The sequence below is a fragment of the Herbaspirillum sp. GW821-FHT09A12 genome, assembly GCF_059418325.1.
Window position 1 is genome coordinate 1 of the sequence record NZ_JBWKPR010000002.1, and the last position, 57,671, is coordinate 57,671.

Sequence of the window (57,671 nt, forward strand, 5' to 3'; positions counted from 1 at the left end):
GGCGCTGGCAAGGCGCGCGACGCGTCGTGTGGCGGTGCCACACGCAAGGAGCGCAACGCGGCCAGCGCCCTTTCTGAGCAGAACCCGAAGGGAGCGGCCCGTTTGGGCGAATTGCTGCGTTACGAAGTTGGGTCAAGACGTCCAGTCTTGACCCAACTTCGCGCCTTGCACTTCATCCCAAACGGGATAAGCTCGCACTCACGCCTATTGATGAAATGAGTTCTAGGAGACATGGTCATGAACCTGGAAGCACTGTTCCAGCAGCAAACCGCATTGCCCAGCATTCCCAAGGTGGTGCAGGAAGTCATCGAAAGCTTCAACAACGAATCCGTCTCCATCGAAGAGATCGGCAAGAAACTGACGGCAGACCAGGTGCTCAGCGCCAAGATCCTGCGCCTGGCCAATTCATCCTACTACCATGTCTCGCGCACCATCGGCACTGTCGAGGATGCGGTGCTGATGCTGGGTTTCATGACCGTGCGCACGCTGGTGGTGTCCACCGGCATGGCCGGCAGCTTCAAGAAGCTGCCGGGGGTGGACCTGAAGCTGTTCTGGCGCTATAGCCTGGACACCGCCATCGTTGCCAAATGGCTGGCCAAGCGGGTCAAGGCCAATTCCGATTTCGCCTTCACCGTCGGCCTGATGCACGCCATCGGCCAATTGGTGATGCATGCAGGCATGCCGGAGCAGGCGCTGCAGGTGGACAAGGTCGCGGGGCCGCTGGATGCGCGCCGCCTGGATGTGGAGCGCAAGTCCTTCGGCTACGATTTTTCCGACGTCGGCGCCGAGCTGGCCAAGCGCTGGCGCTTCCCGGATGAATTCTCGCAAGTGATCAAGGCCTTCCCGCAGCCGCTGGAAGGCAAGTTCGACCAGTTCGCCGCCATCGTGCACCTGGCCGCCTGGCGCGCCCGCGCCGAAGAGAACCAGTATTCGGCCGATGAGACGGCGTTGACCTTCCCGGCTGAAGTGGCCGGGAAACTGGGCCTGACGCTGGAAACCTTCACCGAGGAAATGCCGCCGCTGGCAGAGCTGGGCGAGGGCATGCAGGAATTGATCAACTGACGCGCGCATCGTCGCGCAACAAAAATGCCGGCACACAAAAATGTGCCGGCATTTTTTTTTCCAGGCGTCGCATGGCGGTGCGGCGACGACCCGACAACCTCAGACGGGATCGTAAATAGGTTCTTAGTTGAGCTTGACTTCGAGGAAGTTCAGCATCGACCGGTAGGCCATCGCGCGCGCGTCCGGATTGCTGCCGCTGGTCACGCCCGAGCCGGGTTTGCCGATGCCGTTGATGTCCATGCGCACATGAACCGGCAGGCCCGGCGCATCGAAGTCATGGTAGGTGTCCGGATACAGGCGCAAGGCGACTTCGGTGTCGCTGCCTTCCATCTTCTTTTCCATCGCTTCGCAAGCCTGGGGCGGCGTCCAGTCGTCGTTCTCCCCCATCAGGATCAGCAGCGGCGCGGCCGGCTTGAACGGCGTGCCGGGCTTGGCGTAGGGCTGGCAGTTCGGGTAGAAAGCGACCGCGGCGCGCGGCTGCACCTTGCGCACGGCCACATCCGTGTCGGCCAGGTTCATTGCGGCCAGCACGGTGCTGGCGCCATGCGACCAGCCCAGCAGCGCCACGCGCGACATGTCGACATCAGGTTGAGAGGTGACCCAGTGCAGCGCCGCCTGCACATCGTAACGCCGGTTCATGACGCTGGCTTCGCGCTGGGCGGCATTGTCCTGGCAGATCGAGCGCCGGCCGCGCGGCGTGAAGCTGTCCGGGAACAGCACGTTGTAGCCGGCATCGCTGAGCACGCGCGCCATGGCCAGGTGGCGCGGCGTGAATTCGCCCTTGCCGTCGCGGATCATGCTGTACAGGCCGCCGCAGCCATGCAGGGCGATCACGGTCGGGGACTTGCCCTGTTTGTCCGTGAGCAGCGATTTGCGCGCCTTGATCCACACGCCATACAGCGCGGTGGCTTTGCCGCCTTTGCCGTCGACGCTGGTCAGCGAGACGCGTTCGGCGACCAGCGGCGCAGACGACGCGGCATTGGGCGCGGTCTGGGCGAACATGGGCGTGGCTGCGAAAAAGAGAGCGCCGACGCAAAACGAGACGAGAGATTTTCCCCGGATACGCATGTTGTGTGATTCCTCGTGTCGATGCCCGCGCCGCCGTTCTCGGCTTGTCTCCACGCGCCGTGGATGTTGGTTTTTCGATAAGGCCAACATCCCGGCTGCGACAGCTGCGGTTGAAACTTGATGAAATTCCATTTTACAAAATTGGCGGGCGGCGCTGAGGTCGCGGCAGATCCTTTTGCCGCAAAAAACTGATCCGGCGCATGGAAACCTCCCAGCTGTACGGCAGGCGCAACACAGTTGCCCGGCTGCCAGATACCACCCTGACCAAACGTTAACGGCAAGGAAACGCAGTTCTTGAGACGGAGCGTTCCATCTTTTTCCAGGCGGGCGGGGAAGGTTGCCGGAACAGGAAGGTTCGTACCGGCCCGTCATGGACCGGTACGGGAAAAGCGGGGAGGGGAAGCGCGGCATGGCCAGCCGTTGCTGGCCGGCCATGCCGGAGGGACGACGATCAGCCGGTATTGCGCAAGCCGGCGGCGACGCCGTTGATGGTCAGGTGGATGCCGCGCTGCACGCGTTCTTCCGGTGCCCGGCCGGCGGCGGCGGTGGTGCGGTAGCGCTTGATCAGTTCGACCTGCAGGTGGTTGAGCGGGTCGAGATAGGCGAAGCGGTTCTTGATCGAGCGCGCCAGCAGCGGGTTGGCGGTCAGGCGTTCCTTGCTGCCGGTGATGGTGCTGAGCATGGCGCTGGTGCGTTCATGTTCATCGGCGATGCGCCCGAAGATGGCGTTGCGCAGCTTGCGGTCGGCCACCAGCCCGGCATAGCGCGACGCCACGGCGAGGTCGGTCTTGGACAGCACCATGTCCATGTTGGACAGCAGGGCGGCGAAGAACGGCCATTGCTTGCACATCCCGCGCAGCGTGGCCAGGCGGCGGGCGCTTTCCTTGGCGTTGCCGGCAGCGGTCAGCCAGCCCGAGACCGCGCTGCCGAAGCCGTACCAGCCCGGCAACAGCAGGCGGCACTGGCCCCATGAGAAGCCCCAGGGAATGGCGCGCAGGTCTTCGATGCGCTGGGTGGCCTTGCGCGAGGCCGGGCGCGAGCCGATGTTGAGCTGGGCGATCTCGGCGATCGGCGTGGCCGCGAAGAAGTAGTCGGTGAAGCCGGGCGTTTCGTAGACCAGGTTGCGGTAGGCGCGGTAGGCGCGTTCGGAAAGCTCTTCCATCACGCGTTCGTACTCGGCCAGCTTGCGGGTTTCCTTGGCATCGGTGGCCTGCGGCATCAGGCTGGCTTCCAGCGTGGCCGCGACCAGCAGTTCCAGGTTGCGGCGCCCGATTTCCGGGTTGGAAAACTTGGAGGCGATGATTTCGCCCTGTTCGGTCAGGCGGATCTGGCCGTTCACGGTGCCCGGCGGCTGCGCCAGGATGGCCTGGTAGCTGGGGCCGCCGCCGCGGCCGACGGTGCCGCCGCGGCCGTGGAACAGGCGCAGCTTGACGCCGGCTTCATTGAACAGCGCCACCAGTTGATTCTCGGCCTTGTACAGCTCCCAGTTGGAGGTCAGGAAACCGCCATCCTTGTTGGAGTCCGAATAGCCCAGCATGACTTCCTGCAGCTTGCCCTGGCGGGCGATGAGCGGCTTGACCTGCGGCAGCGTCAGCCAGCCGCGCATGATGTCGGCCGCGCAGCGCAGGTCGGGAATGGTCTCGAACAGCGGGATCACCATCAGCTCCAGTTCCTTCAACTGGTTGCCTTCGATGTGCAGGAGGCCGGTTTCCTTTTGCAGCAGCAGCACTTCCAGCAAGTCGGACAGGGTCTCGGTGTGCGAGATGATGTAGTTGCGGATGGCGCGCTCGCCATAGCGGCGGCGGATTTCGCGCGCGGTGCGCAGGATGGCCAGCTCGGAATCGGTTTCGTCGGCGTATTGCAGGTAGGGCGAGTACAGCAGGCGCGGCTTGCCCAGTTCGCCCAGCAGCAGCGCCACCTTGCGCTCTTCGGCCAGGCCCGCGTAGTCGCTTTCGACCTGGGCCTTGGCGAACAGCTCGGCCAGCACGCGCTCGTGGATGTCGGAGCTCTGGCGCATGTCCAGCGTGGCCAGGTGGAAACCGAAGATTTCCACCGCGCGCTTCAAGCCGGCCAGGCGCGGCTTGACCAGCGCGGCGCCATGGTTGGCCTGCAGCGAGGCGACCAGCACATCCAGCTCGGCCGCGCATTCGGCCGGTGCGCCGTAAGGCGCGGCGGCGCCCACTTCCTGGCGCAGGATGTTGACCACGCCCAGCGCGCGGGCGGTGGCCGCCAGGCGCGCATACACGCCGATCAGCGCGCGGCGGTAGGGTTCGTCGGCGCGGTGGTCGGAATGGTCGGGCGAGGCCGCGGCCAGCGCCAGCAGTTCCGGGCTGGCATCCACCATCAGGGTCGAGATCGACAGTTCGGCGCCCAGCGTGTGCACTTCTTCCAGGTAGTAGTCGAAGATGGTGGCGGACTGGCGCTTCAACGCATGCTGCATGGTGCCGGCATTGACGTTGGGGTTGCCGTCGCGGTCGCCGCCAATCCAGCTGCCCATCTGCAGGTAAGGCGGCAGTTCGGCGACGGCGCGCTTGGTGCGCGAGGGGAACTGGCTGTCGATCTCGCCTTCGATGTCGTCGTACAGCGCCGGCAGTTCGCGCAGGAAGGTGATGCGGTAGTAGGACAGGGCGTTTTCGATTTCATCGGCCACCGTCAGCTTGGTATAGCGCAGCATGCGCGTCTGCCACAGCGTGGCGATGCGCGCGCGCAGCAGTTCGGTATTGTGGCGCAGCTCCTTGGGCGTGAGCGGGCTGTCGCGCTCGGCCACCAGGCGCGCGATCTCGTGCTCGGCATCGAGAATGCTCTTGCGCTGCACTTCGGTGGGGTGGGCGGTCAGCACCGGCGAGACCAGCGCATCCTTCAGGAAAGAGCGCACCTGCGCGCCGGAAACGCCGGTATCGTCCAGCCGCGAGAGCGCATAGGCCACGCTGCCGGGCTGCGGCGCCGAACCGGCCAGCAAGTGCGCGCGGCGGCGGCGGTTGTGGTGCTGGTCTTCGGCGATATTGGCCAGGTGCGAAAAATACGAGAAGGCGCGCACCACGGAATTGGTCTGGTCGCGGGTGAGCTTCTTGAGCAACTTGTCGAGCTCGGCGCCGGCCTTGGCGTCGGATTCGCGGCGAAAGCGCACGGCGGTCTGGCGAATGGTTTCGACCACGTCGAAGACCTCGTCGCCTTCCTGTTCGCGCACCACTTCGCCGAGCAGGCGGCCCAGGAGGCGGATGTCCTCTTTCAGCGGCGCGTCCTTATCGGTGCTGCGGGCGGGTTTGGCGGCGGTGGCGGCTTTGGGGTTGCCGGAACGGGTGGTAGATGGGGCGGAGCGGGCACTGCGTTTAGTTTGATTTGTAGTTGCCATGATCGACGATTGCTGCGGTTTTCAAGGGAGAAAGTCGTGCTTGTGGATCGAACTGCCGGAATGCTGCGTGATTGCTGCGTGCTAGAATTTGCCTCGATGTTTTTATGTATTTAAATTTGAATTTCAGTCTGTGATCGCCGGTCGCCTGCTTCGCCCTGCCGCCTCTGCCGCGGGTGCCACGACTGAATTGGAAAGCCCGCCTTGAAAGAATTTCCTCCTTCGAACGTCGTCATCGTGTCCCGTGAAAGCCGCCTTGCCATGTGGCAGGCCGAATACGTGCGCGACCGGATCAAAACATTATATCCGCAGTGCAGCATCAGTATCCTCGGCACCACCACGCGCGGCGACCAGATTCTCGACCGCACGCTGTCCAAGGTCGGCGGCAAGGGCCTGTTCGTCAAGGAGCTGGAGGTGGCGATGGCCGAAGGGCGCGCCGACCTCGCCGTGCATTGCCTCAAGGACATGCCGATGGAGTTGCCGGAAGGTTTCGAGCTGGCGGCCATCCTGGAGCGCGAAGACCCGCGCGACGCCTTCGTCTCCAACAACTTCGCCGCGCTGGACGCGCTGCCGGCCGGCGCCGTCGTCGGCACCAGCAGCCTGCGCCGCCAGGCCATGATCGCCGCGCGCTATCCGCAACTGGTGGTCAAGCCGCTGCGCGGCAACCTCGATACGCGCCTTTCCAAGCTCGACCGCGGCGACTACGCCGGCATCATCCTGGCCGTGGCCGGCCTGAACCGCCTCGGCCTGAAGCAGCGCATCCGCGCCTACCTCGATCCCGAACAAAGCCTGCCGTCGCCGGGCCAGGGCACGCTGGCCATCGAGATCCCGGCCGGCCGCGACGATCTCAAACGCTTCCTGGCGCCGCTGCATGACGATACCGCCGCCGTGGCCTCGGCCGCCGAGCGCTCGGTGTCGCGCATCTTCGGCGCCAGTTGCCAGATTCCGCTGGCGGCCTACGCCGTCGTTGACGGCGCGCGCCTGCATTTGCGCGCCATGATCGCCACGCCCGACGGCAGCCGCATCGCTGCGGCCGAAGCCGAGGGTTCCGTCAACGCGCCCGAGGCATTGGGCGAGCAGGTTGCAGGATTGCTCAAGGCCAAGGATGCCGATGCCATTCTCGCGGCCTGCAAGGCGCAGGCCGATGCCGAACCGTCCTGATCCATCCGTGGCTGTGCCGGTCGCAGCGGTGCCAGTTGTTGTCACGCGGCCGCTGCAGCAGGCGACGGCCTTGGCCGCTCAGGTCGAAGCGCTGGGGCGCCGGGTTGAAATCTTTCCCTTGCTGGCCATTGAACCGGTTGAAGACACGGCCGAACTGCAGGCCGCGCTCGGCCGGCTGGAGGCGTTCGCCCTGGCGGTGTTCGTCAGCCCCAACGCCATCGACGCGGCATTGCGCCTGCGCCCGCAGTGGCCGCGGCCAGTGGCGATCGGCATCGTCGGCGAAGGCAGCCGCGCGGCCTTGCGCGCGCATGGCATCGATGGCGGCAATGCCGTCATCTTCGGCCCGCAGCGCACCGACAAGATGGATTCCGAGGAATTGCTCAAGGCGCTGCCGCTGGCGCAGTTGCGCGGCAAGCGCGCATTGATCGTGCGCGGCCAGGCCGGGCGCGATTTCCTCGGCGAGGCCTTGCGAGGGCAGGGCATCGCGGTCGACTACGTCACCGCCTATCGCCGTCTCATGCCGCCGCTGGATGCGGGCAACCGGGCGCAATTGCTGGCGCTGGCCGATGCCGGCGCCGACTGGATCATCACCAGTTCCGAGGCATTGCGCAATTTGCTTGAGATGGCAAGACTAGCCGGAGGCGATGCTCGTGTGGTAAAACTGCAACGACAGAGAATCTTCGTTTCGCACCACAGGATCGCGCAGACCGCCCAGTCATTGGGTTTTTGCAGCGTCACCCTGACCGGTTCGGGCGACGAACGACTACTTGCCGCGTTACAATCCAGCCCATGAACGAACAGCAATCCACACCCGAGCCCCATCTGCCGGAGACCAAGCCGGAGGCGAGTTACACCAGCCCTGCGAGCTCCCCCTATTTTTCATCCGCGCCGGATGGCAGCGCGGCATTGCGCAGGAGGATGCGCCTCCTGAGCGTGCTGCTGTTGCTGGTCATCGCCGCGTTGGCCGCGCAATGGTGGATGTCGCATACCGAGCTGCGCAGCTTGCGCAACGAGGTCGCGCAGCGCCTGCAGAGCGGCGACAACACCAATAACGAGGTCAAGGGCGTGCTCAAGGCGGTGCAGGAAAACACCAAGGAACTGCAGGCCAAGGTCAGCGTGCTCGACAGCAAGCAGGCCGAGTCGCAAAGCCAGCAACTGGCCCTGGAACAGATGTACCAGGACCTGAACAAGAACCGCGACGACTGGGCGCTCTCCGAGATCGAGGACGTGCTGTCCACCGCCGACCAGCAACTGGAGCTGGCCGGCAACGTGCAGGGCGCGCTGATCGCCTTGCAGAATGCCGACAAGAACCTGTCGCGTTCCGACAAGCCGCAATTCATCGCCATCCGCCGCGCCATCGCGCGCGACATCGACCGCCTCAAGGCATTGCCGACCGTGGACATCGCCGGCATCGCCGTGCGCCTGGACAGCGCCATCGGCCAGGTCGACAACATGCCGCTGCTGGTGGATGAAAAGCCGGTCGAGTCGGCCACCGAACCCAAGCGCGTGCTGCCGCAGCCGATCAAGCCGGCCAAGGCCGCCAACGGCAAGGCGGGCAAGGACGGCAAGGCGGCTGTCGCCGCCGCCGAGCCATCGGCCTGGTCGCAATGGCTGGCCGGCGCGCAAGACACATGGCAGAGCATGAGCACCGAGATGTGGGCCGAGTTGAAGCAACTGGTGCGCATCCGCGAAGTGCAGACGCCGGATGCGATCCTGCTGTCGCCGGGCCAGGCCTACTTCGTGCGCGAGAACCTGAAGCTGCGCCTGCTCAACGCGCGCCTGGCGCTGCTCTCGCGCAACGAGTTCGCCTTCCGCAACGACCTGTCGGCGGCCCAGGACAACATCGCCAAGTATTTCGACACCCGCGCCAAGCAGGTGCAGACGACGCAGGCCTTGCTCAAGCAAGTACAGGGCAGCAACCTGTCCATCCAGATGCCCTCGCTGGCCGAAAGCCTCAATGCGGTGCGCAACTACAAAGCCCGTCGCTGAGCGGATGACGGAATAGCGATATGAAAATACTGCTCTGGCTTCTCACCCTGTTCGCGTCCGCCATCGGCCTGGCCGTGCTGGCGCGCTTCAATCCGGGCAACGTGGTGCTGTTCTACCCGCCGTACCGCCTGGATCTCTCGCTGAACTTCTTCATCTTCCTGGTGCTGGCGCTGTTCCTGGCGATCTACGTGGTCATCCGCGCCGTGCGCCTGACCCAGAAACTGCCCGGCCGCGTGATCGCCTACCGCCGCGCCAAGCGTGAAAACGAAAGCAACAAGGCCCTGCGCGATGCCCTCAAAGCCTACTTCGAAGGCCGTTTCGGCCAGGCTGAAAAATCCGCCACCCGCGCTTCCGAGCTGCTGGAAAACGCCGGCATCTCGGCCCTGATCGGCGCCCGCGCCGCGCACCGCATGCGCCAGGCCGACCGCCGCGACATCTGGCTGGCCAGCACCGAGGTCGATCCCACGCTCAAGGCGGCGCGCCTGATGACCGCGCTTGAATTGCAAGTGGACGAGCATCAGTTCAAGCAGGCGCTGGACACCGTGGAAGAGCTCAACGCCAACGGCACGCGCCACATCCAGGCCCTGCAATGGGCGCTCAAGGCCAACCAGCAAGCCAAGAACTGGACCGAAGTGCTGCGCCTGGTGCAGACGCTGGACAAGCGCAATGCGCTGCATCCGGCCCTGTCCAACCGCCTGCGCGAAATGTCTTACGATGCCTTGCTGTCGGATCGTTCGCACGATGCCGAATCGATCCGCCTGCTGTGGGCGGACGTGCCCAACGCCGACAAGCTGAAGCCCTTCATCGCCGCGCGCGCGGCCCATGCCTTCTCCAGCCGCGGCCTGCACGATGAGGCGCGCGCCTTGCTGGAGCGCGCCCTGGCCGCCGATTGGGATATCCGCCTGCTGCGCGCCTACCGCGAGTCGACCGCCGAAGCCGGTTCGGCGGCATTGCTGGCGCAGATCGAGCATTGCGAATCCTGGCTGGCCAAGAACCCGACCGATGCCGAACTGGCGCTGACGCTGGGCATGTTCTGCCTGCGCCAGAAGCTGTGGGGCAAGGCCCAGCGCCATCTGGAGCAGGCGCTGTCGGACGCCATCGAGCCGCGCACCGTGCGCGAATCGCACCTGGCGCTGGCGCAACTGCACGAGGCGCTGGACCAGTCCGAACAGGCGGCGGCGCATTACAAGCAGTGCGCGCTGGCGACGGCGATCCGCTGACCGCGGTCATTGCAGGTTGAGGACAAAGGCGGAAGCGGCCACGGCCCTTCCGCCTTTTCTTTGGCCTTTGGCGTCACCGCGGCGTCATGCCGGCGTAAGTTGTTGCCGGCATAGTGCGCCAATGCGTTGATGTGCTGGCTTTTCCTGTCGGTTCGGGCCTGAATTCGAACAGAAAGCCGCTATAATTGCCGTTTTCTGCGTATTTCGGCGGTGTATTCGCCAATCCAGAAGCCCGCTTTCCGTTTTCTTTCCCCTTTAGCGAGAAATCCCCATGAGCCTGAACAACGTTCCCGCCGGCCGCGACCTGCCGAATGACTTCAACGTGATCGTCGAGATCCCGATGAACGCCGACCCGATCAAGTACGAAGTGGACAAGGACACCGGCGCGATCTTCGTCGACCGTTTCATGGGCACGGCGATGCATTACCCGTGCAACTACGGCTACATCCCCCAGACCCTGTCGCAAGACGGCGACCCGGTGGACGTGCTGGTGATCACCCCGTTCCCGCTGTTCCCGGGCGTGGTGGTGCGTTGCCGCCCGATCGGCGTGCTCAAGATGACCGACGAGTCCGGCGTCGACGCCAAGCTGCTGGCCGTGCCGGTCGACAAGATCCTGCCGATCTACACCCACTGGCAAAAGCCGGAAGACATGAACGAACTGCGCCTGAGCCAGATCAAGCACTTCTTCGAGCACTACAAGGACCTGGAAAAGGGCAAGTGGGTCAAGGTCGACGGCTGGGAAGGCCCGGAAGCGGCGCGTGAAGAAATCCTGGCCGGCGTCGAAGCGTACAAGAACGCCGCCAAGTAAGTCGTCGCAAACCGCTGTAGCAAGAAACCGGCCTTGCGCCTGATGCCGTTCAGTTAAATGCTGAACGGCATTTTTGTTGGTGCAGTCCAGACTCCGTTCGCCCTGAGTAGCTGCGCAGCAGCGTATCGAAGGGCAGGCAAGAGCGCCAACGCTGACACGCTGGCTTCGATACGGCCCTGGCGGGCCTGTTCAGCCCGAACGGATTCTGTGGTGAGCCGTTCAGAATGAGCCTTAACTGAAAATGAAAAACGCCCAGCAGGCAACAACCTGGCCGGGCGTTTTTTGTAAGTGCGGCAGCGTAGTAAGGGCCGTTCAGTCCAGCTTGGCCGCATGCTCCCGCGTCGCATGGAACACGACTTCGGGCCAGCGTTCCTGCGTCAGGCGCAGGTTCACGCCCGAGCTGGCCAGGTAGGCCAGGTTGCCGGCGGCATCGATGGCCAGGTTGGCGCCGGCCGAGGATTTCTCGAAGTCGGCCAGTTTCTTCTTGTCGTCGCAGGTGATCCAGCGCGCGCTGCTGATGCTGGTGCCTTCGAACACCGCATCGACGCCGTATTCGTTCAACAGGCGGCTGGCCACCACTTCGAACTGCAGCACGCCGACCGCGCCCAGGATCAGGTCGCTGCCGGTGACCGGCTTGAACACCTGCACCGCGCCTTCTTCGCCCAACTGCTGCAGGCCCTTGTGCAATTGCTTGATCTTGAGCGGATTGCGGATGCGCGCCACGCGGAAGAAATCCGGCGCGAAGTAGGGGATGCCGGTGAACTGCAGCATCTCGCCTTCGGAGAAACTGTCGCCGATCTGCATGTTGCCGTGGTTGGGCAGGCCGATGATGTCGCCGGCATACGCTTCTTCCACCTGTTCGCGGCTGGACGCCATGAAGGTCACCACCGAAGACACCTTGATATCGCGGTTCAGGCGCAGGTGCTTGAGTTTCATGCCGCGTTCGAAGCGGCCCGAGCATACGCGCAGGAAGGCGATGCGGTCGCGGTGCGCCGGATCCATATTGGCCTGGATCTTGAACACGAAGCCCGAGAACGGTTCTTCGGTCGGCACCACGCTGCGCACGGTGGCGTCGCGCCCGCCCGGGGCCGGGGCCCAGTCCAGCAGCGCATTGAGGATCTCGCGCACGCCGAAGTTGTTGATCGCGGAGCCGAAGAACACCGGGGTCTGGATGCCGGCCAGGAAGTCGTCCAGGTTGAACGGATGCGATGCGCCATGCACCAGCTCGACTTCCATTTTCAGTTGCTCGATTTCCAGCGGGAACATCTCGACCAGCTTGGGATTGTCGATGCCCTTGATGATCTCGACATTGCCGTCGGCGCGTTCCTCGCCGGCCTTGAACAGCATGATCTCGTCGCGCAGCAGGTGGTACACGCCACGGAAATTCTTGCCCATGCCGATCGGCCAGGTTACCGGCGCGCACTGGATCTTCAGCACCGACTCCAGCTCATCGAGCAACTCCAGCGGATCGCGCGTTTCGCGGTCCATCTTGTTCATGAAAGTGATGATGGGCGTATTGCGCATGCGGCAGACGTTGAGCAGCTTGATGGTCTGCTCTTCCACGCCCTTGGCCGCGTCGATCACCATCAGCGCCGAGTCGACCGCGGTCAGCACGCGGTAGGTATCTTCCGAGAAGTCCTGGTGGCCCGGGGTATCGAGCAGGTTCACCACGTGGTCGCGGTATTCGAACTGCATCACCGAGCTGGCCACCGAGATGCCGCGCTGCTTTTCGATCTCCATCCAGTCCGAGGTCGCATGGCGGCCGCTCTTGCGCGCCTTGACGGTGCCCGCCAGCTGGATCGCGCCCGAGAACAGCAGCAGCTTTTCGGTCAGCGTGGTCTTGCCCGCGTCAGGGTGGGAGATGATGCCGAAGGTGCGGCGGCGCTTCACTTCGCGCGCGATCAGTTCGGTCGATACCTTGCGGTTGCCGCCCTCGTTGGCTGCGGCGGCCGTGTCGGCGCCGATGATGTCGTTGCTTGGTTCTTGCATGTCGGATCTGTCGGTTCAGGTCGGGGCGCCGGGGAAACGAAAAACGGCTGCCCGGCGCCGCGCTTCCCGATCGGCGGCCAATGAAAAAAGGGCTGGAAAATCCAACCCTTGACTGGCCTTGCGTGCGCCGCCGTCAATGGCCGGCGCAGCATGTTCGGAAAGCTCTGGAAAGAGCGTGATTATAGCTTATCCAGGAGGCCCGGACCTATCTTTGCCGGCCGGAAATGCCGCCCCGGCCGGCTTTGTTGCGCTATCGGAACGCGGTTCCCGCTTATCTATCGTCGCGCCGTTCCTCAACCCGGCGTTCGGGGGCGCGTTGTTCGCGCTGCTGTGGCTGCGGCCGGGCCTGTGGCTCCCGACGCACCTGCTCCTGTTGCTGACGGACTTGCTGGGCCTGGCGTTGCTGTTCACGCTGCTGTTCACGCGCCTGTTGCTGCCCCTGGTATTGCTGCGCCTGCTGTTCCCGCTGGCGCTGCTGGTTATTGGCTTGCTGTTCACGCTGGCGCTGCTGCTCTTGCGCCTGTTGTTCCCGTTGCCGTTGCTGCGCCTGGATTTCCCGCGTCTGGTTGGCCTGTTGTTCGCGCACCTGGCGCTGGCGGGCCTGGTCTTCCTGGATGACGCGCTGCTGCGGGTTGGCCGCGGGCGGCATGGCGGGGCGATCCGGGCGGTTGCCAAACTCGGGGCGCGGCTGCTGTGGCGCAGGTTGCGCTTGCTGCGCACGGGTACCATCGGGAGGCAGGGAATTCGGCCGCTGCTGGGCGCGCGGGCTGTCATAGCGGGCGTCGTGGCGCCACACCACCGGCCGCTGGTTGACTGTCACATTGCGGTTCACCGTGACATTGTTGGTCACATGATTGTTGTTGATATCGGTGATGCGCGTCTGGGTCACCATCATCTGCCGATGGCGCCAGTCCGGACGCGCCTCGCCGAAAGCCGAGCGCATCACGCCAATGCCGATGCCGCCGCCAAACGCGATGCCGACCGTCACGCCCGGATTGTAGTGGGGCGGGCGATAGCGCGGCGGCGGAGCCCAGTACACCGGCGGGTTCGACGGCCACCACCAGCTGCCATACACCACCACCGGGTTGTAGTAGGGCACATAGACGACTTGTGGATCGGCAGGCTCGATGACGATCACGTTGTCATCCACCAGTACGCGCTGCTGCGGATTGGTCTGCAGCGAGCCGGCCACTTGCGCGCGCTCGCGCAGGTCTTGCACGGTGTCCATCACTGCTGCCTGCTGCGAGAGGAAGGCCTGGCCCAGTTGCTGCATCCAGTCCAGGCGATCGTTCATCATCGCCAGCACGGACGGGAACTGCACCAGCGACTTCACACTGGGATCCCAGGGCATGGGGGCCACGGAACGCGCCAGCTCATCGCCTTGCAAGCCGGGGCGGGCTTCGACGAAGCGCTGCGCCTGCACCACTTCCAGCGGATAGGTGGACGCCATCAGCACCTGCCCCAGCAGGGAGTCGGGATACAGCGCCACCGGCGCCAGCATCTGGTCCAGTTGTTCTTGCGTGTAGCTTGCCGACGCGGGCGGGTAGGCGGAGTAAGCGGATTGCGCTTGTACCGCGGGCATGCCCGATACCAGTGAAAACACCAGGCAGGTTGCCCAGGCCAGAGTCTTCTTGTTCATATCATCCTCCTGTCTTTTGTACTGTACGCACAAACATCAAACTGCGTGCACGCACGGCAAGCCTATGGTCGTCCAGGATGGCGCGGGCAGGTGTAACGGGATTGCAAGCGATGTTTCAAGGCCTCCGGCTTGGGGTAGGCACATTTCCTTTATAGCAACTGCTGCGCTGCAGCCAAGTGCTGTGGCATGATGAAGGCCAATGCCTCGCATTGGAAGCTGATCAGTTTCCATCGCAAAAACTTAGTGCAAAGGAATATAAATAATATGAGCGAACACCTCATCTGGCGCCGCGACGATCTTGTCATCGATACCGATCCGGGCCGCCTGAACATCCCCCTGGTGCACGACGTGCTGACCCATTCGACATGGGCCGCCGGCATCGGCATCGATACCGTGCGCACATCGATCGCCAACAGCCTGTGCTTCGGCATGTACCGCGGCAGCCAGCAGGTCGGTTTCGCGCGCGTCGTGACCGATCATGCGACCTTCGGTTATCTGTGCGATGTGTTCGTCGTCGACGGGCAGCGGGGGCACGGGCTGGGGCGCTGGCTGATCGAATCGTGCAACCAGCATCCCACGCTGCTCAAGCTCAGGCGGGTCATGCTGACCACATCCTCGGCGCCATGGCTGTATGCGCGCTGCGGTTTCGAGGCGATTGCCCGCGGCGATTTTGTGTGGCACATCTCGCGGCCGGACATCTACGCCAAGGCGGAGAACGCCGCGTAGTTCAGCCTGTTGAAGGCGATGGAAATACGCCTGCAACATCCACCATGGCGAGCCCCCAAGGCTAGCTCAAGGCTCGGGGTCAGGGCGCAGGCGGCGCCGATGACGACAGCAAGCCGGTTTCTATCGCGTATTTGAACAAATCGGCATCGCGTTCTATGCCGAGTTTTTTCATTGCGCTGCTTTTCTGGGAACTGACGGTTTGCTTGCTGCGATGCAGCCGTTCCGCGATTTCATTGACGGTCAGTCCCGAGACATACAGGCGCACGATGTCGAGCTCGCGCGCGGTCAGGTCCGGCCGCGCCAACGATTCTTTTTCTCCGGGATGCTGCATCATCTCCGCGATGCTCGGCGAAAAATACGTGCCATCTGAAAAAGCGACATGCACCGCCGGGATCAAATGCGAAGGATCGTCCGATTTGCTCAGAATGCAGCGCACGCCATGCGCCATCAGGGTGCGCAGCACGGCGGGGTTGTCCATCATCGTCATCACGATGAGTTTCAGTGCCGGATAGCGTCTCCCGAGAAAGTCGAACAGGGCGATGCCGTCGCCGTATTCGCCGCCCGGCATCGCATAGTCGGTCACCAGCACATCGCAGGCCTGGCTATCGAGCAAAGCGATCAGCTCGGTTGAATTCCTGGCAGCGCCCAATACCGTAATTGTGCCGGCCGAGCCCAGTATGTGTTGGGTGCCTACCAGTACGGCCGGGTGGTCATCCGCAATGACGAGACGTACTGAAAATTCCTTCATTCTTATCCCTGTATTATTTTTCAAGCACCGATGCCCTTGTTTTGCGGATTGTGCGCTTGCTCATCCTATCCGCATTGCTTCCTTATGCGCAGGGAGGAGCAAGTATCAACCGATGCAAATATAAACCGATTCATGTCATTGATGCATGACGGCAGAACTCATTTCATCAACAGGGAGGGGCGTGCCGACAGCGGCGCTATCTTGTTCGCGGATTCCGTTTCATCCGGCGCCTCCCGGTGTTGCATGTTTGCACGTTGTTTTGCCGCAGGAAGGCATGGCCGCCACTATATCGCCCCTATACTTTGCGGATAATAATGCAAATACGAAAACAGGCGGGGCCGCATGGGACTGGTACGGTTCTTGAAAAAAATCACGGTTTTTATTGTCGAAGGCCTCATTCACCATGTTTCGGCATGTCCATAACGACAATATTCTTCATCCAGGTACATGACAGCTCCGGACCATAAATCGGATCATAAATCGGCCTTGTTTGCACAAAGCAGCAAAGTCGTCGCCACCCTCAAGAAGTTCAGTGAAATTACGCTGCTGAGCCGATATCAGCGCAGTTTGCTATGGGGCGGCGGCATCGTGCTGACGCTTGCGCTGCTGGCCGCCAGCGTCCTGGCGGTCTGGATCAATATCCAGAACTACATCGCCGACGGACGCTCGGTTTATCAGGCCAACAAGACGCTGCTGTTGCTGGAAATCGAAACCAAGCAAGCGGCGATGCGGCGCGGCATCATCAATGCCGAAATAATCTGGCGCACGCCGTTCATGCGGAACAGCCATCTGGCGGAGGAGTTCGGCCGCAATCATGGGCGCCTGCTGGTGCAGGCCAACAGCAAGGTCAATCCGCAACTGGCATTGGGCGCCATCTCGGCGACGCATCCGCCGCAGTCTTTCGCGGAAATGCTGTCGTTTACCGAAGCGCAGGCATACACCGTGACCGCCAGCGCGCAACAAAGAGAACGGGCGTTTTCCGGCTATTTCATCGACGCCGGACAGCGTTACCTGTCGATCATGCCGGCGCCGAAAACCGGCGACCCGCTTGCCACGCTCGGCGCGCGCGACACGGCCGAGCTGATCGCCAAGGTCACGCCCGACATCGGCAATCTGCAAGACCCCGCGTTCCTCGATTTCCTGCATAGGACCCGCTTCGTCACCTGGCTGCCCGCGGCTCCCGATCCATTCACCGGCGAAAACGTGTTCAAGCTGGTGCAGCCGGCCTTCGACGGCGACCGGCCGTTCGCCATTTTTGTCAGCGATTTGCCGTCCGATATCTTGCTCAAGCGGCTGCATGAAGATCCCTATGACGGCAATTTCATGATTGTCGATCGCCAGGGGAAATTGATCCTGAATACCTGGTACAACAAACCGATCGACCCCGGCCTGACAAAAAAAGTGCTGGACGCCGGGACCTGGGCCGCCAATCTGGACAGCACCGACTACCTCTACCACGACGGCAGCTTCACCATCAGCGAACCCCTGTCGGACACCGGCTGGATATTGGCCTATGCCTATTCATGGCGCACCATCCTCGCCGCGCGCGGCCCTTTCATCATGGGCTATGCCGGCGGCACCTTGCTGCTGCTGGCGCTGCTGTGGATCCTGATTTTTTTCTTCGACAGAAAAATATTCGCGCCGCTGCTGCAACGCTCGGAGAGAGTATTCGAAAGCGAAAGCCTGAATCGCACCATCATCGCGACGGCGCCGGTCGGACTGTGCTTGCTGTCTTTGCGCGATGGCGCGGTGCTGCTGCAAAACGGGGTATTGCAATCCAGCGACAATGGCGTTTCCCCCTTGCCGCAGCAATTTCTTGCGCTGTATCGCAATGTGCGCAACGACAGCCGCGGCAGCGATATTCCGCTCGACGGCCACGATCTGGCGATCACGCTGGCCGACGGCAACGTCGGCCATTTGTTGGTGAATCTGGCCAGAAGCAAATACCAGGGCGAGGAGGTATTGTTATGCAGTTTCTCCGATATCACGGCCCGCAAGGAGTTGGAACAAAAACTGCAGGAAGCGCGCGCCGCCGCCGATGCGGCGAACCATGCCAAATCGGCTTTTCTGGCAACGATGAGCCATGAAATCCGCACTCCGCTCAACGGCATTCTCGGCAATCTGGAATTGCTCGGACGCACTTCGCTGAGCGAGCGCCAGCAGGATCGCCTGCGTATCGTCGACAGTTCCTCGCGCGACTTGCTGGGCATCATCAACGATATTCTCGATTTCTCGAAAGTGGAAGCGGGACAGATGGTGCTGGAAACAATACGTTTCGATATCCTCGACCTGATCGAACAGGTTATCGCCATCTTTATCCCGCTGGCTGACGCCAAGGACTTGCCCCTGTTTTATGCGATACCGCCGACGCTTGCCCGCAGCCATGAAGGCGACCCGACGCGTATCCGGCAAATTCTGATCAATCTGCTCAGCAACGCGATCAAGTTTACCGAAAAGGGCAAGATCGTCATCCAGGTCGACGCCGAAGAAGGCGCCGCTGGAAGCCTGTTGAGGATTCGCGTCAGTGATACCGGCATCGGCATTTCTCCCGCACGGCAGCGCCAGCTGTTCCAGCCTTTCACGCAGGCGGAAGCATCGACGACGCGCCTGTTTGGCGGAACCGGATTGGGGCTGGCGCTGTGCAAGCGGTTGACGGACCTGATGCGGGGGACGATCGCTGTCGACAGCCGCCAAGGCGCCGGCAGCAGTTTTACCGTCCGCTTGCCGTTGGCCGCCAGTCCGGACCCGGTCGCCTGCGGCGGCGCATTGCCGGATGCGCCGGAAGTGTCGGATAGCCCGGTGACCGAGGCGGTACTGCTCTGTCCGCAGCCAGAGTGGCAGGCATCGATTGTCCCGCATCTTGCGGCATGGGGCATCAGGACAACGCTGATCACCCACCCCAAGGGATTCGACATGCCGCATCTGCCATTGATCTTGTTCGGCGGCCCGCGCGCCTGGAGCATCGCCGATGAAGACCGGATACGCGCCCGGGCGGCCCGGGTGATCGATGTGCTGGAAGACGGCCCGCGTTCCCCGGTGAGCGAAGCGCATCGCATCGTCGTGTCTTGCTATGCGCTCGACAGCTTGAGGATGGTTCTGTCCATGACGCCGGTCAATGGCGGCGTCGCCAAAGCCCAAGCGGCAGGCATGGACGGCCGGCAAGACCAACCGGCCGCAACGGTGCGCGTGCTGGTGGTGGAAGACCATCGCGTCAATCTGAGCCTGATCCATGACCAGCTGGACACGCTCGGCTACAGCATCAGTCTGGCGGACAAGGCGGTCGATGGACTGGCGCTGTTCGACAAAAACAGTTACGACATCGTATTGACCGACCTGGGGATGGCCGGCATGGACGGCTATGCCTTTGCGAAAATCCTGCGCAGCCGGGGCGCCCGACTGCCGATCATCGCAATCACGGCGCATGCTTCACGGGACGAATACCTGCGCTGCAAGGATGCCGGCATCGACGACATTCTGCTCAAGCCGATGTCGCTGGGCGAGATAGAAAAAACGGTGCGCAAGCATCTGTCGCTGCAACCGGCGGCAGGCACAGGCGCCGCGCACGCCGCCGGCGACCGCAAAGAACCTTTGTCCGAAGAATTGCACCGGATGCTGCAAGACAGCAGCCGGCAATCGCTGGAATGTATCGGGAAGGCGCTCGCCGACGGCGAGGCGGTGATCGTACTGGAGCAGTTGCATTCGATCAAAGGCGCCTTTGCGATGCAGCGGCAGGCGCCAATCGTCGCCATGTGCAGCGCGCTGGAAGATCAGGCCAAAGCTGGCGACCTTCCCGCCGTGCAGGCGAAGCTCCCCGAGCTGGCCGCGCTGATTCAAGCGTCTTTGCAAAGGCTGGGCCGGCACGGATGAGGCACCGGGAAAAAGCGCGCCCATGAAAAAAAGCCGTCACATGCGGACGGCTTCTGGCGGTGGCGCAAACGCTCGGAGAAGGCTTACCAGGCGTAGCGATATCCGAAGTTGATGCCCCATGGCTCGGATACTTTCGGTCCCTTTGCGGTTTCCAGGTCGACATACAGGCGGCTGTTCCGGCCTAGCTCCGCCGCCACGCCGAAGCCGCCTTCAACGCGAGAACCGCCCAGGTCGGAACGGAAAGCGTTGCCGTTGCTGCGGACCTGATCGACGCCGTCGAATTCATGGACGCCGGACAGCTTCACATACGGCTGGACCAGCTTGCCGTTGGCGGTCTTTATCTTCTTGCCGACGACCGCGCCGAAACGGGTCTGGATCGATTGCGAATGATCGACTTCGAATTGCAGGCCGTTGCTGGCGGAATAATCCTTGCCCTTGATCCACAAGGTGGTCAACTGCATCTGCGGTTCCACGAACCAGCCCTTGTCCAGTTCGATGTGGCGGCCGAGCTCGACCGACATGCCGATGCCCGGCGTGCTGTAGCTGCCGGTGACATGGCTGCCGTCGGTGCTGAGGGTGTTGAAGCTGTTCTTGAACAGATTCAGCTTGCCCAGCACATCCACGTAAATCCCGTCATTGCCGATCCAGGTCGCATACGCGCCGACGTGGTAGCTGTCGGTCTCGCCGGTGCTGCTGCCGGAGAGATGCCGGTTGCCGCTGGACAGGCCCGCCATGCCGCCCACATACCAGCGGCCGTTGTCTTTCCTGAAGCTGGTGTCGGCGCCGAACTGCGTGCCGTACAGACGCTGGTCGAAAGCGCTGCCGACCTTGTTGTCGACGTTTTGCTGCTTGGCAAACGTGCGGGCCCATACCCCGCCTTCATCCTTGCCGAGACGCAGTTCGCCCAGGCGTTTGGCCAGCGAATTCATTTCCGTGAACCAGGTTAGCTGGCTGGTCGGCGCCGTATTGATTCCAGCGTCGGCGGCGGTGGAGATGCGCCCGGTGTTGACCAGATACTGGTCGCTGCCGCGTCCGCCGACCTGATCGCCGCTTTCCAGCGAATACTGGTATGTGCCGACATCGACCACGCCACCGGTATTGGACAGGTTGAACCTGGCGTCGCCGCCTTCGGTCTGGACCACCATCAGATGCTGGCCCGCGGCACTCGGTTCGCCGCCGCTGTTGTGCATCAGGATCTGATGCGAGCCGCTGGCCGTGCCTTCCACTTTCAGCAAGTCGCCTTGCAGGGCTGCGATATCGCTATTCATTTCAAAGGTGCCGTTGCCGCTCAGATCGCCGCTGACGGTCAGCGTCTTGAAACCGCCGTCCGATTTGAAGCCGACCACGCTGTCGTTGATCTCCAGCGCGCCTACCGTTGAATCCTTGGTCATCGTCCAGCGGCTGCCGCCGGACATCGACAATTGCTTCACGGCGCCATCTGTCGCGCCTTGCCAATGCGAGGCGTTGCTCAATGAAACATTGGTCACCGCAGAAAAAGTGTCGGCCTTGGAGACGATATCGCCTTCCGCATACACGCCGCCATCCATGCTCAGGTCGATGGGCGCCGCGTCATTGCCGACCAGCAGCAAAGTACCGCTGCCGCCGATGACTTGCGCGCCGTTCGTCAGCTTGACGGCAGGGCCTGCGGCGCCTGTCAGGCCATAGATCTCGATGGCATTGCCTTGCGCGCTGACCAGCGAGCCGCCATCGATGTTGAGCGTGCTGGCTCCCGTCAAGCCCGCTCCAATGGCGTTGGCGCCTTCGGTACGCACCTGCGTGTTCTGCAGATTGATCTTGCCGTTAAAGAGGTACAGCCCAGTGCTGTTGGCGCCGGTGGTCAGTACCGTGCTGTTGCTGGCGCTGATCACGCTGCCGTACATGGAGGCCAGGCCGTAGCTCCTGTTGCCGCTGGAGCGGATATCGGACTGGTTCACAGTGATATTCGCATGATTGGTAGTAACCACGGCGCCAGTACTGAAGTTGCCGCTGGTCTCGATCAGGCTGTTCTGTATGCTCATGCCGGCAAAGGTGTCTGCCTGGACGCCGGCTGCATAAGTCCCCGATGTAGAGACATGGCTATCGATCAGATTCACATTGCTGCCGGTATTTTGCGTATAAACGCCGGTTGCGCTGATGCCGGAAGTGCTGATGGCGACGCGCGTGGCGTTGACTGTCGTGGCGCTTCTCTCGTGGATGCCGTACGCGCCGTTGCCGGTGGTGACGATGGTGGTGTCGGCCAGATCTGCCTGAACGCCGCTGGCGGCGGTGCCGTATTGGTCGTCCTCAATGCGCAGGCGATTATCGGCCTCGGCTTCTGCCGGCGCGGCCGAACCGACCGAGGGCAAGCCGCCGAAAGTGGATAAGACGGCGACGGTCAGCAATTTCTTCTGAAAAATATTCACGGTTCACTACCTTGAAATGATTTGCCTGATGGCGAGCGGCAATCATTTCAAAGTTCGCGACAGCGGAATATGGGAGCAGTACCAATGCTCGGCGGCGGACCATGGGACTGGTACTAAATGGCGTTCGCAGCGTGAATGCCAGCCACTCCTGGGGGGCGAAGGCATTGCCAAAAACGCCATGCCGGTCGTTTGCGCGGCTCCAGGGATGGCCAAGCGCGGCGCACGCGTCTTGCCTGGCGATTATCCAAGTGATTGATCTTGAAAGGGAAAACGTAGGGAGAAAGCGGGGGAATACCGGGAAACTGGCCTGCCCTAAGGGAATCGAACCCCTAACCTACGGCTTAGAAGGCCGTTGCTCTATCCGGTTGAGCTAAGGGCAGAGATGCAAGCCGTTTCTGCGGTCACGTTTCCGATGAGGCCGGAAAGCAGGTCGAAACGATTGCAAAAAAGAAAACGGGCTGTCGCAAGACAGCCCGTTTTGATGAGTGGTCGGAGTACAAGGATTCGAACCTTGGACCCCCTGGTCCCAAACCAGGTGCGCTACCGGGCTGCGCTACACTCCGAGAAGCGAGATAATAGCAGCATCTTCCCATCCAGGTCAACTTGCGCCGACGGAAATGTTTGCGGCGGCAGGTTCAGGCCGCTCGGCCGCCTCCACGGCCCTGATCTCCACCAGCAGTTTCTTGATCTCCGGCACGCATGAGCCGCAGTTGCCGCCGGCTTTCAGGCAGGCGGTGACTTCGCCCACTTCTTTCAGGCCCTTGCCGCGGATGGCGTCGCAGATCGTGTTGCGGCCCACGCCGAAGCAGGAACACACCGTCGGCCCGGCATCGGCGCCTTTGGCGATCGATTGCCCCACCAGCAGGCCGACGCGGTCGGCTTCTTCCAGCCGTTCTTTGGCGAACAGGCCGGCCAGCCACGAGCGCGAGGGCAGGTCGGGGCGGGCCGAGATGAAAAGGCACATGTCGATGCGGTCGTCCACCAGGTGCACCGCGCGGTAGGTGCCGTCGGTCCGGTCTTCGTATTCCAGCCAGTCGGCTTCCGGATCGTCCACGCCCAGCAGCTTGCGCGCCCATGCCGCATGGTCCGCGATGTTGCTGCGGCCGGCCAGCTCGAAGCGCGTGAAGTCGCGGCCCTGCACGCGCGTCCAGTGCGTGATGTCGTCCAGCGTCAGGTCGTGCCGGGTCAGGATGAAGCCATGCCATGCGACGCGGAACTCCTCAATCGCCACCGGCGTGTGCTTGAACTCCGGCTCGCCCGAGACCGGGTCAACCACCGGGTTGACCAGCGCGCCCACGCGCGCATCCGAGGCCGACTGGTTGTTCCAGTGGATCGGCACGAACACGCTGCCGCGCGGAATGCCGCCGCCGTGCTGCACGCGCGCCACCATCGCGCCCCAGCGGCTGGAAATGCGCGCCAGTCCGCCTTCGCGCACGCCGTACAGCAGCGCATCCTGCGGATGGATGTCGATGAAGGATTCCGGGATATGGTTGGCCAGCGTGGCCGACTTGCCGGTGCGCGTCATGGTGTGCCAGTGGTCGCGCACGCGGCCGGTGTTGAGCACCAGCGGGAACGCGTCGCAGGTCTGGTGGGCCGGCTGGCGCGGCGCGGTCGCCACGAAGCGCGCGCGGCCGTCGGGATGCGTGAAGCGCAGGTCTTCCAGCACGCGCGCGGCGCCGGTCACGCTGCCGTCGGACAGGCGCTGCACCGGCCACTGGATCGGTTGCAGGGCGTCGTACTGTGGTTTGTCGATCCCGGCCAGGCCCGCCAGGCTGAATACGCGGCGGCTCTTGGCGACGCCGCCGGCAGCCGCCTCGGGCTCGCCGTTGCGGTGCGCCGACAGGCGCGCGTGTTCGTCGAAGATGGCATGCGGGCCGTCGAAGTCGAAGCCCTCGAAGCCCATGCGCCGGGCCACGTCGCAGATGATCTCCCAGTCCGCCCGCGCCTCGCCCGGCGCCGAGAGGAAGCTGCGCTGGCGCGAGATGCGGCGCTCCGAGTTGGTGACCGTGCCATCCTTCTCGCCCCAGCCCAGCGCCGGCAGCAGCACATGGGCCAAGGCGTTGGTATCGGTCTTTTCGATGATGTCGGAAGACACCACCAGTTCGCATTTCTCCAGCGCGCGCTGCACCAGGTCGGCGTCCGGCAGGCTGACCATGGGATTGGTGGCCATCACCCAGACCGCCTTCACGCGCCCGTCCTCGATCGCGCGGAACAGGTCGACCGCCTTGTAGCCCGGCTGGTCGGCGATGCGCGGCGAAGCCCAGAAGCCCTGCACGATGTCGCGGTGCACGGCGTTGTCCAGGTCCATGTGCGCGGCCAGCATGTTGGCCAGGCCGCCGACTTCGCGCCCGCCCATCGCGTTGGGCTGGCCGGTGATCGAAAACGGCCCCATGCCCGGGCGGCCGATGCGGCCGGTGATCAGGTGGCAGTTGATGATGCTGTTGACCTTGTCGGTGCCGGCCGAGGACTGGTTCACGCCCATCGAGAAACCGGTGACGACTTTCCCGGTCGCGGCGAAGGCTTCGTAGAAGGCCAGCAAGTCCGCTAAATCGACCTTGCAGATGCGCGCCACCGTGGCGGGATCGGCGCAGTCGGCGTCGGCCACCGCCAGCGCCTCGTTGAAGCCGTTGGTGTGGGCCTCGATAAAGGCATTGTCGCGCGCGCCGCGATGCGCCAGGTAGCTCAGCAGGCCGTTGAACAGCCAGACGTCGGTGCCGGCCTTGACCGGCAGGTGCAGGTCGGCCAGCTCGCAAGTAGCGGTGCGGCGCGGGTCGATCACCACCAGCCTGGCGTGCGGCCGGGTTTCCTTGATCCTGGCGATGCGCTGGAACAGGATCGGGTGGCACCACGCCGCGTTGGAGCCGACCAGCACCACCAGGTCGGCCAGTTCCAGGTCTTCATAGGCCAGCGGCACCAGGTCTTCGCCGAAGGCGCGCTTGTGGCCGGCCACCGCCGACGACATGCACAGGCGCGAATTGGTGTCGATGTTGGCGCTGCCGATGTAGCCCTTCATCAGCTTGTTGGCGATGTAGTAGTCCTCGGTCAGCAACTGGCCGGAGACATACAGCGCCACCGCATCCGGGCCGTGTTCGGCGACGATGGCCGACAGCTTGCCGGCCACGCTGTCCAGTGCCGCATCCCAGGAGACGCGCTGCATGGCGCCGTTGCCGTCGCGCATCTTGGGATGGAGCAGGCGGCCGTCGAGGTCGACCGTCTCGCCCAGCGCCGAACCCTTCACGCACAGCCGGCCCAGGTTGGCCGGATGCAGCTCGTCGCCCTTGACGCCGATGCTCCCGTCCGGCTGCATCGAGGCCGACACGCCGCAGCCCACGCCGCAGTAAGGGCAGGTGGTCCGGGTCGTGGCCACGGCAATTGCGATCGGAGTTTGGGACAGGTTCACGTAGTCGATCCTCTTATGCTGCCTTCATGCACATCGCCTGCCCGAACGGCAGCTCGCGCCGGAAGGCGGAAATGTCGCGCCCGCTCTGGATCAGCTCGAAATACCACGGGCCGTCCTTGACGTCGCCGTACAGCACCGCGCCCACCAGCCGGTTGCCGCGCAGCACCAGGCGCTTGTAGACGCCGCGCCGCGGGTCGCGTACTACCAGGTCTTCGGTGTCTTCGGCGCCGATGAAGTCGCCGGCGGAATACAGGTCCACGCCGGTCACTTTGAGCTTGGTGGCGGTGGCTTGCTGCACGTAACGGCGATGGCCGGCGCCGGCCAGGTGCGCGCCGGCCACGCGCGCCTGATCCCAGATCGGCGCCACCAGGCCGAAGGTGGCCTGGCGATGCTGCACGCATTCGCCCACGGCGTAGATGCGCGGATCGTAGGTCTGCAGCGTATCGTCGACGATGATCGCGCGCTCGCAATGCAGGCCGGCCGCTTTGGCCAGAGCGATATTGGGGCGCACGCCGGCGGTCATCACCACCAGGTCGGCCGGGATCTCGCTGCCGTCCTTGAAGCGCACCGCGCTCACCCGATCCGGGCCGACGATTTCGGCGGTATTGGCATTGAGCAGGAAGCGCAGGCCGCGGGCCTCCAGCGCCTTCTTCAGCAGCTCGGCGGCCGGCTTGTCCAGTTGCTGGTTCATCAGCGTATCGGTGACATGCACCACGGTCACCTCCATGCCCTGGCGCATCAGGCCGTTGGCGGCCTCCAGCCCCAGCAGGCCGCCGCCGATCACCACCGCGTGGCGATGCTTGCGCGCCGCCTCCAGCATGGCATCGACATCCTGGATGTCGCGGAAGGCGATCACGCCCGGCAGTGCATGGCCCGGCACCGGGATGATGAACGGGGTGGAACCGGTGGCCAGCAGCAGGCGGTCGTACTGTACCTCGACGCCGCTTCTGGCGCGCACCACGCGGCGGCGGCGGTCGATGTGTTCGACCGGGTCGCCGGCGTGCAGCGTGATGCCGTTCTGCGCATACCACTCGCGCGTGTTGAGCATGATGTCATCGATGCTCTTGTCGCCGGCCAGCACCGGCGAGAGCATGATGCGGTTGTAGTTGCCGTGCGGCTCGGCGCCGAACACGGTGATGTCGTACAGTTCCGGCGCCAGCTTGAGCAACTCCTCGACCGTGCGCATGCCGGCCATGCCATTGCCGATGACGACCAGCGCCGGCTTGCCATCCTTGTCGGCCGGAGTCTCCATGTCAGGCGCCGATCCAGACGCGGCCGGCCTCGATGCGGGCCGGCCATGCGGTGACCGAATTGGCCGGCTCTTCCAGGCATTCGCCGGTTTGCAGGTCGAAGTGCTGCTTGTAGATCGGCGAGGCCACCACGATGCGCTCGCCCAGGTTGCCGACCAGGCCGCGCGAAAGCACCGACGCCTCCGCGTTGGGGTCGTAGTTGCCGATGGCGAACACGCGCGCTTCCTTGCCGCCGCCGCTGGTGTCGATCACGTGGAACACGGCCACCTGCTCGTCGTCGATGAGGGCGCAGACGCCGGTGTTGGGCACGATGTCCGCGAGGTCGCAGACCGGGATCCAGTGCTTGATTTGTTGGTCGCTGTGCATTTTCTGCTCCTTGTTTGCGTTGGTGCGTCTTCGATACGCCGCGCTGCGGCTACTCAGCCCGAACGGATCTCAATGCACGGAAACCGTTCGGACTGAGTAGCGGCGCAGGCGCGTATCGAAGGCGTGGTTACCGTTTCATCAGATCAGGCAATTTCCGCCACCACCGGAATGTCCAGCAGCTTCTTTTCCGCCATCGTGGCCGGGCGGATCTGGCCGCGTTCCTCGACGAACCGGATATTGCCGTCGGCCGCTTTGCTGTTGACGAAGTGGCGGAAGCGCTTGCGGGTTTCCGGGTCCGTCACGGCCTTCTTCCATTCGCATTCGTAGGTGTCGACCACATGCTGCATCTCGGCTTCCAGCTCGGCGGCGATGCCAAGCTTGTCGTCGATGACCACGCTCTTGAGGTAATCGATGCCGCCTTCCAGGTTCTCGCGCCAGGTGCTGGTGCGTTGCAGGCGGTCGGCGGTGCGCACGTAGAACATCAGGAAACGGTCGACGTAGCGCACCAGGGTTTCCTCATCCAGGTCGGAGGCGATCAGTTCGGCATGGCGCGGCTTCATGCCGCCGTTGCCGCATACGTACAGGTTCCAGCCTTTTTCGGTGGCGATGATGCCGACGTCCTTGCCCTGCGCCTCGGCGCATTCGCGGGTGCAGCCGGAGACGCCGAACTTGATCTTGTGCGGCGAACGCAGGCCCTTGTAGCGGTTCTCCAGGCGCACCGCGAAGCCGACGCTGTCGCCCACGCCATAGCGGCACCAGGTCGAGCCCACGCAGGACTTCACCGTGCGCAGCGACTTGCCGTAGGCATGGCCGGTCTCGAAGCCGGCGGCGATCAGCTCTTCCCAGATGTCGGGCAACTGATCCACGCGCGCGCCGAACAGGTCGACCCGCTGGCCGCCGGTGATCTTGGTGTACAGGCCATACTTCTTGGCGATCTGGCCGACCGCGATCAGGCCGTCCGGCGTCACTTCGCCGCCGGCCATGCGCGGCACCACCGAGTAGGTGCCGTCCTTCTGGATGTTGCCGAGGAAGTAGTCGTTGGAGTCCTGCAGGCTGGCATGCTCCTTCTTCAGCACGAACTCGTTCCAGACCGATGCCAGCACGCTGGCGGCAAGCGGCTTGCAGATATCGCAGCCCAGACCCTTGCCATGCTTTTCCAGCAGGGCGTCGAAGCTCCGGATCTGGCCCACGCGCACCAGGTGGTAGATCTCCTGGCGCGAGTAGGGGAAGTGTTCGCAGACATGGTTGTTGACGGCCAGGCCTTGCTTCTTCATCTCGGCCTTCATCACCTGCGTCACCAGCGGCACGCAGCCGCCGCAGGTGGCGCCGGCCTTGGTGCAGGCCTTCAGTTCGCCGATGGTGACGGCGCCCGCGGCGACTGCCGCGCACAACTGGCCCTTGGAGACGTTGTTGCAGGAGCAGATCTGCGCCGACTCGGGCAGCGCGTCCACGCCCAGGCCCGGTTTGGCCTTGCCGTCCGATTGCGGCAGGATCAGGAATTCCGGCGATTCCGGCAGCTCGATCTTGTTCAACATCATCTGCAGCAGCGTGCCGTACTCGGCGGCGTCGCCCACCATCACCGCGCCCAGCAGGTGCTTGCCGGATTCGGAGACCACGATCTTCTTGTAGATCTGGCGGCGCTCGTCGGTGAACTGGAAGGAGCGGCTGCCGGCTTCCTTGCCGTGGGCGTCGCCGATGCTGGCCACGTCCACGCCCATCAGTTTCAGTTTGGTGCTCATGTCGGCGCCGGTGAACTGCGGCAGTTCGGCCGCCGTGCCATCCACATCGTCCAGATGCGACAGCAGGTGCCTGGCGGCGATGCGGGCCATGTCGTAGCCGGGCGCCACCAGGCCGAAGATGCGGCCGTTCCATAGCGCGCATTCGCCGATGGCGTAGACGCTCGGATCCGAGCTCAGGCAGCTGTTGTCGATCACCACGCCGCCGCGCTCGCCCACCGAGAGCCCGCAATCGCGCGCCAGTTCGTCGCGCGGACGGATGCCGGCGGAGAACACGATCATGTCGGTTTCCAGGTGCGAGCCGTCTTCGAAGTTCATGCGATGGGTGTGGGCCTTGCCGTCCACGATCTCCACGGTGTTCTTTTGCGTATGCGCGGTCACGCCCAGCTCGGCGATTTTCTGACGCAGGATGCGGCCGCCGCTGTCGTCGACCTGCACCGCCATCAGGCGCGGCGCGAATTCGACCACATGGGTGTCCAGCTTCATGTCGCGCAGCGCCTTGGCGCATTCCAGTCCCAGCAGGCCGCCGCCGATGACCACGCCGCTCTTGGCGCGCGTGCCGCATTCGAGCATCGCTTCCAGGTCTTCGATGGTGCGGTAGACGAAGCAATCGCGGCGCTGGTTACCGGCCACCGTCGGCACAAAAGGGTAGGAGCCCGTCGCCAGGATCAGCTTGTCGTAGGCCAGCGTCTGTTCCACGCCGTCGATATTGACCAGCACCGTCTTGGCCACGCAGTCGATGCGCTGGGCCTTGGCGTTGAGCCTGAGGTCGAACTGCACCGGGCTCTTGCCGGCGTCGAAGAAGCCCGGCGCCACCAGCGACAGGTCGTCGGCGCTCTTGCCGGCGAAGAATTCGGACAGATGCACGCGGTCGTAGGCCGGGCGCGGCTCTTCGCACAGGATGGTGACCTTGAGATTGGGCACGCCGCTCTCGGCCAGGCATTCCAGGAACTTGTGGCCGACCATGCCGTGGCCGATGACGATGATGTTCATGCTCATGTTGGCTTGCTCCTCAGGCGGCGACCTGGTTGTCGACCAGTACCGGTTCGTCGTTCTTGTCCGATGTCGTGAAGCGCACCGCCACCGCGCACAGAGCCGCGATGGTGACCAGCACGCCCAGCATCGACAGCGTCTGTTGCGTGTTGCCGATGCCTTTCATCAGGAAACCGGCCGCCACCGCCCCGACGTTGCCGCCGGCGCCGATGATGCCGGCCACCCCGCCCAGGGCGCGGCGGTCGATGAAGGGCACCAGCGCGTAGGTGGCGCCGCAGGCCATGTGGGTGAACAGGCCGAAGCACAGCATGGCGGCCACCGCGCCGGCCACGCTGCCAGCATGGGCGAACCACAGCAGGCCCAGGCCTTCGCCCAGCATCAACGCGAACAGCAGCGTGGCGCGGCGGTTCAGGCCGCCGGCGGCGGCCGCCTTGTCGGAGATGAAACCGCCCAGGGCGCGCGCGAACAGCGCCAGCAGGCCGAAGCTGGCGGCCGCCATGCCGGCCGCTTCCAGCGATAGCTGGAAATGCTCGACGTAATAGATGGCGGCGATGTTGTGGATGAAGATTTCCACGCCGAAGCAGGCGCCGTAGGTGATGAACAGCATCCACACGCGGTAGTTGCCGGCGGCGGTACGGAAGCTGGCCCAGCCGCCTTTTTTGCCGCTTTCGAGGTTGACGCCGGCGGCGCGCAATGCATCGAAATTGCCTTCCGGGCAATCCTGGGTGTAGCGCCAGTAGAGCGCGGCCATGATCAGCATGAGCACGCCCGGCACCAGCAGCGCCACGCGCCAGCCCCAGCCGTGCGACACGCCCAGCATCAGCAGCGCCGCCGCCAGCAGCGGCATCACGGCCTGCGCCACGCCGCCGCCGGCATTGCCCCAGCCGGCGGTGGCCGCGTTGGCGGTGCCCACCACATTGGGAGCGAACATCACCGAGGTGTGGTACTGCGTGATCACGAAGCTGGCGCCCACCGCGCCGATCAGCAGGCGGAAGAACAGGAAGCTCTCATAGCTCTGCGCGAAGGCCACGCCGATGACCGGCACCGCGCCCGCCAGCAGCAGGCCGGTGTAGGCCTTGCGCGGCCCGAAGCGGTCGCACATCGGGCCGATCACCAGGCGCACCAGGATGGTCACGGCCACGGCGGCGATGTTGATGTTGGCGATCTGGCCGGCGCTGAGGTTGAACTCGCCCTTGATCAGCGGCATCAGCGGCGCGCAGGCGAACCAGGCGAAAAAGCAGACGAAGAAGGCCATCCAGGTCAGATGGAAGGCGCGCATCTGGGGCGTGCCCAGTGAAAACAACGCGATACGGTTTGCTTTGCTCATGTTTGGTCCCTAAAAGCAAAATGGCGCCCGCTTAAGCCCGGGCACATTGCCTCGGGTCAAGCGGACGCCATTGTCCTTGTGCGTTGCAGATCCATCGTTAGACCGGCATCAGAAATTGGTGGGATCGCCTTTGATCCCGAGCAAGCTAATGCAAAGCCCGTGCCAGCGACGTAAATCGGCCGCAAAGCAGCGCCGGATGCGGCTTTACAGAGTGGAGAGAGGAGCGCAGGACGGCGCGCGGGAACACCGGCGATGATGGATATATATCATCGCGTGATGTATTGCAGTGCATGCTGCGCGCAAATGGTGCGGTGCGTTGAATGGTTTTGGGCCGGGCGAGGGCGGCTTGCGTGCGCGCTTGCTTGCCGGAAAGGCAAATGGTGAGTGAAGGGGGCGCCTGGATCAGCGGGGCTGGAATGCAATGATCCCCATCCCTGCCAGCGCCACGGCGACGCCGGCCACGTCCCAGGCTGAAGGGCGGACACCGTCCACCAGCCACAGCCAGGCGATCGCTACCGCGATGTACATGCCGCCATAGGCGGCATACACGCGTCCGGAGGCCGCATCGTGCAAGGTCAGCAGCCAGGCGAACAAGGCCAGGCTGGCGGCGGCCGGCAGCAGCAGCCAGGCGGAACGGTCTTGCTTGAGCCACAGGTAAGGGAGGTAGCAGCCGACGATTTCGGCCAGGGCGGTGAAAAGGTAGAGCAGCAGGGTTTTGATCACGGTGGTTTTCGGTAGTCGTCAGTCTGTCGCCGTCAGTCTTCGTCGCGCAAACCGATATCGGCGCGCTCGCGGTCGCTTTTCTTCATCCAGCGATGGTGGAGGGCATTTTCGATTTTGCGTCCGACGGTAAACAGCACCAGGATCAGCGCGGTGGTCATCAGCGCCACTTTCCACCAGCCGATGCCGCATACGATGCCCACCGCCGCCGTGACCCAGATCGACGCCGCCGTGGTCAGGCCGCGTACTTTCTCGGTGGCCTTTTCATGAATGATCACGCCGGCGCCGAGGAAACCGATACCGGTGATCACGCCCTGGATCGCGCGGCTGGCCGCGTCGTGGCTATAGCCGTCGGCAGTCAGTGCGAAGTTCATGCTGGCCATGGTCGCCAGCGCCGAACCCAGCGCCACCAGGCCAAGCGTCTTGATGCCGCTGGGCTTGCCGCGCAGGTTGTGGTCGACGCCGATGGCGCAGCCGATCAGCATGGCGATGAGCAGACGCAGGAAAATCTCGAAGTGGTCGCTCATGGTATCGGCCTGGTGAATGTCCGTTGAATACGTTACGTAACTTTTGCGTGCATGTAACGACAGCAAGGCGCTGTCCGACAGCGCCTTGCCGATCGTTGGGCATTCAGATTTTAGTGTCTTTTTTAAGCTTGCCCCGGATTTTTCTCTCATTCCAGACCGATCCGCGGCAAGCCCTGCCTGTCAGAACTTGTGGTTGATGCCGACCGTGAATGCGGTCTGATGCCCGGCCCCGACGGTGTTGAGCGTGGATACCACGGCCGAGCGGTAGCGGGTGTAGTCGGTCTCGACGTAGAGCTTGGTGCGCTTGGAGAGGAAATAATCCAGGCCGACGATGGTCATGTCGCGGCGCGAGGCCTTGTCGGGCGAGACGGTGGTGCGGTAAAAGCCGCCGGTAAACTTCAACTGGGCGCTGATGGCGTAGCTGCCGCCGGCGAAAAGGTTGCGCGTGACGGTATCCGGCGCGCTGCCTTTCATGTCGATGGTGTCGATCATGTAGCCGCCCGAGATGCCGAACTTGCCAAACTTGTACGCGGCGCCGGCCAGGTAGTAATCCTCATTGCGATAAGTGGCGCCGACCAGCACGCTGCGGCGATTGTAGGAGCCGCCGAAGGTCAGGTCGCCGGCGTAATACTGCAGGCCGATGCCGCGCGCCGAGCCATTGTTGTAGTTGCCGGCGTTCTCGCCGAAGGCGTTTTCCACGATCAGTTTGAGCGAGCCGAATTTCCCGATGTACTTGAGGTCGTTGGAAAAGCGGGTGCCGCTGGAGGCCAGCGTCAATGGGATCAGCGACGTGTAGTTGAAGGCGAACGGATCGTAGTCGAACAGCAGGTCGTGCGAAATCGTGTACTGGCGGCCCATGTCGAGGGTGCCGTACTGGCTCTTGAGGCCGACGATCGACTGGCGGTTGAACAGCGCGCTGTTGGCATTGTCCAGCGCGCCGGTGGCGAGGTTGAAGCCGTTCTCCAGGACGAAGTGCGCTTCCATGCCGCCGCCCAGGTCTTCGCTGCCGGCGATGTCGATGCGGTTGGAACTGTTCCAGCCGTTCGATCCCATGTAGATCTTGCTGCCGCCGGCGGCATTGGCATTGGTCAGGTAACGTACGCCGCCATCGATGGCGCCGTAGATGGTGATGCCGGATTGGGCTTGGGCCGTCTGCATGAGGGGCGTGCAAATGGCGAACAGGGCACAGCTAGCGGCAATTTTTGGCATGAGTTGTCTCCCGCCGGATGCCTGGCGGCATTCGGACTGATTGGTGGTTTTTGGTGAATAGTGGTCCCGCCGCGGCCGTCCGGATTTCTCACGGTCCCGGATCGCGCCGTCGGCGGATGTTCAGCGGCTTGCCGCTGGGGCTTCAGGTTCCCGGATGGTCGTACCGCATGCATCCGGGATTGAATTCGTTAGTTCATGGCACGCTCTGCACGATAGGACAAAGAATGGCGATTCAGGATGCGGTCAGTTTTTCCCGCCTGGCCAGGGCGGGGAACAGCTTCATCCACAAGGCCACGATCAGCAGGGTGCTGGCGCCGCCGAGCACCACCGACGGCACCGCTCCCAGCCAGCCGGCGGTAACGCCCGACTCGAACTCGCCCAACTGGTTCGACGCCCCGATGAAGATCGAGTTGACGGCGCTGACCCGTCCCCGCATGTCATCGGGCGTCTCAAGCTGGACCAGCGACTGCCGCACCACCACGCTGACCATGTCGAATGCGCCGCTCAACATCAGCGCCGCCAGCGACAGCAGGAACGAGCTCGACAGCGCGAACACCAGCGTGGCCAAGCCGTACATGGCTACCGCGCCGAACATGATCTGGCCGACCCGGCGCCGGATCGGATAACGCGCCAGATAGAGCGACACCAGCAGCGCGCCGATGGCCGACGCCGAACGCAGCAAGCCCAGGCCCCATGAACCGGTATGCAGCACGTCGCGCGCAAAGATCGGCAGCAGGGCGGTAGCGCCGCCGAACAGCACGGCGAACAGGTCGAGCGAAATCGCCCCCAGCACTTCCTTGCGCCGCCAGATGAAGCCGATGCCGGCGAACAGGCTATGCAAGGTCACCGGTGCGCGTGCCGCCGGTGCGCGCGCGTAACGCACCAGGGACACCATCGCCGCCGCGAACAGGCACATCGCCGCGCATACTCCGTACACTACCGCGGCACCCGCGACGTAGATGAAGCCGCCCACCGCCGGCCCCACGATGGTGGCGAACTGCGTGCCGGCCGCATTGATCGCCAGCGCCCGCGGCAGGACCGGCAGCGGCAACAGCGTGGGCAGCAGCGCCTGCTGGGTCGGCATCTGGAAGGCTTTGGCCACGCCCAGGCCAACCGAGGCCAACAGCAATACCTCGCGCCCCAGCCAGCCGCCCAGCGTGCCTGCGATCAGCAGCAGGGCGACGGCGAACTGCCCCAGCAGGCACGCCATCAGGATCAGGCGGCGGTCGTAGCGGTCCGCCGCCTGGCCCGTCACCAGGCACAGCGCCAGCGCCGGGATGAACTGCGCCAGGCCGACCAGGCCCAGGTCGTAGGCGCTATGCGTGATGTCGTACATTTGCCAGGCCACGATCACCATCAGCATCTGGATCGACATCGTGGCCGACATGCGGCTCAGGAAAAAATATCGGAACGACAAAAACTCAAGCAACGGGTTCTTCATGGATGGCCGGTTCTGGACGGGAAGCGCGCTACAGTGCGGTACCAATGGTGTGCGATTGCGTTCCCGTTCACTTGGCTCCCGATCCGGCCTGCGCTGCGCCATGCACACCGGCTGCGGCATCGGCCTGTTGCGGGGGATGCTCATCGGCCAACTGGTTCACCTTGGGCGCCCATTTGCGCTGCATCAGCACCACGGTGCTGGTCGCGCCCAGCAGCAGGAAAGCGAAAATCGCCAGCATCGGAAACTCGTAGTCGCCGCCCACATGCAACAGCCAGCCCGACAGGCTTGCCGACACGCCGCCAGCCAGGCTGGTGGCAACCTGTTGCAAGCCGGTATTCAAGCCCACGGCCTGGCGCGGGATCAGCGTCAGCTTGCACAGCGCCAGGTTGTTGGCGGTGACCAGGCCCAAGAGCGAGAGCGAGGTCACGTTCCAGAACAGCGCCATTTCCAGCGATGGCGCATAGGCGCCCAGGAGCACGGTGGTGCCGCCGATGAAACCGGTCACGATGAAGCCCTTGCGCACCCGCACCGCATCCTTGCCGCGGGCGATCATGCGGTCGGCGGCCCAGCCGGCGACGGCCGCCACGATGGCGATGCCGGCGAAGCTGAAGAAGGTGTACAGCCCGGAACGCGTCAGCGACAGGCCGCGCTGCTCGACCAGGTAGGCCGGCATCCAGGTCATGCAATAGAAGGTGAAGTAGGCGTAGCAGAAATTGTTGACCAGGCCGCCCCAGACCACCGGGCTGGACAACAGGTTGCGCAGCGGCACCGAAGAGGCGCTGCGCACCCGCGCCGCCAGCTGTTCCCGCGAGGGATAGTCGTTGCGCAGATTGAGCAGCCAGGGCGCCAGCCACAGCAGCCCGACCAGGCCGGTGGCGATGAACATCAACTGCCAGGAATAGGTGACGATCATCCAGGCGGCGATGGGCGCGCCCAGTGCCGGCCCCATCTTGCCGCCGATGGAGAAGATGCCCAGCGCGGTGCCTTTGTGGTGTTCATCGAAATTGTTGGCCAGGTAACGGTAGGTCGCCGGCACCACCACGGCCTCGGCCACGCCGATCAGCAGGCGCATCAGGATCAGGGCGGAGAGCGTGGTCACCAGCCCGGTCGCGGCCGCCGCCAGGCACCACAGCGTGAAGCAGATCGTATAGGGCCATTTGACGCCGTAGCGGTCCACCACCCAGCCCATCGGCATCTGCATCAGTCCGTAAGACCAGAAGAAGGCCGAGTTGAGCCAGCCGCGTTCGATGCTGGTCAAGCCGAATTCCGCCACGAAGCCCTTTTCCGCCAGCGCCGACGACAGGCTGGTGCGATCGACAAAGGAGATCATCAAGCCGAGCGCAAGCAGTACGACAATCAGCCAGGGGTTCTCGGCCTTCGGCTGTTTTAATTGAGTTGCCTCCATTCAATTTCCTCTTTTTATCTGGTTCGTGATCTTTTCGGGGCTCAAGACTACTCCCTCGCCGTTGGGCGAAGCAGGGGGCGCAGGGAGGATTGATGTGTGGAAGCCCGCCGGGATGGCGTTTCCTGTCCAACTTCATCTCCGTCGTTTTTATTGTCGCCGGCAGCCTTGCGATGGCTGCCGTGCCTTTGTGTCTTGAGAAGCAAGAATATGGGATGGCAGGAGGGGAGTCCCGGTACAAAAAGCAGATTCGATGGGATTTTTTATGTTTGCCCTGCCTCTATGCTCTCCGGTGTTGCCGGATTGCCTCAAGGGCATATCAAGCGGGCATATCAAGCGGGCATATCCATATTAGGCGTCGTCTTGTGCAACGGGCTCGTCGCCCAGGTACGGCTGCGCCATCTGCTCGCCGAAGATCTGGCGGCACAGCGTGTCGACGATGGCGATGGAGCGGCTGGTGCCGGTGGTCGGCTGCTTGTGCGTGAGCCGGTAGCAGATATACGGAGGCGGCGGGGCGCTCAGTTCGCGGATCATGTACGGGCCCTTGTCTAGCGCGGCGCGCGCCAGCCACAAGGGGACGATGGCCCACTGGCTGGGATGGTGCAGCATGGAAAGGATCAGGTGCCCGCTATCGAGCTTGATGCGCGATGGCGTCAGGGGATCCCACCACTGGTCGTGCCAGGCATCGAAACGGCGGCCCCAGGGAACGAACAGTTCGTGATCCGCCGACAAGTCCTGCGGGCGCACCGTCTGGCCTTTCCTCGCGGCCTTGCCGCCCAGGCTCAAAACCACCATGGGCGAGGAGAAAAACACTTCCGCCGCGACGTTGGCCAGGCTGCGCTCGCGCAGGGTGAAGGCCAGGTCCAGTTGTCGCTGGTCAATCTTTTCGTACATCTCGTCGGAGTGCAGCGTGCGGATTTCCAGCTTCATCGATGGATGCTCGGCATGCAGCGCGCGGTACAGGCGCGGCAGCACGAACACGTTCAGGCTGTCCACCGCGCCGATGGTCAACGACAGCCGCGGCCCCTGCGAACCGAGGATTTTGGCTTCGCGCGAGATCAGGTTCCATTGCTCGGCCAGTGTCGCGAACTCTTCGCCGCTGGGCGTGAGTTTCACTTGCCGCATGCCTTTTCCGCGCTCGATCAGTTGCATGCCGAGTTCATCTTCCAGCGCCTTGATGCGCTTGCTGACCGTGGTCTGGGTCAGGCTGAGTTCTTCGGCGGCGGCGCTCAGGCTGCCGCTGCGGATGATGGCGAGGAAGGTCTCGATGGCTTGTGAAAACATGGGGGAGGGAAGGTCGGGCTGAGGGATGGATGCGCATAATAGTCTTTTTGTGACTATTTTATCGTCATATTTGTCATTTTACTGGCAAAAATATCCTATTTAGAATGCGCCCAAAGACGCGCGAGAGCCATCGCGGCCATCACAAGACGCGCGCCCACCACAGCTGCCACATCCGCGTGTGGCAACGATAATCACATTTGGAGATACCGGATGAACCAACCCCTGGCCGATGCCGCCGCATCCACTGCCTCGACGCCTGCAAGGCCGACCCGTTTTCGCTGGGTCGTGGCCGCAATGATTTTCCTGATCTATACGATCGCCGCGGCCGACCGCGCCAACATCGGCGTGGCGCTGCCTTTCATCCGCAAGGAATTCGCGATGAGCAACACCGAGGCGGGCGCCTTGCTGAGCCTGTTCCTGTTCGCTTACGCCCTGGCGCAGTTGCCGTCCGGTTTCGCCACCAGCCGCTTCGGCGTGCGCCGCATCTTCTCGGGCGCGATGATCCTGACCTCGGTGTTTACCGGCATGATCGGCACCACCACCTCGATCCTCGGCCTGAAGATCTACCGCTTCGCCCTGGGCCTGGCCGAAGGCCCCCTGCCGGTGGGGATCGCCGCCACCATCAACAACTGGTTTCCGCCGCATGAAAAGGGCACCGCCAGCGGCATCTTCCTGTCGGCGGTGAAGTTCGGCCCGGTGATCGTGCCGCCGATCTGCGCGGCCATCATCGCCATGTGGGGCTGGCGCGAGATTTTCATCTTCTTCGCCGTGCCCGGCATCATCTTCTCCATCATCTGGTTCTTCCTGGTCACCAACCATCCGTCGCAGAGCAAGCATGTGTCGGCGGCGGAACTGGATTACATCACCGGCGCGGCGAGCGCGGCGCAGCAGTCGAGCGTTGCGGGGGCCGCGGCGGTTGCCCGTCAAAGCGCGCCTGCCTGGCTGGACAAGTTCGTGCGCGCGCGCAAGCTGGCGCCGCTGACCGACAGCAAGAGCGTGTTCCGCTCGTGGAATGTGCTGGGCTGCGCGCTGGGCTACTGCTTCCAGCTCGGTATTTCCAATGTGCTGCTGGCCTGGATCCCGACTTACCTGCTGAGCGTGAAGAAGTTCTCGGTCATGAACATGGGCTTCGTCGCCGCCGCGCCCTGGGTGGGGGCGGTGATCGGCAACCTGCTGGGCGGCCTGGTATCGGACCGCCTGCTGGCCAAGCGCCGCAAGCCCGGCATGATGCTCTCGGCATTGGCCACGGCCGGCATGATGTATGCGCTGATCAATTCGCCGGCCGATCCGGTGGGGTATGGCTTGCTGCTGTTTGCCACCGGCGTGCTGCTGAGTTTCGGTTTTTCCGCCTACATGGCTTACCCGATGGGCGTGGCCGACAAGAAGACTTTCCCGATCGCCAGCTCGGTGGTCAACATGGGCGGCCAGATCGGCGGCGCCATCGCCCCGCTGGCGACCGGGATGCTGCTCGACAGCTATGGCTGGGACTACGTGTTCGCTTTCATGGCGATCGGCTCGCTGGCCAGTTTCGTGGTGCTGTTGACGATTGCCGAACCGGTCGAGGCATGAGCGCCACGCATTTCTCCCGATTCCCAACCTGAGGCCCAGCATGAGCAATCCATCTTTCATCATCAATCCCGCACCGGCCATGGCCGAGGCCGGCGTCGTCGATGCCCTGCGCGGCATCGTGGTCTCGCACCTGAGCGATAACCTGCAGCGCCTGTCCGGCGTGACTAGCCTGCAGCGTATCCATCGCTCTAAGAAACTGGTCGGCACGGCCTTCACGCTGAAGACGCGGCCGGGCGACAACCTGCTGATCTACAAGGCGCTGACGATGATGCAGCCGGGCCATGTGCTGGTCGTCGATGGCGGCGGCGAGGCCAGCAACGCGCTGGTCGGCGAGCTGATCATGCTGTACGCGCAGCAACGCGGTTGCGCCGGCTTCGTGATCGATGCCGCGGTGCGCGACACGGCGGCTTTCTACGCGGCCGACTTCCCTTGCTACGCGCGCGCTGTCAGCCATCGCGGCCCGTACAAGAACGGCCCGGGGCAGATCAATGTGCCGGTGTCCATCGACGGCCAGGTGATTGGCCCCGGCGACCTGATCGTGGGCGATGAAGACGGCATTGTCAGTTTCCCGCAGGCCGAGGCCGCCGCGTTGATCGGCGCCGCCCGCCAGACCGCCGCCAACGAAGAGGCGATCAAGGCCGAGATCGCCAACGGCAAGGTCGAACAGGTATGGCTCGACAAGGTGCTCAAGCCCTTTGGCCTTTAATCGTTCGGTCTTTAACCATTTACCCGCCGTAAACGCCATCCTGACGGAGCACATGTTGAGCAGATCGATGAAGCGTTTCCTGTCGCTGCATGATTTCGAGCAGGCCGCCAAAGAGCGGCTTCCCGTTCCGCTGTATGCCTATGTCTCGGGCGCGGTCGAAGACGAGCAGTCCGTCAACGCCAACCGCGGCGCCTTCCGCCGCTATGCCTTCCGGCCGGATGTGCTGGTCGATGTCTCCCAGGTCGATACCTCGGTGACGCTGCTGGGCCAGCGTTACGCTTGCCCGGCCGGCATCGCGCCGATGGGGCTGGCGGCGATCACCAGTTACCGCGGCGATGTCGCCATGGCGGTGGCGGCGCGCAAGGCCGGCGCCCCGTGCATCATGAGCGGCTCCTCGCTGATCCGGCTGGAAGAGGTCATGGACGCGGCCCCGGGCACCTGGTTCCAGGCTTACCTGCCCGGGCAGCAGGCCCAGATCGATGCGCTGATCGCGCGCGTTGCCGCCGCCGGCGTGGAAACCCTGGTGCTGACGGTCGATACCCCGGTCGCGGCCAATCGCGAGAACAATATTCGCGCCGGCTTCTCGACGCCGCTGCGTCCCAGCCTGTCGCTGGCGTGGCAAGGCGTGTCGCATCCGCGTTGGCTGTGCGGCACCTTCATCAAAACGCTGCTGCGGCACGGCATGCCGCATTTCGAAAACAACTACGCCACGCGCGGCGCGCCCATCATGTCGTCCAATGTGCTGCGCGATTTCTCCGACCGCGGCCACCTGAACTGGACGCATGCTGCCGATGTGCGCAGGAAATGGAAAGGGCCGCTGGTGATCAAGGGCATCCTCAACCCGGCCGACGCCAGGCGCGCCAGGGAGATGGGGGCGGACGCGGTGATCGTGTCCAACCACGGCGGGCGCCAGCTGGACGGCAGCGTGGCGCCGTTGCTGGTGCTGCCGCAGATGGTCGAGGCCGCCGGCAACATGCCGGTCATGATCGACAGCGGCGTGCGGCGCGGCACCGATGTCCTGAAGGCGCTGGCGCTGGGCGCCAAGGCCGCCTGGATCGGTCGGCCCTTCAACTACGCGGCCACCGTGGGCGGCGAGGCCGGGGTCAGCCACGCATTGAAATTGATCCATGACGAGATCAGGCGCGACATGGGGCTCTTGGGCGTGACCAACCTCGATGCCATCCGGCGGGATCATCTTGCCGATGCCTGATGCCGGACGGATGCGGCGCGCGCCGGCCAAAAAAAGAAGGCTAACCGGATATCACGAGGACGCCATGGGAAACGCCGCTACGAATGACTTCGTAGCGGCGTTTTTCTTTGCAGGTTAAGCGATCGGTTCAGCTTCTTGGGCGCGAGGGGGCGGCCTTGGACTTAAGTTCTTCATCCGCAGCATCCTCTACGGATTGCCGGTAGCGGGCGGCGTTTTCGCGATTGATCTGGTATTGCGCTTCGGCATGGTCATAAGCCAATTGCTCCGCCGGCGATCTGCCGCAACCGCTGATTGCCGCTGCACAGGCGGCCACAATCAAGAACTGACGCATTTTTATCTCCATCATCATATTTATTGCTTTCGGAAAAGAATACTCCTTTTGTTTCCGGGCGGCAAATGCGTGTCGATTTGGGCCCCGGCGGCCCGGATCTGGCAGGGGAAGTCGCATCTCTTTGGGCAATTGAGGGGCATCGCCGCAATGGCATAATTGGCCGACGCCTTCATGCGGGGGCGTATGTGCCAAAGAAAATTCCAACAATCCATTGGCTTTCCGGGAGGGGAGATGAACAAGTTTTTTTGCGTTTCAGGGGCGGCGCTGCTGCTCTTGTCGGGATGCGCATCAATGCGCGGCGCCGAGCAGCCCGTTGGCGAGGCTGCCTGTCACAAGACGGACGAGAAGGAAATCGCGGCCTTGTTTGACCGCTGGAACGCTTCGCTGCAAACCAACGATCCCAAAGCGGTGGCGGCCAACTATGCGGACGATGCCATCCTGCTGTCGACGGTATCCAGCAAGCCGAGGCTGACAACGGCCGAGCGCATCGATTACTTCGAACACTTCCTGCAGAATAAACCGGTCGGCGCAATCGACATGCGCCGCATCTATATCGGTTGCAATACTGCCGTGGATGCAGGCCTCTATACGTTCGCACTCAAAGCCAGGTCGGTCGATGTGCATGCGCGCTATACCTATACGTATCGCTGGGACGGTCGGCAATGGCTGATTACCAGCCATCACTCATCGGTATTGCCGCCAGCGCCGTAATTGCAGGTTCGGCGCCGGAGCCAACGGAACTATAGGAACTGCCGAGGCCAAAGACTTTTTAAATCGCCGAAGAATCAATACCGATATTCTTTAGCGCATTGACAAAAGACTCATCCAGTTCTGGATTGTTCTGAGCTTGGTCAAAAATAGATTCAAGATCTCCAATACTCAAGCTGAAATAAGGTCGTGTTACCCCACCGTATTTACTCCTAGCTTCCATCTCAATATTTGAACTTACTAGCAAGCCTTGCAAGAAGAGCGACACCGATCTGTCATAGTGCCCACAAGCATTATCGTTGATTTTTGGGAGCGTCTGCCATGAGCTGAGAAAGGACTTCGGGCGCTAATGTGAAAGCGAGCGATGTTGCGCTCACGCATACCCAACTGGGATCACATACGATGCTCTGATCGGTATCGACGGTATAGAAGTTCTCATGAGCAGTTGCGTCGTGAGTGCTGTATGTAGCCTTTCTGATGCTGCGATAAGCATTTGCTCAGCATGCTCGAGCGGCGGAAACGGCACGCACAGTTCTTTTGAAGATGGTTGAAGGTGAGCGCAGATTCTGCGGATTGCGAGAAGCCAGTCCCAGTTCTTAAAAATTAACTAAAATAGCCTCGCGCAACTTAATTGTTTTGCTTGCGGAAAAGAAATATTAAAAAGAGAGGGGTAAATGGAGAGCCAAAAAGGATTTCCAATTTTGGGGGCCATTATTTTTGCTGCCATGGCGATCGTTGCTTTGCTGGGGGATGCGCCAGCTGGTGTATGGATGTTGATTGGTATTTTGTGGTTTGCCTACTGGCTTGTGCGAGGTAAAACGACAAACGCCAAAAAGGAGCAAGAACAGGCTAAGCCAGTCATTCCTCAGCCGCCTGTGTTTAGGCATCAACCATCTAAGCTGACCGTGGCCACCCGCCTGGAAAGTCCAAAGTCATATCCGATTCCATCACCTCCGGAGAGCTTGAAAATGCCGGCGAGATGGCTCTCGAAGAGAGAGTCTATTGATGTTGCTGGCATCAGAATCTCTGAAGGAATGATTTATGTGGGGTCTGGCCTGAGCGCGCATTCCGCAAGAACTGAGCCGGCGCTCATTGATCCCGCCAAAAATGTCTCGCGAAATAAAGGCGATTTTACTGAGCGGCTGATGAGTTATTGGCCAAGCTATACAGATATCTCTGCGGAGGCTCGACGCGCTTATTTACGGTGGCTCGCCGATGGGAAAAAGCACCCCAAGGCGGATATTGGATATGTCTTCCTCTATTTTTATGGGCTGGAGCGTCGCGCAATTTATGACGCACAATATGATGCCGAGGCAGCTGCCGATAGGGACGAGATCGCTTTCGAGGTCAGGAGGCTGATTGACATCTATGGGAATGAACCGAACTCTTTCAATAGTTATGCGCATCAGTTGCTGCAGTTTATTAAGCTATCCGGCATAAAAGAAAAGCTCTATCTGCAGCCTTTACCTGCTTTGGAGCATACCTATCAGGTGCCGTATCTCTTGCGCCTGGCACTTGGACAAGCAGCAGTTGATGGAGTCGGTGTGCCTGCGCACTTGGCGCTTGCTTGGGTAGAACATGAGCCTACTATCTCAAAACGAACACCCATCATTCGCTGCAATGAGGAGTTCAGGAAGCTCTTTGAGCTAAAGTATCGGAAGAAATATAGCGAGGGAATGAAGTTATCGGTCAATCGCACCAAGCTCAAACTAAGCTACACCCCGGCATCTGCTGGTTTGCGTAGTTATGTGGACAGCCTCGATCTGCGGTTTGGCGACATTCCGGATGTCGCAGCGCTCACAGGGCCGCCAAAGAAGTTGCAGGCAATTGTCGATGATTGCGCAGCTGATTTGGATGCCTACAGTCGCTTCTTGGGGCGCAGCCCTGATAAAAGAGAGTCACTGGAGGCTGCCATCTTGCTTCCCGTGGCGCTGTGGTCAGATTTAATGCGCAATGCGTTAGGCACGCTCAAAGAGCGGGTCATGGCTGACGTACAGATGCTGACATTGTCTGAACTGACCCAAATCTTCAAGAGTGTCGAAGCACCTAATCGGGAGCGACTTGTGGCGCTGGCGCGAGCATTGGAAGCCGAATGCATTTGCATGGAGCCAGATGTGTTGGCCGGCGCCAAAATTCCAAAGTCGGATGAAAAATTAATTCTCTTTTACTGCGACCCAACGACAATTGAGTCGCGCGATAGCGCAGCCTATAAGTCGGCGCTAGTCACATTGGAACTAGCAGCAGGTGTGGCTTCCGCAGATGGGGATTTTTCCGACGCTGAGTTACAGCACCTCAATGCAAGTATTGATAAGTGGCAGCACTTAACGACATCAAGCCGGCTTCGACTTAAGGCCCGGGTACGGCTGTTAATGGCAGCACCAGTTCCGCTTGCTACCCTTAAAAAGAAGATCGAGCCGTTGGATTCACCTGCAAAGGTGGTAATTGCTTCTTTCGCCGCATCATTGGTGCAAGCGGATGGCCATGTTTCCGCAGATGAGATCAAGTTCCTGGAGAAGGTTTATAAGCTGTTGGATGTAGACCCGAAACGGGTGTATAGCGATGTGCATCAGGCGGTCACGTCTGAATCGGGAAGCGAAAAGAAAACGAGTGAAGCTGATGCCAACTTCAAACTTGATTCTGCCCGCATTGCGGCGCTTCAACAGGATTCTGCTCATGTGGCCGCACTGCTATCCAATATTTTTGTAGAAGACGATCCTGTTGTTGCGCCTGTGGTGTCAGAAGCAATCAGTGATGAAGAGGCACCTGCAGATGCGGCGCTTTTGGGGCTCGACGAGGCGCATTCGGCGTTCGCGCGGTTGTTGATGTCTAGAGCAACGTGGGCGCGCGACGAATTGAACAATTTGGCGTTAGATTTGGATTTGATGCTTGATGGTGCGCTCGAGCGCGTGAATGAGGCCGCGCTCGATATGTATGACGTTCCTTTTGCCGAAGGCGATGACCCCATTGAAGTCAATCCAGAGCTTAATGAGAAGGTGATGCAATGACAGCAACAATTCGACCTAAAGACCGTGATGCGATTATTCAGTCGCTACGCGCAGGTGTGGTGCCGCGTACGGGGCAGCATCTTATCCAGGTGGGGCGAAAAAATGAGCTCGAAACATTGGTCCGAGATATGGATCGTGTTGCCGATGGCGGTTCCTCTATTCGTTTTGTGATTGGTGAGTACGGTGCAGGAAAGACCTTCTTTCTGAATTTGATTCGTGCTGTTGCAATGGAAAAGAAGCTCATTACGGCAAATGCTGATTTGAATCCGGATCGCCGCTTGCACGCTACCGGCGGGCAGGCACGGTCCCTTTATGCCGAATTGATGCGCAACATCTCGACGCGAACTAAGCCTGAAGGTGGGGCTATGACCGGTATCGTCGAGCGTTTTATTGCCACAGCAAAGACCGAGGCGATCGCTGCAGGCAAGTCGACGGAGGCCGTTATTCGTGAAAAATTGGAGCAATTGACCGAAATGGTGAATGGCTTTGACTTTGCAGATGTGATTGCTGCCTATTATCGTGGGTTCGAAGAAGGAAATGAGGCGCTGAAGGCGGATGCCATTAAGTGGCTTAGAGGGGAATTCACCACCAAAACAGACGCTCGCCAGGCACTCGGCGTGCGCACGATTGTGGATGATGCCTCGTTCTACGATCAACTTAAGCTGTTTGCACGATTTGTCCGGCTGGCTGGCTACGCAGGATTCTTGGTGTGCCTGGATGAGCTAGTCAACCTCTATAAATTGGCCAATACCCAAGCTCGCAACGCGAACTATGAGCAAATTCTGCGTATCTTGAATGATTCGCTGCAGGGTAATGCAGTGGGCCTTGGATTCATCATGGGCGGTACGCCAGAATTCCTGATGGATACGCGTCGTGGCCTTTACAGCTATCCGGCGCTACAAAGTCGCCTAGCTGAAAATACGTTCGCTAAAGCAGGCCTAGTGGACTACAGTGGCCCAGTCGTCCGTCTTTCGAGCCTCACCCCAGAGGACTTTTATGTCTTGCTTGTGAAGTTACGGGATGTCTATGCCTTTGGCGATCCTGCCAAGTTTCTGCTGCCCAATGAGGCCGTTGCTCCCTTTATGGAGCATTGTTCGAAGCGGATCGGGGACACCTATTTCAGAACACCAAGGACGACGATTACTGCGTTCATTAATTTACTCGCTGTCTTGGAACAAAATCCTGGCTCAGATTGGCGCGATTTGCTTGGCGTCTTGGATGTGGCGCCAGATCAAGGCGGGCACGCCGATGCAGAGATCGAATCTGATGATGAATTGGCTTCTTTCCGCCTATAGCAATGAGCAAAGAAGAAACTTCATCCTCATTTTCGTTATTAGATACCCTGATACAGCGTTGGATTTGGGGCGAGGGATGGACTGAACTGCGAGATGCTCAGGAGCGCGCCATTCCTGCGATCTTGGACGGAAAGCAAGATGTCATTATTGCTGCGACAACTGCGTCCGGGAAAACAGAGGCGGCTTTCTTTCCCGTGTTGACCGAGATGCTGCGCGATGAGAAGAGCTGTGGTCTTACTGTCTACATCAGTCCGCTGAAAGCGCTGATTAATGACCAATTTGATCGGCTCACGCGTTTGTGTGAAATCTTGGAAATACCTGTTTTTCCTTGGCATGGCGACATCACGTCGTCGTCGAAAAATCGCTTTTTGAAGAGACCGGAAGGGGTTTTGCTAATTACGCCAGAATCTCTTGAGGCGATTCTTTGTAACAAGGGATTCAGGGTGCGTGAGCTCTTTACGGGCCTGAAGTATTTTGTCATCGACGAATTGCATGCATTTATCGGGTCTGAGCGCGGTAAGCAGCTTCAATCCTTGATGCAACGTATCGATAATGCCATTGGGCACAAAGCCCCTCGTATTGGTTTATCCGCTACCTTGGGCGATATGGGGTTGGCAGCAGACTTTTTGAGGCCTTCCGGCGGTGCTGCGGTCGAGATTATTCATTCTGCATCGAGTGGCGGGGAATTGCAGGTGATGATTAAGGGGTATATCGAGCCGGCCGTGTCCAGCGATACCGAGGGGGAAACCGTATCGTTGCCCAGTCCCAGTGAAGCATCAATTGTTCAGCACCTGTTCAGAGTCCTACGAGGCTCTAATAACCTTGTATTTCCGAATTCCCGGGCGAAAGTCGAAAACTATACCTACGCCCTGAGGAAACTGTGTGAAGCCGAGAAAATTCAAAATGAATTTTGGCCACACCATGGCAGTCTTTCACGAGAAATACGTGAAGAGACGGAGCGTGCATTAAAAGCAAAAGATAGATTTACGACCGCAATCTGCACAAACACCTTGGAATTGGGTATTGATATTGGTGCGGTAAAAAGCATTGCTCAAATCGGGCCACCACCTTCTGTGGCAAGCTTGAGACAACGACTTGGGAGATCCGGCCGCAGGAAAGGTGAGCCAGCGATCCTGCGTGGATATGCCATTGAGAGCGAAATCAACGCAAGATCGCATGTGATGGTGCAGTTGCGTGAAAGCCTGTTTGAGATGGCTGCAATGGTCAGCCTGTTGCTTGATCACTGGTTTGAACCGCCTCAATCCAATGGACTGCACATGTCAACCCTGGTGCAACAGATCTTATCCCTGATCTCTCAGCATGGCGGCGTGACTGCGGGCCAGGCACATAAAGAGCTGTGCGATTGCGGACCATTTAATGGTGTTAGCAAGACAGACTTCATCGAACTGCTACGACATCTGGGGCAGAATGAATTGATTCAACAGGATAGTTCGGGACTTCTCTTGCACGGAAAAAAAGGAGAATTACTTGCGAATCACTACACGTTCTATGCTGCCTTTGCGACGGAAGAAGAGTTTCGCATTATCTCCGGCAGCCAAACATTAGGATCTTTGCCCGTATCCACCTCGGTCAGTATTGGTGACTTCATTTTATTTGCCGCTCGGACGTGGCGCATTGAAGCAATAGACGAAGAGGCAAAGACAATTCATGTCGTGAAACATATGACAGGTGTTGCTCCTTCATTTGAATCGACCGGTGGGCGAGTTCACAATCAAGTGAGAAAGAAGATGCGTGAACTATATGCTGGTGACGAACCGATCCGATATTTGGACCAGACTGCATCTCGATTGTTAGAACAGGGCCGGCAAACCTACCGTCGATTTGAGTTGAACACACAGAAAATTGTAATGTCAGGCGGATCGACGGCTTTGCTATTTACGTGGCTTGGAGATGGCGCTAACGAGGTCATTGGTGCGATGTTGCGTCGCTATGGGCTAACACCTGCGCTTTGTGGTCCTGCAATTGAGCTTCATGGTACCAAAGAGACGCTGGATAAGATTCCGCAGCTCCTGGCTGAACTCTCTACGGCACCAACGCCGACCGCGGAATCTGTTTTATCGCACACCCTTAATCTTGCACAAGAAAAGTGGGATTGGGCCCTGCCAGAAAATTTGCTCAAAAAGTCATTTGCTAGCTTAAGATTGGATATCGACAGCGCATATCAATGGCTCGTGTCTAATGGTAAGGCGCGCTAGTGCTATTTTTATTCCGTAGTACGAAAGCTTTACGTTGAATTGATAAATTAGTCCGGAATAATTTGACCGCCGCGAAGCCCGTTGACGCGTTCAACGATATATCGAATTACGTCGTCCGACAGCAATACCCCCTCGTAGACCATCGAATCCCAATTGTTGGGGGTTCCCAATTCAGCATTCTTAGCCGTAGCATGCATTCGGATTGCAGTACGCACAACAACGTCATCGACAACGCCAGGAGTGAATTGCAATATTGGAAAAACATTCTCAGGGGTGCGTCGAATAGCAGCCCATTTTGCGGTTACCCATTCAAGTACACGCGTTTTCTTTAAAATCTCATCGACGTGAAAATTAACGGCGAGATCGCCGGAATGAGTTGCAAATATTTTAATTTCTATGTCAGGTGCGTCTAGATCTCCGCTGAACTGGATGTAGACAAGAGGCTCGCGCAAGATAACATCGTAATAGGGATGTAGGACCCGTGCTCCTCGCGCCGCCCCTTTGAAGGTGAGCTTTTTAAATCCATTGCAATCGCAAGCGGGAACGAGATTACGTGTAAAGAAAGAATACTCCGGATAGGTCTCTTTCGGAGCGACGTGATCCACCTGCGATGGTTTTGAGCTGCCACACATGGGGCAAACGAGAGGAGATACTTTATCTCGGATGTCATTGATGACAGCCAGATCGTTTGGCTGAGTTGTATAGTGCTTTCTTAGACCTGCAGCAAGTTCTGCGGACAACGTAGTCAATGGGCCTTGCATCCGCCACGCATCCCCTCGTGCCTCTGTGTATTGAATGTAACCATTTAATACGTCTGCGAGTCTTTCTTGAAGAGCAGGGTAGCTATCGACGCGATTGTTTTGAGAAATCAGATTCAGCGTGTTTTGATCGTCATGGTCCAATGGAGCAATGTATTTCATTCATCGTCTCCACCCGGCTCTTGCTCTAGCTCGTTCAAGCGTCGAGCAACATACATTTCTGCTTCCGTTGATAGCTCCGATCGCAGTTCCGTGCGCCAGTCGCTTTGCTTATTCTTCTTCACTCGCAAGGCCAATACTTCAACAAGCCGGCTGGCAGTATCGTCACCAAATACGAAATTTGAGATTGCACCTACATCGGCACCAAACGTCTTGAGACGGGGCTGAATTATTTCTATCCTCCCGTTCTCTTCCTGCAGAACATGAACTTGGCTTGTCGGGACTTCTTTAACAAAATAGGCCGAGTGGGTTGCAATGATTGCAATTGACCCAGAGAGCTCAAGTATTCGGTTGATTATCGCTACTAGATCCGACACCAAATTTGGATGCAGATGCGTTTCGGGCTCGTCGATCAATAGGAGCGAACCATTTTCAATATGCAAGCAAAGTTGCGCCGCTAGTCGCACAAAGGATAACTGGCCGCTACTTAATGGGACGTATTGGGTGGCAATTCTGCGCACTAGCTGCCCACTGAGATCAAGATTTCTTGCCGAGTCTAGGCGCCTTTGCTCTCCACCACCTCTTCGCAACTGATCGATATAAATTACTTGTGATAACGGCTGCTCAGCCTCCTCATCTTGCAAGTACGACTTCGGAACGACGCACAACTCCTCATAGGGCATGACCTGAGAGATAGCCGTTTGAAAGATGTCCCAGCGCGCTTGGCTTCCAATGCCAATATGGGTACGCGCCAGCTGCAAAATGACCTCAGGAAGAGTTTGTCCGTCGGTGGTGTCGCTTTTTTCTCCCGGTGCTGCTGATAGGCGAAGATAGTTCTGGCGAGAAGATTCGAGTGGGACCTGCGGAAAAGTGGCTTCAGTCTCTCCGGGAGTACATACTGCAATGATCCTACTTAGTTTAGGACGGCCGTTTTCCTGATCGGTAAAAGAGTCGCTGGCATCCAAAGCTGATCGCACCAGACGATTCAATGCCTGGCTTTTTCCCACCCCGTTTTTGCCTATCAACACGGCCATTCTTTTAGGTATGAGCTTTTTCGTGTCGAATTTAAAAGAAAACTCGTGATTATTTGAAAAGCCGGTCAATTGAAATTTTAATTTTAGTTCTGCTGGACTAGCATGAAGATCCTCGGCATGGAGGCCTGCGAGGATAGATTTTGCATTGTAGTAGGAAAAAAAGCTGTCGGACTCGCGCATCATTGAATGTGAAAACGCTTCCTTCTTCTTAGCGAGTTGTACCCAGCCTGGCACTGGCTGCACGCGGCGCACTGCGACCATGTCATTTAGCGCTAGTAAGATATCTTCCGCAAATTCCACACCTTGCTCTGTGACGAGTAGGCGGTAAGGGTCCATCCCAAGCTGCATAGAAAAGAACTGCGGTAGCTTAAATGCAGGTACGAATACGCCACTTTCTTTCTTTATTAGATCGCGAAGAAAGGTAGCTTCGTGCTCACTTGTCTTTGTATCTAAAAAGGCAAGGCTAAATTTCTTTGGGCCAAACGGCTTCTCTCCCAATACTTCAAATTCAAAATATGTATGATGACCAAAATCGTTCCAATTGTCTGTGGACGGATATATCAGAATACCCTCAGTTGGCTTGAGCTCTTCCGGCAGTGACGAAGAGGAAAAAAAGGCTTGGATCTTATTACGTTCTGGCATAGGTTTTTTGATTTCTATTTTTTAATAATTGTGTTTTCGCTTACTGCTTCATCTCGCGTAGTTCAGGGAAAAGATAGTTAATCAAAGGATCCAAATCGCGATTTTGTATGAAGCCTTGTTCCTGCCTTCGTGTTTTGTATTCAACGATGTGACGATAGCAAGACGATCCTGGCTGGAGAGCTCTCAAGTCTATCTCTCGCTTGTAGGCTCTGATTGCGAAGGCGAAATAGCGATAGTACTGACGATAGCTATTGAATATTAGGTTCTCTACCGAACGAAGATTGTCGAAATCCAGCCCAATTACATTTCCTTCGCGTAGAGAATAAAGCGCGCAGAGAAGTTGACGATATTCGTGCGGCAGCCGCTTCGGCATTTCAATATGGAGAGAGGGGCACGCTGTCCATAGTGCACGAGCGTAGTAGTGCCATACAGCTGATTGGCAATGTTCTTTGTCTTCATCTATACCAGCGCGAATCCAGAAATTACCGAATTGATTTGCTGTGTCAAAACCAGACCACGGCATTCCATATTTGGATATCAAAGCGCGAAACTTGCTCTCTTCCCGATTTTTGAATTCTTCTTTTGCTTGAGCGATGGCCGCTTGGGTGGCTGTCACAGTTTTAGGTACGTTTTTCTTAGCAAGCCTTTCCTCCTGCTCAAGTCGCGCGAATCGCATTACATCTGATTCCGGCTCAGTATGTTCCTGGTAGCGCTTGCCTGAAGCTAGAAATGCATCGACGCCTTGATCGTGCTCTTCTCGCAGACGAGCTTTGCTGACTTCCAGATCTATCTGCAGCTGCTTTAATGCAGCGCCGTAGTCATAAAAGTAGATGCGTTGGTTTTCGTAGTCAGATTGAAGTTGAGAAAGCGTAACTTCTTGCTCTTTCCATTCATGAATAATCGCGCCGCGGCTGATAGAGGGGACTTGCCAGCTGCACATCAGGTGAAGTTCGCCGTTTTTGACCGACCGATCGACAGTTTCTTGCGTTAGGTAGAACAAATTTGAGTTGTTGTTATAGAAAACGTCGCGTTCTGTGAAGCGCATGGCATCTTCTACGATTACTTCTTCAGCGAAAATCCATAACAGCAGTCCTCCATTTCGCTGATAAAACTCGCGCCGGCCAGCCACCACGGTCAAAAATGTCGTTGATAGTTGAATCTCGAGGGCGAGGAGCTTTCCGTTCCATGAAGCTTGGACGTCGGGACGGCGCCAGCTTCGCCAATCTCCACTGGTTGAGCGTACAACCGACTCTACAAGAACAGACTCATTGGGAATTGATTTGTCTGCAAGCAAAGAGGCTTGCAACATGGCTTTAATTCTGCGATGGCGTAAAGATTCTTTGGCGCCATCGTACTTCATCGCATTGATTTTCTCAGGGCTGAGATCGTTCTTATATCGGTACGGGCATTCAGCGTTAGGGTTATCTGGATGCCGAAAATAGAAAGTCCGATTCAAGTGAGCGCGAACGCTTACCGGCGCCAAGCACAATGGGCAGTGATATTTCGATGTGCCACCACGTAGCCGCGATAGCTCGTCGGCCATGCGCTGTTGATGCTGCGCTGCGTTGCCTTTGGAAAATATTGCTTCAACTGGGTAGATGCGACCGGTCTCAAGATCGATAACCTCAGGTATTGTAGGTTGATTGGAGCTAGAATTCGACACGGCGCAAAACACTCACTCAGGATCGTCTATAGAAGACACGAGACTGAAGATACAGTCTATTAACGTTATCGAGCTGCTGAAAAATAACCAAGCCTCGCTCATAAGTAGTTATTTCACGGAATTTTTTCCAAACATCTGTAGATCCAAGGCCGTTTTTCATCAGCCGCTTATTCATTCAGAAGGAAACATTGAATAAGAATTTGAATGAGGCAATAAAAGTATCAAATTTAGTCATTGTTAGCATAAAAAATTATTAGATGACGATTACTTAATGGGCCTTTGGCTGATGAAAAAGACGAAGCTTCGCTTAAATGCCGTGTTTGGATCGGGATGGACGGTGAAGGGCGTAAGCCCAGTGTTTTTACTGAAGGGTATTGCTCGCAAGATGTATGCAGTTGAACTGGATGATCGATGAGTTCAATTGGGCTCGCGAATGCTATCGCACAGTATTGACCGCCGAGGATGCTAACCAAGGCATATGTTGACCCAATTGAACCAATAATAATTTATGGGTTAAATTATGGGGAGAAATGAAAAACGGGCCGCAAGGGCCCGTTTTATCAATGTTTCTGGCGGAGGCTGTGTCCCCTAAGTATTCGTCCGATAACATTCCGTGAGATTCTATAAATTCATTATTAAACAATGACTTACGACATTTAACTGTGTAATGGCATCTTGTTGCATCCATTGGAATCCGCTATTCTTTGTGGGACGGTATGATGGACAGACAGAGGTGGCCATGCCCAAAAAGGCAAAAGAACTATCCGCGCTGGCGGTTGCGAAACTAAAGACCGAAGGACGGTACGCTGTAGGCGGCGTCGATGGCCTGCACTTTCGCATTGCCGGAGGTTCCCGCGCATGGGTCTTGCGCGTAGCGGTCGGAACCCGCCTGAACGGCGCTGGCAAGCCCGTAGTGCATCGCCGGGACATAGGGCTAGGCAGTTACCCCGAAGTATCGTTAGCCGAAGTGCGCGAAAAGGCCCGCGAACTGCGTAAAGACGTTCGGTCGGGCGTTGACCCACTGGAAGCCAAGGAAGCTGAATGGCGCGCGAAGCTGGAGGCCAAAGCCGAGCACGACCGCCGAAAGACCTTCAAAGAATGCGCCGAAGTCGTTATCGGGCAGAAAGCCGACGAACTGCGTAACGTTAGGGCAATCGCGCAATGGCAATCGACGCTTGAAACCTACGCCTATCCCTTCCTGAACGACGGTCGGAAAATCGACGAACTTACGCGGCATGACGTAGCGAAGGCACTTGAACCCATCTGGCAGACGAAGCGCGAAACGGCGTCGCGCCTTCGCGGACGTATCGAAGCAGTGTTCACTTATGCTCGCAACGAAGATGCCTACAAGGGCGACAACCCAGCGTCATTGACCTTCGTTCAGCACGCGCTAGGCAAACAGAAGAAGGATGCCAAGGAAAAGCAACCGGCATTGCCGCATAAGCTAATGGGTGTCTTCATGGCCGCACTTCGCCAACGCGAAGGCATATCGGCCCGCGCTCTTGAATTCGCCATCCTGACTGCCGCACGGTCGGGCGAAGTGCGCGGCGCAACGCGGGACGAAATCGACTTCGAAGCGAAGACATGGACAGTTCCGGCCAGCCGCATGAAGGCCAAGCGAGAACACGTCGTTACCCTGTCCGCCGAGGCTATAAAGCTGCTTGAAGCCCTGCCGCGTATTGTGGGCATCAATCTATTGTTCCCGGCCCCGCGCGGCGGAGAACTGTCGGACATGGCGCTTACGAAGACCGTTCGCGACATGCATGAAGCCGAAACGAAGGCTGGCCGGCCCGGCTGGATTGACCCGAAATCGGGTCGCGTTGCCGTCGTGCATGGGTTCCGGTCGGCGTTCCGCGATTGGTACAACGACGAAGGCTACAAGCACGGCCATACGCGGGAAGCCGCAGAAATCGCCCTTGCCCACACGGTAGGAAGCGCCGTCGAACAGGCATACAGCCGTTCCGATATGCGCCAAGCTCGCCGCGCGATGATGCAGGATTGGGCGGGCTACTGTGCCAAGATCGCCGCAAGCAGCGTCGTCGCCATGCCGAAGCAAGAGGCCGCATGATGATGAACCGCATAACGAAGATTGCCGAACTGCTGCGTACCGTGGATTCGAATCCGGATTCCGCAGTCGCACTACTGGAGATTGCTGCCGACTATCTGAAAAGCCGTGAACCGATGCCCGACGCGCTGGCCAACTACTTGGCCGACGCCTTCCGGCAAGCCGTCAGAACGAAGCCGCCGAAGAACGGTAAGCGCATCGAAGACGAGCGTATCAATCAGCTTGCGCACGGCCTTTACATGAAACGCAGCCCGGACGGCGGCGCACCGCGCAAAGATGTGGGCGACGTAGCATTGACCGTTGCAGTCTTTGGCGATGCCGTGTCCGAAACTAAATTGAAGAAAAATCTTGCGGAGGCTTACGCCGTAAGCGAAAGTACCGCCCGCAGTCGCATCAAAGATGCGAAAGTCGAACTTAACGAAGCCAGTGAAAAGATACGCGAAATACTGGAATCGAACGAAGTTAAAAGCGTAGTCCGACCGCGATAAATCATCGGACGCAGCACGACGGCGGGGTTCAAATATCCCGCTTTGTTTTTGAACAGCCTCCCCCAAGACCATGGCACCTGTCGTTCAGTTAAATCTAACAGGGTGCAATATGACTTCTTCACTTCTGCGGCTTCCTGCCGTCATGTCTGCCACGGGCTTGACCCGCAGCACGCTTTACCTTCGCATCAAACAGCGGCTTATGACGCCCCCGGTCAAGTTGGGCGAACGTTGTGCCGCATGGCCTGAAAACGAAGTCGCCGCCATCAACACCGCCCGCATTGCCGGGAAATCCGAAGCCGAAATTCGCGAACTTGTGGTGCGGCTTGAACAGCAGCGCACGGCGAACGCGTAATGGCGGATGAAATATCCTCCAAAATTCACGAATTTATAAGTGCTACGGGGACGAACGATCAATTTGTCGCCTATATATGCCCACAAGAGAAATGAAAAATTGACCAATGGCACCAGAAGCCCATCAGCAAGCGCCGAACTTCGGGTTTGCCCCATCGCCTGACGACGAACAGGCAACAATGCACGAAATTCTGTCGCACCTTGCGTCAAAGAAAGAAGATGACGTGCGGATGGTCGCCGCCGCTCTGAAGACGCATGGCGCGAAGTTCGAAGAAGTCTTCTTAGAATGGGCGACGCCTTACGGACGGTACAAAGCGAAGGGATTGTGGGCAAAGGTCAAGGCCGACCCCGACGCGATAACGGAAGTTATCGAGAGGCAGGTCGCAGCCCTCGCCAAGAAATCCCGCTTCAACCCAATTTCAGCGACTATCGTCGAAGCTACGCCATCGCTGAACTGGCGCGTCAAGTATGTTTTGCCCGCTACAGGCATCGCGGCAATCTATGGCGCGTCGGCGTCTGGCAAGTCTTTTGTGGGCTTAGAACTCGCCGCAGCCATTGCCGAAGGCGCGCCGTTCTTCGGATATGCAGCAAAGCCCGCCGCCGTGCTTTACATCGTCCTTGAAGGGGAGGGCGGCATACGCGCCCGCGTCGTTGCATGGCAGCGCCACAAAGGCCGCGTTATGCCAGCGGGCATGCGGTTTTTGCTGCAACCGTTCCGCCTGAATGAGCCGCAGGACGTGGGCGAACTCGCCGCAATGTGCCCGCCCGGTTGCGTCGTGTTTATCGACACGCTGAACCGTGCCGCGCCGAATATTGACGAAAACAGTAGCAAGGACATGGGGGGCGTCATCGAAGGGGCGAAGACGCTTCAGCACTTGATCGACGGGCTTGTCGTTCTCGTTGCCCACACTGGTAAGGATGGCGCGAAAGGGCTTCGAGGGCATTCAAGCTTGTTCGCCGCGCTTGATGCCGCCATTCTTGTCGAGCGCAACGGCGACGCTAGAAGCTGGAGGGTTGATAAGGCCAAGGACGGGCGCGACAGTGAAACGCATTTCTTCCGCCTGAACATCGTCGAAGTCGGTATGGATGAAGACGGTGACTTAATTACTTCGTGCGTCGTGACGCCCGATAGCGCTGTCCCAACTAAGGGCGAAAAACCGCTTACCGCAAATCAGAAAATGGCCCTTGAATCCTTCCGTGAAGCCGCAGGCATTAACGGCGGACTTGATGAAGAAGGCAAGTTCAATGGCCTGCATTTGATCCGCTGGCGTCCGATCTTTTATCGCATGAGTCCCGCAGATTCAGACACGGCGAAGAAAAAAGCTTTCGAACGTGCCCGTAAAGACTTGATTGAACTTGGCCGTATCGAAGTCGAAAACAACATTTACCGGCTGTCGGGCGATACCGCTGCAATCGAAGAAAAGTACATCGCAGATGTTCTGAAAGCGGAACGCGACAAGGCGACACGGCAGCGACAATCCTGCGACATGTCGCGTGTTGCAAGCTTGACTTTGGGGACGACAGCGACAACACCCCTTTAGGGGTGTCGCATGTCCCCGGTGATGCAATGGAAGATTTTTACTTTCTAGGAATGAGGAAAACGAAATGGTTATGTGTCAACACTTCGAAGACGTACACGCACTAATCAAAGAACAAAGTTGTGTCGCTAACTTGATCGCAATGGAAGCGATGAAGCTAACACAGCTCGTAAGCGGAAGCGATGCGCAAACGATTGACACGGAACTGTTGCGTACGTTGACCGCGCTAGTCGTTAAGGCGCTGGACATT

Annotated in this window: 43 protein-coding genes and 2 tRNA genes (1 of these 45 running past the window's edge); 21 read left to right on the top strand and 24 right to left on the bottom strand. The window is 60.1% G+C overall.

The genetic code is table 11. From position 1 onward, the window contains the following. Positions 1-219: hypothetical protein (locus AC07N6_RS05245; protein ID WP_494779272.1), on the top strand; the 219-nt coding region annotated here is incomplete at its 5' end. An 18-nt stretch (positions 220-237) separates the two neighbouring features. Continuing rightward, the gene (locus AC07N6_RS05250; protein ID WP_494779273.1) at positions 238-1,062 is read left to right on the top strand and encodes an HDOD domain-containing protein; all 825 of its coding nucleotides are present in this window, start codon (positions 238-240) and stop codon (positions 1,060-1,062) included. Positions 1,063-1,185: 123 nt separating this feature from the next. On the opposite strand, the gene AC07N6_RS05255 is transcribed toward AC07N6_RS05250, so the two are convergent. Both AC07N6_RS05255 and ppc read right to left on the bottom strand, forming a co-directional pair. Beyond that, positions 1,186-2,064 carry a dienelactone hydrolase family protein gene (locus tag AC07N6_RS05255; RefSeq protein WP_494779274.1) on the bottom strand — a complete coding sequence of 293 codons (879 nt, stop codon included), beginning with the start codon at positions 2,062-2,064 and terminating at the stop codon, positions 1,186-1,188. A gap of 517 nt (positions 2,065-2,581) precedes the next feature. Beyond that, entirely contained in the window at positions 2,582-5,482 is a 2,901-nt protein-coding gene (gene ppc / locus AC07N6_RS05260) for a phosphoenolpyruvate carboxylase (RefSeq protein ID WP_494779275.1), read from the bottom strand. Positions 5,483-5,683: 201 nt separating this feature from the next. Between ppc and hemC the strand changes: the two genes are divergently transcribed. The 5 genes from hemC to ppa all read left to right on the top strand — a co-directional run bounded on the left by hemC (position 5,684) and on the right by ppa (position 10,657). Beyond that, positions 5,684-6,640 carry a hydroxymethylbilane synthase gene (gene hemC / locus AC07N6_RS05265; RefSeq protein WP_494779276.1) on the top strand — a complete coding sequence of 319 codons (957 nt, stop codon included), beginning with the start codon at positions 5,684-5,686 and terminating at the stop codon, positions 6,638-6,640. Beyond that, the gene (locus AC07N6_RS05270; protein WP_494779277.1) at positions 6,624-7,433 is read left to right on the top strand and encodes a uroporphyrinogen-III synthase; all 810 of its coding nucleotides are present in this window, start codon (positions 6,624-6,626) and stop codon (positions 7,431-7,433) included. Before hemC ends, AC07N6_RS05270 begins: the two co-directional genes overlap by 17 nt. Beyond that, positions 7,430-8,629 (top strand): uroporphyrinogen-III C-methyltransferase, encoded by a 1,200-nt coding sequence (locus AC07N6_RS05275; RefSeq protein WP_494779278.1) that lies wholly within the window; start codon positions 7,430-7,432, stop codon positions 8,627-8,629. The genes AC07N6_RS05270 and AC07N6_RS05275 overlap by 4 nt, the downstream gene beginning before the upstream one ends. Positions 8,630-8,649: 20 nt before the next feature. Beyond that, positions 8,650-9,849 carry a heme biosynthesis protein HemY gene (locus tag AC07N6_RS05280; protein WP_494779279.1) on the top strand — a complete coding sequence of 400 codons (1,200 nt, stop codon included), beginning with the start codon at positions 8,650-8,652 and terminating at the stop codon, positions 9,847-9,849. A 271-nt stretch (positions 9,850-10,120) separates the two neighbouring features. Continuing rightward, complete coding sequence (ppa, locus tag AC07N6_RS05285) at positions 10,121-10,657, top strand: inorganic diphosphatase (protein WP_494779280.1); 537 nt, start codon at positions 10,121-10,123, stop codon at positions 10,655-10,657. A gap of 312 nt (positions 10,658-10,969) precedes the next feature. Here the strand turns inward: ppa and AC07N6_RS05290 are convergent, their stop codons facing one another. Continuing rightward, entirely contained in the window at positions 10,970-12,646 is a 1,677-nt protein-coding gene (locus tag AC07N6_RS05290; protein ID WP_494779281.1) for a peptide chain release factor 3, read from the bottom strand. Positions 12,647-12,917: 271 nt separating this feature from the next. Beyond that, on the bottom strand, positions 12,918-14,285 hold the full coding sequence (locus tag AC07N6_RS05295; protein WP_494779282.1) for a DUF3300 domain-containing protein: 1,368 nt from the start codon (positions 14,283-14,285) through the stop codon (positions 12,918-12,920). 264 nt (positions 14,286-14,549) lie between these two features. On the opposite strand from AC07N6_RS05295, the gene AC07N6_RS05300 reads away from it, so the two are divergent. Beyond that, positions 14,550-15,011, top strand: coding sequence for a GNAT family N-acetyltransferase (locus AC07N6_RS05300; protein ID WP_494779283.1), 462 nt, complete (start codon positions 14,550-14,552; stop codon positions 15,009-15,011). Positions 15,012-15,090: 79 nt separating this feature from the next. On the opposite strand, the gene AC07N6_RS05305 is transcribed toward AC07N6_RS05300, so the two are convergent. Continuing rightward, a complete protein-coding gene (locus tag AC07N6_RS05305; protein ID WP_494779284.1) occupies positions 15,091-15,783 on the bottom strand; it encodes a response regulator in 693 nt (230 codons plus the stop codon). Between the two features lie 462 nt (positions 15,784-16,245). Here AC07N6_RS05305 and AC07N6_RS05310 point away from each other — a divergent pair, with 462 nt between their 5' ends. Next, complete coding sequence (locus AC07N6_RS05310; protein ID WP_494779285.1) at positions 16,246-19,626, top strand: ATP-binding protein; 3,381 nt, start codon at positions 16,246-16,248, stop codon at positions 19,624-19,626. Between the two features lie 83 nt (positions 19,627-19,709). Here AC07N6_RS05310 and AC07N6_RS05315 read toward each other — a convergent pair whose 3' ends face one another. From AC07N6_RS05315 to AC07N6_RS05380, 14 genes are all read right to left on the bottom strand, one after another. After that, a complete protein-coding gene (locus AC07N6_RS05315) occupies positions 19,710-22,028 on the bottom strand; it encodes an autotransporter outer membrane beta-barrel domain-containing protein (protein ID WP_494779286.1) in 2,319 nt (772 codons plus the stop codon). 303 nt (positions 22,029-22,331) lie between these two features. After that, positions 22,332-22,408, bottom strand: a tRNA-Arg gene (locus AC07N6_RS05320). Between the two features lie 106 nt (positions 22,409-22,514). Then, a tRNA-Pro gene (locus AC07N6_RS05325) sits at positions 22,515-22,591 on the bottom strand. A gap of 35 nt (positions 22,592-22,626) precedes the next feature. Next, positions 22,627-25,428, bottom strand: a complete 2,802-nt coding sequence (locus AC07N6_RS05330; RefSeq protein WP_494779287.1) for a molybdopterin-dependent oxidoreductase — start codon at positions 25,426-25,428, stop codon at positions 22,627-22,629. Between the two features lie 13 nt (positions 25,429-25,441). Beyond that, positions 25,442-26,680 carry an NAD(P)/FAD-dependent oxidoreductase gene (locus AC07N6_RS05335; protein ID WP_494779288.1) on the bottom strand — a complete coding sequence of 413 codons (1,239 nt, stop codon included), beginning with the start codon at positions 26,678-26,680 and terminating at the stop codon, positions 25,442-25,444. A 1-nt stretch (position 26,681) separates the two neighbouring features. Further along, a complete protein-coding gene (gene nirD / locus AC07N6_RS05340; protein WP_494779289.1) occupies positions 26,682-27,044 on the bottom strand; it encodes a nitrite reductase small subunit NirD in 363 nt (120 codons plus the stop codon). A gap of 143 nt (positions 27,045-27,187) precedes the next feature. Then, positions 27,188-29,773, bottom strand: coding sequence for a nitrite reductase large subunit NirB (nirB, locus tag AC07N6_RS05345; RefSeq protein ID WP_494780241.1), 2,586 nt, complete (start codon positions 29,771-29,773; stop codon positions 27,188-27,190). Positions 29,774-29,792: 19 nt separating this feature from the next. After that, the gene (locus AC07N6_RS05350) at positions 29,793-31,100 is read right to left on the bottom strand and encodes an MFS transporter (protein WP_494779290.1); all 1,308 of its coding nucleotides are present in this window, start codon (positions 31,098-31,100) and stop codon (positions 29,793-29,795) included. 402 nt (positions 31,101-31,502) lie between these two features. Beyond that, positions 31,503-31,820: a YnfA family protein gene (locus AC07N6_RS05355; protein WP_494780242.1), complete on the bottom strand. Its 318-nt coding sequence runs from the start codon at positions 31,818-31,820 to the stop codon at positions 31,503-31,505. Between the two features lie 35 nt (positions 31,821-31,855). Then, entirely contained in the window at positions 31,856-32,347 is a 492-nt protein-coding gene (locus tag AC07N6_RS05360) for an MgtC/SapB family protein (RefSeq protein WP_494779291.1), read from the bottom strand. Positions 32,348-32,527: 180 nt separating this feature from the next. After that, a complete protein-coding gene (locus AC07N6_RS05365) occupies positions 32,528-33,556 on the bottom strand; it encodes a porin (RefSeq protein WP_494779292.1) in 1,029 nt (342 codons plus the stop codon). A gap of 232 nt (positions 33,557-33,788) precedes the next feature. Further along, positions 33,789-34,997 (bottom strand): MFS transporter, encoded by a 1,209-nt coding sequence (locus tag AC07N6_RS05370; RefSeq protein WP_494779293.1) that lies wholly within the window; start codon positions 34,995-34,997, stop codon positions 33,789-33,791. Positions 34,998-35,064: 67 nt separating this feature from the next. Then, complete coding sequence (locus AC07N6_RS05375) at positions 35,065-36,402, bottom strand: MFS transporter (RefSeq protein ID WP_494779294.1); 1,338 nt, start codon at positions 36,400-36,402, stop codon at positions 35,065-35,067. Between the two features lie 348 nt (positions 36,403-36,750). Then, positions 36,751-37,683 (bottom strand): LysR family transcriptional regulator, encoded by a 933-nt coding sequence (locus AC07N6_RS05380; RefSeq protein WP_494779295.1) that lies wholly within the window; start codon positions 37,681-37,683, stop codon positions 36,751-36,753. 210 nt (positions 37,684-37,893) lie between these two features. Between AC07N6_RS05380 and AC07N6_RS05385 the strand changes: the two genes are divergently transcribed. Genes AC07N6_RS05385 through AC07N6_RS05395 form a run of 3 tightly spaced genes read left to right on the top strand, consistent with a single transcriptional unit; the run spans position 37,894 to position 41,168 of the window. Continuing rightward, the gene (locus AC07N6_RS05385) at positions 37,894-39,252 is read left to right on the top strand and encodes an MFS transporter (protein WP_494779296.1); all 1,359 of its coding nucleotides are present in this window, start codon (positions 37,894-37,896) and stop codon (positions 39,250-39,252) included. A 40-nt stretch (positions 39,253-39,292) separates the two neighbouring features. Further along, the gene (locus AC07N6_RS05390) at positions 39,293-39,958 is read left to right on the top strand and encodes an RraA family protein (RefSeq protein ID WP_494779297.1); all 666 of its coding nucleotides are present in this window, start codon (positions 39,293-39,295) and stop codon (positions 39,956-39,958) included. A 52-nt stretch (positions 39,959-40,010) separates the two neighbouring features. Continuing rightward, entirely contained in the window at positions 40,011-41,168 is a 1,158-nt protein-coding gene (locus AC07N6_RS05395) for an alpha-hydroxy acid oxidase (RefSeq protein ID WP_494779298.1), read from the top strand. Positions 41,169-41,295: 127 nt separating this feature from the next. On the opposite strand, the gene AC07N6_RS05400 is transcribed toward AC07N6_RS05395, so the two are convergent. After that, positions 41,296-41,706: a hypothetical protein gene (locus tag AC07N6_RS05400; protein WP_494779299.1), complete on the bottom strand. Its 411-nt coding sequence runs from the start codon at positions 41,704-41,706 to the stop codon at positions 41,296-41,298. An 84-nt stretch (positions 41,707-41,790) separates the two neighbouring features. Here AC07N6_RS05400 and AC07N6_RS05405 point away from each other — a divergent pair, with 84 nt between their 5' ends. Further along, positions 41,791-42,210, top strand: coding sequence for an SgcJ/EcaC family oxidoreductase (locus tag AC07N6_RS05405; protein WP_494780243.1), 420 nt, complete (start codon positions 41,791-41,793; stop codon positions 42,208-42,210). Positions 42,211-42,268: 58 nt separating this feature from the next. On the opposite strand, the gene AC07N6_RS05410 is transcribed toward AC07N6_RS05405, so the two are convergent. Next, on the bottom strand, positions 42,269-42,475 hold the full coding sequence (locus AC07N6_RS05410; RefSeq protein WP_494779300.1) for a hypothetical protein: 207 nt from the start codon (positions 42,473-42,475) through the stop codon (positions 42,269-42,271). Between the two features lie 406 nt (positions 42,476-42,881). On the opposite strand from AC07N6_RS05410, the gene AC07N6_RS05415 reads away from it, so the two are divergent. From AC07N6_RS05415 to AC07N6_RS05425, 3 genes are read left to right on the top strand one after another with little or no spacing between them, the layout of a single operon-like run. Continuing rightward, positions 42,882-45,212 carry a tellurite resistance TerB family protein gene (locus AC07N6_RS05415; RefSeq protein WP_494779301.1) on the top strand — a complete coding sequence of 777 codons (2,331 nt, stop codon included), beginning with the start codon at positions 42,882-42,884 and terminating at the stop codon, positions 45,210-45,212. Then, positions 45,209-46,507, top strand: a complete 1,299-nt coding sequence (locus AC07N6_RS05420; protein WP_494779302.1) for an ATP-binding protein — start codon at positions 45,209-45,211, stop codon at positions 46,505-46,507. The genes AC07N6_RS05415 and AC07N6_RS05420 overlap by 4 nt, the downstream gene beginning before the upstream one ends. 2 nt (positions 46,508-46,509) lie before the next feature. After that, positions 46,510-48,723: a DEAD/DEAH box helicase gene (locus AC07N6_RS05425; protein WP_494779303.1), complete on the top strand. Its 2,214-nt coding sequence runs from the start codon at positions 46,510-46,512 to the stop codon at positions 48,721-48,723. 47 nt (positions 48,724-48,770) lie between these two features. On the opposite strand, the gene AC07N6_RS05430 is transcribed toward AC07N6_RS05425, so the two are convergent. The 3 genes from AC07N6_RS05430 to AC07N6_RS05440 are packed head-to-tail and all read right to left on the bottom strand — an operon-like array spanning position 48,771 to position 52,979. Next, complete coding sequence (locus tag AC07N6_RS05430) at positions 48,771-49,643, bottom strand: hypothetical protein (RefSeq protein ID WP_494779304.1); 873 nt, start codon at positions 49,641-49,643, stop codon at positions 48,771-48,773. Beyond that, positions 49,640-51,316: an ATP-dependent nuclease gene (locus AC07N6_RS05435; protein ID WP_494779305.1), complete on the bottom strand. Its 1,677-nt coding sequence runs from the start codon at positions 51,314-51,316 to the stop codon at positions 49,640-49,642. The genes AC07N6_RS05430 and AC07N6_RS05435 overlap by 4 nt, the downstream gene beginning before the upstream one ends. Before the next feature lie 40 nt (positions 51,317-51,356). Further along, complete coding sequence (locus AC07N6_RS05440; protein ID WP_494779306.1) at positions 51,357-52,979, bottom strand: DUF6035 family protein; 1,623 nt, start codon at positions 52,977-52,979, stop codon at positions 51,357-51,359. A 739-nt stretch (positions 52,980-53,718) separates the two neighbouring features. Between AC07N6_RS05440 and AC07N6_RS05445 the strand changes: the two genes are divergently transcribed. The 5 genes from AC07N6_RS05445 to AC07N6_RS05465 all read left to right on the top strand — a co-directional run. Then, on the top strand, positions 53,719-55,047 hold the full coding sequence (locus tag AC07N6_RS05445; protein ID WP_494779307.1) for a tyrosine-type recombinase/integrase: 1,329 nt from the start codon (positions 53,719-53,721) through the stop codon (positions 55,045-55,047). Beyond that, positions 55,044-55,532 carry a hypothetical protein gene (locus AC07N6_RS05450; protein WP_494779308.1) on the top strand — a complete coding sequence of 163 codons (489 nt, stop codon included), beginning with the start codon at positions 55,044-55,046 and terminating at the stop codon, positions 55,530-55,532. The genes AC07N6_RS05445 and AC07N6_RS05450 overlap by 4 nt, the downstream gene beginning before the upstream one ends. A gap of 109 nt (positions 55,533-55,641) precedes the next feature. Then, positions 55,642-55,884: a helix-turn-helix transcriptional regulator gene (locus AC07N6_RS05455; RefSeq protein WP_494779309.1), complete on the top strand. Its 243-nt coding sequence runs from the start codon at positions 55,642-55,644 to the stop codon at positions 55,882-55,884. 106 nt (positions 55,885-55,990) lie between these two features. Beyond that, positions 55,991-57,424 carry an AAA family ATPase gene (locus AC07N6_RS05460; RefSeq protein WP_494779310.1) on the top strand — a complete coding sequence of 478 codons (1,434 nt, stop codon included), beginning with the start codon at positions 55,991-55,993 and terminating at the stop codon, positions 57,422-57,424. Between the two features lie 139 nt (positions 57,425-57,563). Beyond that, a protein-coding gene (locus AC07N6_RS05465; RefSeq protein WP_494779311.1) for a hypothetical protein crosses the window boundary here: on the top strand, positions 57,564-57,671 show its 5' portion. The gene runs 99 nt beyond the window's last position; only the first 108 of its 207 coding nucleotides appear in the window; its start codon is at positions 57,564-57,566; its stop codon lies beyond the right edge, outside the window.

Coding starts and splice junctions, on each gene's coding strand:
- AC07N6_RS05460 (WP_494779310.1), top strand. CDS start 55,991: ATGGCACCAGAAGCCCATCAGCAAGCGCCGAACTTCGGGTTTGCCCCA.
- AC07N6_RS05420 (WP_494779302.1), top strand. CDS start 45,209: ATGACAGCAACAATTCGACCTAAAGACCGTGATGCGATTATTCAGTCG.
- nirB (WP_494780241.1), bottom strand. CDS start 29,773: ATGAACATCATCGTCATCGGCCACGGCATGGTCGGCCACAAGTTCCTG.
- nirD (WP_494779289.1), bottom strand. CDS start 27,044: ATGCACAGCGACCAACAAATCAAGCACTGGATCCCGGTCTGCGACCTC.
- AC07N6_RS05290 (WP_494779281.1), bottom strand. CDS start 12,646: ATGCAAGAACCAAGCAACGACATCATCGGCGCCGACACGGCCGCCGCA.
- AC07N6_RS05350 (WP_494779290.1), bottom strand. CDS start 31,100: ATGAGCAAAGCAAACCGTATCGCGTTGTTTTCACTGGGCACGCCCCAG.
- AC07N6_RS05425 (WP_494779303.1), top strand. CDS start 46,510: ATGAGCAAAGAAGAAACTTCATCCTCATTTTCGTTATTAGATACCCTG.
- ppc (WP_494779275.1), bottom strand. CDS start 5,482: ATGGCAACTACAAATCAAACTAAACGCAGTGCCCGCTCCGCCCCATCT.
- AC07N6_RS05395 (WP_494779298.1), top strand. CDS start 40,011: ATGTTGAGCAGATCGATGAAGCGTTTCCTGTCGCTGCATGATTTCGAG.
- AC07N6_RS05380 (WP_494779295.1), bottom strand. CDS start 37,683: ATGTTTTCACAAGCCATCGAGACCTTCCTCGCCATCATCCGCAGCGGC.
- AC07N6_RS05335 (WP_494779288.1), bottom strand. CDS start 26,680: ATGGAGACTCCGGCCGACAAGGATGGCAAGCCGGCGCTGGTCGTCATC.
- AC07N6_RS05300 (WP_494779283.1), top strand. CDS start 14,550: ATGAGCGAACACCTCATCTGGCGCCGCGACGATCTTGTCATCGATACC.
- AC07N6_RS05370 (WP_494779293.1), bottom strand. CDS start 34,997: ATGAAGAACCCGTTGCTTGAGTTTTTGTCGTTCCGATATTTTTTCCTG.
- ppa (WP_494779280.1), top strand. CDS start 10,121: ATGAGCCTGAACAACGTTCCCGCCGGCCGCGACCTGCCGAATGACTTC.
- AC07N6_RS05390 (WP_494779297.1), top strand. CDS start 39,293: ATGAGCAATCCATCTTTCATCATCAATCCCGCACCGGCCATGGCCGAG.
- AC07N6_RS05405 (WP_494780243.1), top strand. CDS start 41,791: ATGCGCGGCGCCGAGCAGCCCGTTGGCGAGGCTGCCTGTCACAAGACG.
- AC07N6_RS05455 (WP_494779309.1), top strand. CDS start 55,642: ATGACTTCTTCACTTCTGCGGCTTCCTGCCGTCATGTCTGCCACGGGC.
- AC07N6_RS05450 (WP_494779308.1), top strand. CDS start 55,044: ATGATGATGAACCGCATAACGAAGATTGCCGAACTGCTGCGTACCGTG.
- AC07N6_RS05295 (WP_494779282.1), bottom strand. CDS start 14,285: ATGAACAAGAAGACTCTGGCCTGGGCAACCTGCCTGGTGTTTTCACTG.
- AC07N6_RS05415 (WP_494779301.1), top strand. CDS start 42,882: ATGGAGAGCCAAAAAGGATTTCCAATTTTGGGGGCCATTATTTTTGCT.
- AC07N6_RS05280 (WP_494779279.1), top strand. CDS start 8,650: ATGAAAATACTGCTCTGGCTTCTCACCCTGTTCGCGTCCGCCATCGGC.
- AC07N6_RS05360 (WP_494779291.1), bottom strand. CDS start 32,347: ATGAGCGACCACTTCGAGATTTTCCTGCGTCTGCTCATCGCCATGCTG.
- AC07N6_RS05270 (WP_494779277.1), top strand. CDS start 6,624: ATGCCGAACCGTCCTGATCCATCCGTGGCTGTGCCGGTCGCAGCGGTG.
- AC07N6_RS05435 (WP_494779305.1), bottom strand. CDS start 51,316: ATGCCAGAACGTAATAAGATCCAAGCCTTTTTTTCCTCTTCGTCACTG.
- AC07N6_RS05430 (WP_494779304.1), bottom strand. CDS start 49,643: ATGAAATACATTGCTCCATTGGACCATGACGATCAAAACACGCTGAAT.
- AC07N6_RS05275 (WP_494779278.1), top strand. CDS start 7,430: ATGAACGAACAGCAATCCACACCCGAGCCCCATCTGCCGGAGACCAAG.
- AC07N6_RS05385 (WP_494779296.1), top strand. CDS start 37,894: ATGAACCAACCCCTGGCCGATGCCGCCGCATCCACTGCCTCGACGCCT.
- AC07N6_RS05255 (WP_494779274.1), bottom strand. CDS start 2,064: ATGTTCGCCCAGACCGCGCCCAATGCCGCGTCGTCTGCGCCGCTGGTC.
- AC07N6_RS05375 (WP_494779294.1), bottom strand. CDS start 36,402: ATGGAGGCAACTCAATTAAAACAGCCGAAGGCCGAGAACCCCTGGCTG.
- AC07N6_RS05445 (WP_494779307.1), top strand. CDS start 53,719: ATGCCCAAAAAGGCAAAAGAACTATCCGCGCTGGCGGTTGCGAAACTA.
- AC07N6_RS05365 (WP_494779292.1), bottom strand. CDS start 33,556: ATGCCAAAAATTGCCGCTAGCTGTGCCCTGTTCGCCATTTGCACGCCC.
- AC07N6_RS05250 (WP_494779273.1), top strand. CDS start 238: ATGAACCTGGAAGCACTGTTCCAGCAGCAAACCGCATTGCCCAGCATT.